The organism is Corynebacterium sp. HMSC08C04 (genome assembly GCF_001807495.1).
Lineage (GTDB): Bacteria > Actinomycetota > Actinomycetes > Mycobacteriales > Mycobacteriaceae > Corynebacterium > Corynebacterium simulans.
In genome coordinates this window covers 43,958-101,628 of record NZ_KV789230.1, presented here as the reverse complement: position 1 = coordinate 101,628, position 57,671 = coordinate 43,958, and the positions used below count along the sequence as shown (strand labels likewise).

Sequence of the window (57,671 nt, the reverse complement as noted above, 5' to 3'; positions counted from 1 at the left end):
ACTCCGCGCCGATGGCGAGCAGCTGCGGGTTATCGCCTGCTGGCTTTCCTTGCTTATTTCTTGGCTTATGCGTATCAGGCACTAGTTCAACCCCGCGTAAGAGTGCAGACCGGAAACAACCATGTTGATGAAGAACAGGTTGAAGACCATCAAGGAGGTCGCGGCAATGTTGATCCACGGCGAGAACTTACGCCAGGACGGCGTCGCACGCGCGTGGAGGTAAGCCGCATAAAGAATCCAGGTAGCGAAGGAGACGGTTTCCTTCGGGTCCCAGCCCCAGAAGCGGCCCCATGCGGATTCCGCCCAGATGGCGCCGAGGACGATACCCAGGCCCAAGGTCGGCAGTGCGATGATGCCGAGGCGGTAAGCAAGCTGATCCAGCTTCTTCGCCGAAGGCAGCGGTTTTGCCACAACTCCAGCGAAACTACGCTCAGCGCCCTTCGGCTGCCAGACACGCAACATAGTCAGCAAAGACGCGATACCGGAAACCACGCTGATGGAAGCACCGAGGGAAACCACAGTGACGTGGATTGGCAGCCAGTGCGACTGCAGCGCCGGGACAACCGGAGCGGATTCCGCATACAGCTTGGTGGAACCGTAGAACATCAGCGCCAAAATCGGAGTGAGGATCCACGGCCACATCGTGCGCCATTCCTTGCGCTGCATCGCGATGTTGGACACGATGAGCACGCCAGCGGTCACCATCAGCACGTACTCATACAGGTTGCCAAACGGGAAGCGGTGTGTGGCTAGGCCACGCAGCACGATTGCCACGACGTGGAGCACAATGCCCAGCCACAGCAGCATCTGCGTCATGCCGCCGAGCTTGTCAGCCTTTTCCTCGAGGACGCTGGGGTCTTTGACTGGGGTGGTGTCGGCGACGGCGGCGTCGGCAAGCGCAGCGTCATCCTCGCCTGGTGCGTAGGGGCTGCCGCCTGCCGCTACCTTCTGCTTGGACTGCGCGCGATCTGCTGCAGCTGCGCGGCGGGCATCGATGACCGACTGCATGCGGCCGTAGTACGCGAGCGAGAGAAACAGCGCGATGGCGTAGATAACGAAGGCCGTTTGGACGGCGATGTCGGAAAAATTCGACAGATTCTGATCGATCAGCATTGAAAACCTTGCGCTTTGCTCCAAATAGTACCTGCATACGATACTCCCGCATGCAGGCGACATCAAACTTTAGTCGGATGAATTAATCATCCACCCATATCTCGTCCTCTTCTACTTCGTCCGGGTCAGGCAGTTCCAAAAGCTCGCGATAGAGCGCGTAGAACTCCTCGGACCAACCGGCGCGGTCGGTGCGGGCAAGACCCGCCATCTGGATGTCGGTTCCTCCATCCGCGGCCGGGCTAATGCGCACCCACACGCGGCGGCGCTTGATAACTAGCGAACCGACCAAGGAGACGAGCATCAAAAGGGCCGAGACCAAGACCCACTTTTGGAATGGGTCATAAGAAATCTGGTAATTCGCGTACTGGGAGGCACCGTTGAAGGTGACCTTCGTGCCATCGTCCAGCGTCACGGATTCGTTCTGCGAGAGATTCACGCGGTCAATCTTCTGCAGCTGGCCCGAGTGCACCAAGGAGGAATCCAGATCGAAGATGGACTGGGCGGTACCGGTATCGAGGCCGGCATCGCCGCGATAGATGTCAATGGCCAGCGCCGGATCGGTAAGCCCTGGGTACGCGGAGGTCAGCAGCTGACCGTTCTCCCCGGACCACTGTGCGGTCGGCGCGAAAAGGCCCTGGATGGCGAGCTGATTCTGGCGACGCTCAAAGAGATCCGGGTACATGCCAGCCGGCGGGTCGAAACGCATGACGCCAGAAGAAAGGAAGCGAACCATGTCATCGGGGCGGAACTGGATGGTCTGGGTACGCTTCTCGCCGTTTGGCCACTCCACCGTCACGGTCGGCGCGTAGCCGTGGCCCTGCAGGTAGACGCGGTTATGGGAAAGGCGCAGCGGGTGGTTGACGCTGAGCTCATAATCCTTCCAGCTAGAAGGATCGGAGTAGATGTCATCGCCTTCCGCATAAGAAACGTTCGAAGTGAACATCTCCGCCTGGCCGTTATCCAGGTAATCCGCAGTGAAGTCGTGGGCTACGAAGCAGAACGGGTGCAGGCCCGTGCCGTCGAAAAGCGAGCCAGCGCGGAAGGAATCATAGTTCGAGGTCGAGGTATTGCAGAACTCGGTGGACTGATCCAGTTTGGTCTCCCCATCCTGGGAACCGGACTCGGTGACCACGATGACTTGGCCCTCGTAATTAGACAGGCGGCCGGCGGCAACGGTGACCAAGATGGCCACCAAGGCAATATGGAAAATCAGGTTGCACAGCTCGCGGGCATAGCCGCGCTCAGCGGAGAAAGACTGCTGCCCCTGGCGGTCTTCTTCCGGGCCTGATTCAGCAACGCGCCACTTCTTCAGCAGCTTGGTTACTCGAGCTTTGATTTCCTCCGGCGAATGCTCCGAATGACCTTCGGCGTGAAGCGGCATCTTTTCCAGGTACTTCGGAGCACGGGTAGGCGGGGTCTTCCAGGCTTTGTAGTGCTCCCAAGAACGCGGGATGATGCAGCCCACGAGGGAGACCATCAGCAGCATGAAGATGGCCTGGAACCAGATGGAAGAAAAGACGTCGAAAAGCTGCAGTTTGTCGTAGATTTCTGCGACCTTGCCGTGCGAGCTGATGAAGTCCTTGACGTTAGCCTCGTTGAGATCGCGCTGCGGCAGCAGCGAGCCCGGGATGGCCGCCAGGGCGAGCAAGAACAGCAACGCCAGTGCGGTGCGCATGCTGGTCAGCCAATGCCATGCCTTGCGCAGATAGCGAACGATAAGTTTCATATGCCTTCTTATCCTCTTAAATTAGGGTCGCGCCGTATTCAAACGTCCACTGGCGGATGAAGCTGATGAAGTTGCCCCACAAGCCGGTAGCCAGTGCGAGGCCCACCAGAATCATGGCGATACCACCGATGATCTGGATGGTGCGAGAGTGTTGCCGCATCCAAGAGATAGTGCGCATGGCACGGGCTGAGCCCAGCGCAACGAGCAGGAAAGGCAGCCCCAGACCCAAGCAATAGCCGATGATAAGGAAGGTTCCGCGCACTGCGGTCATGCCTTCAGTGCCAACGGAGACAGAGATAATCGCCCCGAGCGTAGGCCCCAGACACGGCGTCCAACCAAGAGCAAAGACGCCACCAAGCAGCGGCGCACCCAACCACGTGGTCCAGCGCCGCGGCGCCATGCGGGTGTCCTTTTGCAGCACCGGCACCACGCCCATGAACACAACGCCCATGAGGATGGTGATGATGCCGCCTATCCGCATGAGCACATCAGCGTTGAGCGTCAGCGCGGAAATCGCACCGAAAACAGAGACCGTCGCCAGTACGAATACCACGGTAAAGCCCAGCACAAACAGCGCCGCGGCAAGTACTACGGCCCATTGCTTGCGCTTGCCGACGCCGATGCCATACTCCGCGTCATAACTAACCTCACCGCCAACCACACTGGCCAGGTAGGAGATATAGCCGGGAACGAGCGGGACCACGCACGGACTGGCAAAGCTGACCAAACCAGCGGCCATGGCGAGGAGAAAACCTAGGGCGAAAGGACCACTAGTGATGACCGATTCGACGTTGAGCGCCGCATCCGTAAAGTCCATGAAACCTCGCGCAATTCTAAATAAGTTGTCTAGCAGTGGAAACTACTCTTTTTCCAGCGAATCTACGACTTCGAGAACATCCTTGTCGGTGATCTCGCGCAGAAATACGGCGGCTGGTCGATGCTGCTTATCGAGCACGATGGTGGTTGGCACGACAGAGGTCGGTACGCCGCCAAGAGCCGCAGCCGTCTTGAAAGGCGGATCGTAGATGGACGGATACTCCAGCCCGTTATCTCCCAAAAAATCACGGGAAATTTCCGGGTTGAAGTCGCGGACATTAATTCCCAGAACTGTACCCGTACCGCGTTTGGTCAGCTCGGCATGGATGTTTTGTAAGTCATCCGATTCGGAGCGACAAGGAGCACACCATTGTCCCCAAGAGTTCAGTACGACGATCTGGTCAGAGAAATCATCCAGAGAAATGGTCTGGCCGTCGTGGCGCAGATTCTCTCCTGTGAAGGACTTCAACGGTTTGCGCTCTTCGGGCGCATATTTGATTACTTTTTCTCCGCCTGGAGCAAAGAATTCAAAGGTGCCGCCACTCGCCACTGCATTTTGTGCTTTATCTGCGTCTTGACTGCACGCAGTGGTAGCCGAAGCGACAACCATCAACGAGGCGACTACAGGCAAAAGTTTGTGTTTCACGGGCTCTGCCTTAAATATCCTGCGCCGGGGAGGAGTAGAAGATGTCGATGAGCTGGTCATCTTGGAAGACGAGCGAGGTCACCGAGGCAAGGTCGCACTCGCGGTCCCATGGTGCGTGGGCAAGGCGCTTGCCTAGTGCGGTGCGCTGGACCATGACGATGGGCAGCTGGTGGGAGACGATGATGGCCTCGTGGCCTTCTGCCTTATCGCGTGCGCGCTCGACTGCATTGACCATGCGGGCAGCGATCTCCTCAAAAGGCTCGCCCCAGGAAGGCTGCATCGGGTTGCGCAGCAGCGGCCAACGCTGTGGGTTCCATAGCTGGGAATTCCAGCCCTTGGTGCGCAGGCCCTCAAAACGGTTACCGGATTCGATGACGGACTTGTCGATCTCAACGTCAAGGCCGGTGACCTTGGAGATAGGCTGCGCAGTTTCCTGTGTGCGCTGCAGCGGCGAAGCCACCAGGTAGGTCACGTCGTGGCCGCGGAAGGACTCCGCAGTGCGCGCCGCCATGGAGTGGCCGCGGGAGGAAAGGTGGTAGCCCGGGATGCGTCCGTAGAGGATCTTTTCCGGGTTGTACACCTCACCGTGGCGGACCAGGTGGACGATAGTCGTCGACATAGAAGTTCCTTTCGCTCTTCTTTAAATGAGCTTTAAGCGCGCTGGGTTGCTGCGGCAGCCTTTGCTGCGGGCGCGAGCGCCTTTTCGATTACCTCAAAATCATTGTCGGTCAGCGCATCGGAGACAAACCAGGTCTCAAAAGCTGATGGCGGAACGTAGACGCCGCCTTCCAGAAGAGCGTGGAAGAACGGAGCAAAGCGCCAGGTATCAGCAGCCTTCATGTCGTCGAAGTTGCGGCCGCGTCCCTCAGCGAAGCGGATGGAGAACATCGAGGAAGCGCGCTGAATGTTGTGCGCCACGCCTTCCTTATCCAATGCTGCAGAGATAAGACCGGTTAGGCGGTCAGCGTTTGCGCCAAGGCGCGGGTACAGCTCTTCGTCGGCAAGCTCCAGGGACTTCAGACCAGAAGCCATCGCAACTGGGTTACCGGACAAAGTACCTGCCTGGTAGACCGGACCAGCCGGTGCCAGGTAAGCCATAACATCCGCGCGGCCACCGAAAGCAGCAGCTGGCAGACCACCGGAGACAACCTTGCCGAAGGTGACCAAGTCACCAGCGACGCCGTCGACGCCGAACCAGCCCTTGTGGGAGGTACGAAAACCAGTCATGACCTCATCCAAGATGAGCAGCGCGCCGTCGGCATGCGCGATTTCCTTCAACGCCGCATTGAAGCCCTCATCGGGAGCCACGGTGCCCATGTTGCCCGCGGCTGCCTCAGCAATGATGCAGGCGATCTCACCTGGGTGTGCGGCAAAAGCCTCACGGACAGCATCCAGATCGTTATAAGGCACAACGATGGTATCGGCAGCGGTTGCGCCGGTAACGCCCGGGGAATCCGGAAGGGCGAAGGTAGCAACGCCGGAGCCTGCCGACGCCAACAGCGCGTCGACGTGGCCGTGGTAGCAGCCATCAAACTTCAACACCTTTGCGCGACCGGTGAAGCCACGGGCCAAGCGTACGGCGGACATGGTTGCCTCAGTGCCGGAGTTGACCAGACGCACCTGCTCTACTGCGGTGCGCTCCACAATTCGCTCTGCCAGCAGGGTTTCCGCCTCGGTCGGCGCGCCAAAGGAAAGGCCATCGACCGCTGCCTTCTGCACAGCCTCCACGATTGCCGGGTGGGCGTTGCCGTGGATCATCGGACCATAGGAGCTAACAAGGTCAACGTACTCGTTGCCGTCGACGTCCCACAGGCGGGAAGCTTCGCCGCGCGCGATAACGCGGGCTTGACCGCCGACCGAACCGAAGGCACGGACCGGAGAGTTCACGCCACCTGGGGTGACCTTGGAGGCGCGCTCGAACCACTGGGTGGACTGGGAAACTGGCTGCTGACTCGTATTAGGCATAGCCAACATTGTAACTGCTTTGTCCCTATACAAAAGTTGGAGTGTCCGAAACGCGCCACCGCACCCAGAGCACTTCGCCGAATTGCATCCGCTCCATCTACTCCACGCGCTACTTACCCTGCACAGGTTTCTAATTGCCGTTAAGCTACTGTCATCGCCACGATCGCAGCGCCGGGGGAACAACAAAGCGCGCTGCACACCGACTGCTCATGCAGCTTGCAACCAACACTCGTGGCGGTGGTTTTAAAAGGGGGAAATTTTCATCATGCGCTCACGCATTTTCTTCTGCGCTATCGGCCTTAGCGCTGTATTTTGTGCATCCTGTGCAAGCAAAGAAGTCACCATGGTTCCAGCTCAAGATATGAAACCGCTGGAAACACAAACATCAGAAAGCACCACGCCTTGGGCCCAGGGCTCCGCGCCACAACCGGCCACACGCTTAGCGCTAGATTCCGCGCAAGCGTCATCCAGCAAACACGAACCAAAGCCGAAAGAAACACCGAAGGCGCCCGCACCTGAGCAAGCTCCGCAAGAAAGCCAACTGGCCCCGCCACCAGAAGCACCGCCGCATTCACCCGATACGGTAACTATCCACGCACCTGCGCCGGCTCCGCCACCACGGCGTCCAGCACCCGCACCAGTTCCAGGCCTGCCAAAGCTGCCGGAATTTCATATGCCACCGCCACCGCCGCCACCAGCGCCGCCGCGGATTCCCACAAAGGTTCCGATTCCGCCGGAGGTACAACAGGGAATCGATCAAATCCCGAAGCCGCCACCACTTCCACGCCCGGAGGAAATCTACATCCCGCTGCCCTAGGCCACCGTTTTCAGGCCTACGATGCCGCCGATGATCATCGCCAGCCCACACGGTGTGGGCGGTACCGACGGGATACGAACCACGGCGCTCTTCCGGTGGCACACCGAAGTTGACTGCGCGCCCGCAAACAAAAATGGCACACTGGTTTCCATGAAAATCGCATTCCTTGGAACCGGCCGAATGGGCAGCGAGCTTGCCCGCCACCTGCTCAAATCTCACGAGGTTACGGTGTGGAACCGCACCGCTGAGCGCGCGCAGCCTCTCGTCGAAGAAGGCGCCAGCTTGGCAGATACCCCTGAAGAGGCGGTGAAAAACGCCGAGGTCATCATCACTTCCTTGTTTGGTCCTGATGACATTCGCGAGCGCATCATCGAGCCCGCGCTGATCCCCGCCGGCGTTACCTGGATTGACACCACCACCGTTTCCCCGGAGGCCGCACGCGAATTTGCCGCCGCGGTGGATTCCTATGTCCACGCACCAGTCGTGGGTTCCCTGGGCCCAGCCCGAAACGGCGAGTTGGGCGTCTATGTGGGCACGCCTGACGACGACCGTCGCGAGCTCGCCATGGACATCGTCGAGCCATGGGCCGGTGAGAACAAGCTGATCGGCGTCGAGTCCGCAGCTACCGCCGCCCTGGGCAAGCTGCTAGCCAACCTCGCATTGGCAGTAACCGCCGAGGGACTGCTGGAGGCACTGCAGCTCGGCGAATCCGAGGGCCTTGATTCCGAGGTCATCCTCGAGATGCTCGATATCACCGGCCTCGCGTTCATGAAGAACATGAAGGGCCCGTTCGTCACCGGCGAGCGCAATACCACTCCGGGCGACTTCACTGTCGATGCCCTCTGCAAAGACGCCAAGCTCATAGAGGCTACTTCTTCTAAGCCGCTGCCAGCAGTGCACGCCGCCATCGAACGCTTTGAGGAACAGCAGTCCATGGGCCACGGCGACCAGGACTTCTCTTCTATCTTTGTATTCCGCAACAAGGGCTAGCACGAGCTAGCGGTTGCCGACGATTTCGCGCAGCACCCGCGCCAGCTGCGCGTTATCGCCTGTGTCCTGGCTATGAAAACGTGCAGCGATGAACCGCTCACGCAGTTCACTATCAACGGCTAGGCGCTCCACGTCCAAGGCAAACCCAGCATTATCCACAAGGAACGCGAAAAAGACGGTCTGCGTGCGGGTGTTTCCCTCGCGGAAGCTGTGCACAACGTTGAGTTCACCCCACACTTCCGCCAGCTTCGGGACGAACTCCTCAAGAGTCATATCGCACAACAGGTTATCGCGGGCAAGACCAGCAAAAATCTTGTTCGCGGCCTTGGTCAGCTCTGGACCCGCTGGGTAATAAGCATGACCGGCCTTCACCATGAACTGGTCAGTAGGAGCCGTACGCTCCTGCCCCGCCCATTCATAAACATCCTGGAAAAGGTGGCGATGGATGGCTTTGAAATGCTGATAATCAAAATTCCCCTCTAGGGGCTCATGCTGTAATTCCGAGATTCGCAGGAATACCAGTTTTTCCTCGAGTAATCGGAGCTCCTCAGCATCAGTTGCCCCCAATAGATTCTTCAGAACCGTTGTTCCTGGAATGAAGTAATCTTTCCAACCCCCGCTCATTTTCCCCTGCTTACTTAAATGCCGTCCGGCGAACTTGGGCTATTGCGTCCTCAGCAGACACCGTGCCAGCGGCTACGCGGCGGGCCAAGTCACGAACTTTCGGGTCACTAACGTCATGGCCGGCCAAACGCATTGCTGCGTCTCCCAAGGCCAACTTGTTATCCCTCGGTTTATCAATTTCGGTGTCTATGAACTCATTAGCGGGCTGTGGAGTAACCATTCTTTTTCTCCCCCAAAATAGCTGTTTGACGCTAAATTTTAGCAGCTCAAGGTACCAAAACCAAGGTCTTGAAAGCCTGCAAGCAGCAGAATTGATAGCCTTGCCGCATGCTGAACATCGATGCCACTTACGGACATACCACAGCCCTCGGCCATCTTGCCCGCGAGTTTGCCCCGGGCCGCATGTACGGCCTCAAGGGAGCTAACGGCTCAGGCAAGTCGACGCTGCTCGCCACTCTCGGTGGCGAGCTCGCGGCTCTCGAGGGCACCGTCCGTGTTGATGGGAAGGAGGTGGGAACGAGGGCGTCGGCAAGCGCGGTGCTCACCGTGGCCGACCCAATCTTCCTACCGGACCTCACCGTGGGCGAGCACATCGATCTCATCGCCCGGACCACTGGCGTTGACTTCGCTGAAATCATCGAATTGTGGGCGCTTGAGGAGCTCCTACCTCACCCCGCCACGCGTTTGTCCGCGGGCCAGCGCCAGCGCGTTTTCCTGGCCATCCAGCTCTACCAGCCCGCGCAAGTGCTGCTTATCGACGAACCCGAGCGCCACCTCGACGCCGAGTGGACGCAATTCCTCAGCAGCGAACTGCGCCACCTGGCGAAAGAAGGTCGCTGCATCATCGTGGCGTCCCACTCGCCTACCGTCACCGATGCGTGCGATGAGTTGGTGGAGCTATGATGCCTGACACCAACTCTCGTACTGGCATGACACGGGCCCTGTCGAAGTTCGGTGACGTCGTTGGAGCGATCACCATGTTTGGATGTCTCCTAGGCGTACTTTTTGGCGTATGGCAATACGCCGCCGACTATTTGCCTTTCGTCGTAATTCGCACCGACGTTGCTCCTCTACAGACAACGGGCGGCATCCTGGGATTGCTGGCGCTGATTGCGCTTCTGGAGGCGCTGTTCCCGCTGCGTGGGATGTCAGGCCCTCGGTGGGTTTACCACCTCCGCCCACAAGGACGCCTGCGGGGCATGGATTCAATTTCAGTTCTGCAGCTGCTCGGGGCCACTGCACTCGCGTTGCTGCTTTGCGTGTCCCTCGGCGCATCTCCTCTATTCGCACTGGCAGCGCCAGCATTACGCATGGCCGTGGGCTGGCGTTCCTTCACCGTTGCGTCACTGCTCGCTGCTGGCCGTTCCCGCCAGGTGAGCAGTTCAGGTGTGAACCTGCTCGACTCTGAGGTCAGCTCCGACGCCCTAGCCAGCCAAAGCATGTGGTTGAAACCGCAGATCGGTTCGTCCGCTTCTTTAGCTGGTCTTTTCGCGCGCCGTCTAGGCAGGCGTTGGTACATCGGCGTCGGCGCACTGGCAGTTGCTGGTTTGAGCCTCGGGTTCGCACCGCACCTGGGTTCGCTGGGCATTCTTGCATTTGCCACCGCTTGGTCCATGGTGGGTGCGGCCGTAAGCCGCGCAGGTTCCTTTGGGCGAATCGTGGAAGGGCCTTGGGCAGAGTGGGGTCTTCCTATGAGCGCTGCGATAGGCACAGCGATTATAGGAACGGTCTTTGTTGCCATCGTGTGGCAGCTTTCACTTGCTGCACTTGCAGTCATCGCGGTAGGCCTGGCGTGGGCCGGCTACACCAGGTCCCGCCCTGCCCGCGTGACGCAAATGAGCATGGTCGATACGGGCGGTTTCGGTGCTTCCTTTTCCCCTGAAGTGGTGGGCTACTTAAGCCGCGGTTGGAAAGGCCTCGCAGTAGTGGCAGTGGCACTTTTCTTGTAATTCCATTTCCTCACAAACTATGGACACCACGCACGCACGCTGCTAACCTTCCTTGCCATGAAGATCCGCTCTTAATTCGAAGCTCACATCAACACCTCTGACTCGAAGGCGGATCGATCCATGCCTATTTCTTTCGCTGACCTCACCATGGTGTGGCCTGACGGCAAACCCTGTTTCGCGAATCTCAATGGGACTTTTAGCGCTCAGTTCACCGGACTCGTTGGCACCAACGGCTCGGGCAAATCAACGCTGGCCAAGGTGCTGGCCGGGATACTCGAACCAACCTCAGGTACCGTCAGTGCCCCTAGCGTCGGGTACCTCGACCAAGACTTAGGCCTGAAAGTCTCCGATACTGTTGCCGACGTATTCCACGCCCGTGAAGTATTGGAGGCCATCGAGCAAATCGAAGCGGGACACTACACCGACGAGCTCGTCGAGGTCGTGGGCGAGCGTTGGGACCTCAAGGAAAAAATCAGTGCTGCGCTCGCGGCGTCGGAATTGCCCATTTCCTTGGATCGCACAATCGGTAGCCTATCGGGCGGCGAGGCCGTTACTGTCGCGCTTACTGCGCTCTTTTTCTCCGAACCTGACGTGATCATTTTGGATGAGCCTACAAACAACCTTGATGCGCAGTCCAAGGAACTTCTCCTTAGTTTGATCGCTGACTCGCCGGCCCAGGTTTTGGTCATTTCACACGACCGCGATCTACTTAATCACGCAGATTGCATCGCCGAGCTCTACCACGGCTCATTACGCATGTTTACTGGGAACTACGCCTCCTATGAGGAGGCTATTGACCACGAACAGGACACCGCGCTTGCCGACGTCCACCAGGCCAAGGCCGCCTTACGCAAAGAAGTCCGCCAGCGGTCAGCAATGCAAACGCGGCTAGCCCGGGATGAGCGTCGCGGAAAGAAGTACGCGGCTTCCAAACGCAAGCCTCCTATCGCATTGGGCCTGGACAAGAATCGCTCTCAAAACACAGCTGCCAAGCGCTCGCACGAAGCAGCCCAATCAGTGGCAAGCGCACAGCAGGAGTACAACAAAGCTCAGCTGCGGCTACGCGACGATTCTGCCGTCCATATCGAGCTTCCGAACACTCAACTGCCTAACGCAACCCAAGTTCTCCGCAGTGAGCTACTCAGCATCGTAGGCCCTGAGCGCGTCCGACTCGCAGGTCCCAACGGTTCCGGAAAGACAACGTTCCTCAACCGCGTGGCAAACGGCGACGTCGACTACGCACTAGCCTGTGGCTACTTGCGTCAGCGCATCACGCTTCCAGAACACTTGAGTATGTGGGAATTGGTAACCGCAGCCAATCCAAACGAAGATCCGCAGTTCCTCCGCAATCAGCTAGCTAAGTTGTTGTTCCAAAACGATAGCGTTCATGCCCCGCTCGGGCAGCTTTCAGGAGGCGAGCGCTTTCGTGCCGAATGTGCGAGAGTCTTGCTTTCTTCTCCAGCACCTAAATTCCTCCTTCTAGACGAACCTACGAATAACCTCGACATCCCCACTGTTGACTGGCTGGTAGATGTGCTCTCTGCCTATCGAGGTGCATTCATCTTAGTGAGCCACGACGAAGATTTTTGTTCGCGTCTTTCGATTAACCGCACTGTAGAACTCTAATCGCTTTGTATCGCTACAAGTAACACAATCTGTGCTATAGTCACTAATACAACGTTGTATTAGTTGAACCAACACAGAAAGGGGGTCGGCATGTTCCTCACCCTCAATCCAGAATCAGGTGTCCCGCTTTTTACGCAGCTTCACGACGCCATCGTTTCTGCCATCGCACATGGCGAACTACGAGACGGCGACAAGCTCGATCCAGTACGACGCGTCGCCGCAGACTTCGGCATTAATCCCGCCACCGTCAAGAAGGCTTATGACAAGCTCGTCGCCGAAGGCCTAGCCGAAACCGCTGGGCGCTCCGGCACGGTGGTTCGCCCTGGAGCCCGCACCGACGCACAAAACCAACAACTCGTTGAGGGCCTTCAGCGCGCAGCCTTGCTAGCCCGCGCACAGGGCTTCAACGATTCCGAAATCCGTTCCCACCTCGACGCAATTTTGAAGGATTTGCCATGATTTTCGCCCTCCTCATGGCGGCCATGACCCTCGCCGTCACTTGGACCATCGCCACCATCCCCGCCATCGCTTCCCTGCCGCTTGGTGTGAGCGTGCCGCAGGACAAGCGCCAAGACCCACAAGTTCAAGCCGCACTGCGTTCCTACCGCACCAAGGTCTGGATCTGCGGCATCCTCACTACTCTGCTCACCCTTGCCGCATGGAAGTGGCCTATCGTCGCCGCTTTCTCCTCGCTCATCGTGGTAGTCGGCGCCATGTTTAGCTACGTCACGGCACGTCGCCGCATCATCGATGCAAAGGCCGCTGGCAAGTGGTACGACGAGGTAGAAACAGCGATTTCCGCACGCATCACTCGCACCAGCTTTACGGAATCGCAACTCGCAGGTCTCAAGACCACTGTGCGCTTTCCATGGATTAGCGTGCTCGGCTCCTTACTCGTCACCGCTGTCGGCGCAATCGTTGTTGCGATGCGCTGGGACAACATCCCAGAAACCATCCCAACGCACTGGGGTGCCGGCTTGCAGCCCGACGCCTGGAGCGACAAGTCCGTCCCGAGCGTCTTTATAGGAACTTTTGTATCCCTCGGATTAATCGCACTCTTTGCCGTAATTTTCTGGGCAATGGCCGCCTTCCCGTCGCACTCCCGCAACGACCGCTCCATCAAAGGTCAGCTGCGCAACGATGCAATCCTGGCAGCTTCTAACGAAGGCATCGGCCTGCTGTTGCTGGCTATGTGCGTCCCCCTCACTATTGACCAAATCGCCGGTCCGCTCCCCGAATTCAGTGACTGGCTGCCCGTAGGATTCTACGGCCTGCTCCTCTGCAGCATCCTCGGAGTCATCGCGCTCTTGGTCCTCATCGCTCTCCGGGCGAGCCAGCTTGACGACGCCCTGCGTGGTGTCAGCTTCCCTGACGAGGGCAAGGAATCGCCAGATAACGACGAGCACTACAAGTGGGGAATGTTCTACTACAACCCCGACGACCCAGCAGTCCTCGTGGACAAGCGCTTCGGCGTGGGCGTTACCTTCAACTTCGCCACTTGGCAGGCGAAGGCATTCATGGCCTTCATCCTGCTAGTGACAGTTGTCCTCTGCGCCCTACCGGCACTGGCCTAATTCGCGGGAACGATGGCCTAATCCGCGAGCGCGTCGACCAAGGTCTTCGCAAGCTTCTTGGAAGATTGCGGGTTCTGACCGGTGTAGAGATTGCCATCTACCACGACGTGCGAGGGAAATGGCAGCAGGCCCTTGTCGTAGTCCAAGCCTCGCGCCACCAGCTCATCCTCCATCGGGCCATGGCCGCCGGGATAGAACACGAGGTCATAATCTTCCTCGTTCTGGTCATGGAGGTCAGCCGGGTTCTCCAGGACATCGGAGAGCTCCGCAAGGCGAGACTTCAGCTTCTTGGCCGAAAGCGGATCGGTTCCGCCGGAGATGCTCAAAGAGATTTCATCAACTACTGGCTTGACCCCGCGCGGGGTCGCCACGGTGATGTCATATCCGGCCTCAGTAAAGATGTCATAAGGAGCGATGAACTCCTCTGCCCAGAAGCCGGTGGGGGTGCTCCGTGCCGTCTTTAAGAGTCCAGACACGGGCACCACTTAGAACCATAAGTACGTGAGTCATGCCGCCGCATCGTACCGATTGTGTGCGTGTGAGAGCTTGGCTGCTCTACTACGCGAGCAGCCGCTCAACGGCACCGCGTGCATCTGCCACAACGGCTGGCACGCCCACACCGCCGGACCACGCGCCGGTGGCCTCGATGCCGGGGACGTCGGCAAGCGCAGCGTGCGCTGCAGCGACGGTGTCCAGGTGGGTCTCGTCGTAGCGCGGGATGCCGCCGAACCAGCGTTGGGTGAAGATCTCGGATACACCTGCAGCGCGGCCATCGAAGCCGGTGATGTGCTGAAGATCGTCCAAAGCGTAATCAACCAGATCATCTTCCTCCGCGCGGACGAGGGCGTCGTCGCCGAAACGGCCGAAGGAAGCACGCACCAGCGCACCACCGCGTTCTGCCAGGTGCGGCCACTTACGCGAAGACAGCGTAAACGCTTTAGCGTGTACGTCCTTTTGATCCGTGCCCACCAAAATGCCGGTGTTATCCGGCAGGCGGTTGCCGTTCGGATCCGTGTCGGACTCAAACTTAAAGCCAACAACCACGGAACCGGCCAGTTTGACCTTCTTCAGCACGGCAGAAGCCGCAGGAGAAAGAGCCGGCAGAAGACGCGCGGTAGTGGGCGCCGGGGTAGCAAAAAGCACGCGGTCATAAAGGCCGGCCTCGTTCGGTGCGCCCTTGACGCGGAAGCCCTCGGACTCACGGGTCACGCCGGAGATAAAGGAATCGAGGTGAATATCGGCGCCGGACTTTTCCGCGAGCGCCTCGTAAACCTCAGCGTAGCCGCCGCGGAAAGTCTGGAAAGGCGCCCCCTTGCCCGGGGTGCGTGGGCGTGCCTGCTCCATTGCGCGGACGGCGTCGGAAAGCTTGACCGGGCCATCAGCTGCGAGCTTATCCAAGCTAGCGGCCAGCGCCGGGATCGTGGCGCGCAGGCCCAAGTCATCCGCAGTGCAGGAATAGACGCCACCCAGAAGGGCGGAGACCACGTGGTCCACCACGTCGTCACCAAACTGCTGACGGACCAGCTTGCCCACCGAAACATCGCCGCCGATTTTCCACTCGAAAGGCTCTTCATTGTCGATACGGCGCGCGGTCTCCGCAGAGACCAGCGGAGCGATGGACTCAGACGAGGACGGGATGCCCATCATGCCGCCGGAAGGCAGGGACTGCAGCTTGGAATCGACGTAGACCAGCGGGGATAGACCCGAAGGAGAAACAAAGGAATCCGCCAAGCCCAGCTTGGTGAAAAATTCCACTACTTCTTCGTTGCGGGCTAAGAAAGCCTCGGCTCCCATGTCTGTTGGGCCGTCGTTAAACGGAACCGTGTAAAGCTTGCCGCCGATGCGGCCCTCAGCCTCATACACGTCCACCTTGTGCCCAGAGTCACGGGAGGCAATCTCCCACGCTGCCGTAAGGCCTGCCAGGCCAGCACCAATAATCGCGATCTTCATTAGCCCTCCTCGTGGATGATAGAGACGGCGCGGGTAACAGCCTCCGCCTCTGTGGTTGGCAAAACTCCGTGGCCAAGATTCCAGATATGCGTATCGATGTCGCCGGCTGCTTGGGCTGCCGCGACCTCGCCCTTGATGGTGCGCACCGCGCTGCGAATGGCGTCGTCGCCAGCAAAAAGCAGCGCAGGATCCAGGTTGCCCTGCAAAGTGCGCGCGCTCACGCGCTTGGCTGCGGCATCCATGGAGACGCGGTAGTCCACACCCATGACTTCAGAGCCGGCCTCGGACATCGCGCCGAGCAGCTCGCCCGTTCCCACGCCGAAGTGGATGCGCGGGATGCGGCCTTCCGCGGCCTTCAAAATCTCCGTGGAATAAGGAAGCACGAACTCGCGGTAGTCGCGCTCATTGAGGTAGCCCGCCCAGGAATCAAAAAGCTGCATCGCATCGATGCCCGCTTCCATCTGCAGTTGCAGGAAGTTGATGATGGTCGGCGTCAGGCGCTCCATCAGTGCGTGCCAGGTCTGCGGCTCCGCATGCATAAGGGCCTTTGTCTTCTCGTGGTTCTTGGAAGGACCACCCTCCACCAGGTAGCTGGCCAAGGTAAATGGGGCGCCGACGAAACCGATAAGCGCCTGGGTCTCGGTCAGCTCATCCAAGATGATGGCGATGCCATCGCGAACCTGCGGAACATCAGTGTCCAGGATGGGCAGCTTGGCGACGTCCTCTTTGGTGCGCACTGGCTGTTCCATCACTGGCCCGCGGCCAGGCACGATGTCCACGCCGACGCCAGCGGCCTTGAGCGGCACGACGATATCGCTGAACAAAATCGCGGCATCAACGTCGTGGCGGCGCACCGGCTGCAGGGTGATCTCAGCGAGCAGCTCCGGCATGAAGCACGAGTCGAGCATGTCGATGCCCTCCCGAACCTTGCGGTATTCCGGCAGGGAACGCCCTGCTTGACGCATGAACCACACGGGCGGACGGGACGGCGTGCGGCCAGCGGCGGCATCGATGAGAGGGGCGTTTTTAGTTCGTGACATGGTCTTCATTATGAATCAAAAGTTGGATTTAAATCTAGTTAGCTCTGCCTTGGACAGGCCCGCGAGCTAGAAGCGCGGATTACGCTCGCGCATAAACTGGTTCGAATCCGGGCGATAGAGCAACAACAACGCCACGGCCAGCACAACCGGGATGGCCACTAGGCCGAGCCCGCCCACGCCCAAGGCCATGGCGGCAATGTTGACAAACAAGCTAAAGGCAATCGCGATGGTGATGATCCGACGCGACCACTTGGAGCCATGCGGCAGTTGCGGCGCGCACAGCGCCATCACGAGCGCACACACGATGTTAGAAATAGCCACGAAGTTGCGGTTGCGGGACAAATAATCAGCAACCTGCTTTGAGGCAGCGACTTCTTCCGCGCCAGAGTCACCGAACATGCCAATCATGCCGGAAACCAGCATGATGATCGCCGCAATCACGAGCACCCAGTAGGCAAAGCGCAGCGACTTCGGCGCGCCGCCGGCACCCGCGGTGTCTACTTCGGACTGCTTGTTTCCAGCCTGCTTGCGGCCAGCGCGGTTGTAGTCCACCGGACCTGGGCGCGATGGGTCGCCCTTAGGCTGGCCACTTCCCTGGCCAGGGAACATGCTTGTCATCGGCGCGGCTCCTGCTCATCCTTGCCAGCCTTCGCATCCTGCTTTTGCTGTTGCTGCTTTTCCATCAGCTCTTTGCGCTCCTGTTCGCGGCGCTCGCGTTCCTTCTCGCGGCGCTCCTGCGCCAGCTCTTGCTCCAGCTTGCGCATCTGCTCCAGCTCGCCGGTGTAATCCAGCGTCTCTTCCTTAAGCGAGAAGATAAGGCCCATTACTGCTCCGACACCAACCAGGATTTGGATGATGCCATCGCCGGCAATCAGCCAGTCCGGCGCCTCATTGCCCGCGGGCGTGGCGAGGAAGACTAGGAGCGTGCGGAAGGCAAAGAAGAGGGAGAACGCGAACCACAGGCGGCGTCCGGTTGCCGCGGCTTTGCCGCCCTTGTTGAGTAAGTGCAGCATCACTGCGAGAACGACGATGATAACCAGCGAGAGCACGGAGGAAAATGCCACCGAGCCATAGCCGATTACCTCAATCAAGGAATCAGAGACCTTCTGACCAGAGTCCTGCGCGGCTTCCTCCGCCGTCTGGCGTGCCTGGGCAAAAAGCACCGAGCGATTCAGCAACGTCATCACCAGGTTCAAAATCTGGTGAATGACCTCCAAAGCCAGCGTGCCCGCCCACAGCTTCAGCATGAGGTTTACGGCCTCCGTGCGCTCCTTCGGAGCCTGCGGCGGCTTGGCATTACCTGCCTGCGGCGCCCCACGGTGCTGCGGCGCATGCTGCGGGTTTTGAGTCTCCGTTCGCTCCTTCGGAGCCTGCTGCGGCTGTGGAGGTTGCTGATTCTGAGGGGGCTGAGGGGAAGCCGGAAGTGTCACAAAATTCCTTATGTACTGTATATTCGCGAAAAATTGGCCAGTGGCCGCGGAAAGAAAGAAGCGGCTACTTCAGCAAACGAGCGGCGTCGGTGGCGAAGTAAGTAAGGATCTGATCCGCACCGGCGCGCTTGAATGCGGTCAAGGACTCCAGCATAACGGCCTCTCCATCAATCCAGCCATTTTGCGCAGCGGCCTTAATCATCGCGTACTCACCAGAAACCTGGTAAACCGCAACCGGCACGCTAGAGCGCTCAGCCGCAGCGGCCAGCACATCGAGGTATGGCAGGCCCGGCTTGACCATGACGAAGTCAGCGCCTTCCTCAATGTCCAAGTCGATCTCCAAAAGGGACTCGCGGAAGTTGCGCGGATCCTGCTGGTAGGTGCGGCGATCTCCTTCTAGGGAGGAGCCCACGGCATCGCGGAACGGGCCAAAGAAGGCAGACGCGTATTTTGCGGAATAAGCCATGATGGCGACGTCTTCATGGCCGGCTTCGTCAAGCGCCTCACGGATGGCGGCAATCTGGCCGTCCATCATGCCGGAAGGGCTAACCATGTGAACACCCGCGCGAGCCTGCGAGCGAGCCATGTCTTGGTACAGGCTGACGGTCTCATCGTTGAGTACGCGTCCGGATTCATCGAGCATGCCGCAGTGGCCGTGCGAGGTGAACTCATCCAGGCAAGTATCTGCCATAACGATGAGGTCATCGCCAAACTCCTGGCGCAGCTCCGCAATGCCGCGGTTCAAGATACCCTCCGGATCCCAGGCAACGGAGCCGGTGGCATCCTTGTCTTCCTCCCGCGGAACGCCAAAGAGGTCAACACACTTAACGCCCGCATCGAGCGCTTCATGGGCAGCGCGCTTGAGGGAATCGAGCGTGTGCTGATAGACGCCCGGCATGGAAGTAATTTCCTGCGGCTTATCGATGCCGTCCATGATGAACATCGGCAGGATCAGATCCGCAGGTTGCACGGAAGTCTCCGCGACCAATTCGCGGAAAGCAGCAGACTGGCGCAGGCGGCGGGGACGGCGAACAAGGCTCATGAGTATTTCTCCCTAGAGGTCTTTTTCTTTGCCTCGCCAGTCTACTCATACTTTAGTTGCAGACTAACCTTGCCCCGCTGCCAGACGGATGCGGCAGACTTAAGCAGACTTGGTCGCCTTCTTACGCGAGCGGCGCTTCTTCCGCGGTGCCGGCAGGTTGCCCGCAGCGCGCAGGGCGGCAACGTGTTCAGCCAGGGCGTCGATAAGCGCTGGCACCTCAGCAACCTCCGGGACCACGTCGACGCGCAGGCCCAGCTCTTCGGCGGCGGCCTTCGTGGAAGGGCCGATGCAGGCGATGATGGTGCGCGCGTGCGGCTTGCCGGCGATGCCGACTAGGTTGCGCACGGTAGAGCCCGAGGTAAAGGCCACGGCGTCGAAGCCGCCGGACTTGATCATGTCGCGGATCTCCGCCGAAGGAGGGGCGGCGCGCACGGTGCGATAAGCCACGACGTCATCAACGTCCCAGCCCAGCTCCTCCAGGCCGGTAACCAGGGCATCGCCCGCAATGTCCGCCCGCGGCAAAAGCACACGGCCCACAGCGTCGATGTCTTCGACATAGTTCGGGAAGACCTCGACCAAGCCCTCAGCGTTTTGCTTGCGCTTATTCGGCAGCAGCTCCGGGACCATGCCCTTGGCGCGGATGGCATCGGCGGTCTTGGTGCCAACGGCGGCCAAGTGAACGCCGGCGAAGTCGCGGGCATCCAGGCCCAGCTCCGCAATCTTGTTCCACACTGCAGAAACCGCATTCACGGAGGTAAACACGATCCATTTGTAGCGGCCTTCCACGATGCCCTTGATAGCGCGATCCATCTGCGCCGGGTTGCGAGGCGGCTCCACCGAGATAGTCGGCACAGACTGCGGGATGGCGCCATAGCCGGCCAAGCGCGCGGACATGGCAGCTGCCTGCTCCTTGGTGCGTGGCACCAGCACGCGCCAGCCATAGAGCGGACGATTCTCCCACCAGGAGTACTTGGAACGATCGTCAAAGCTGCGCCCCAAGGTCACCACGAGGTCGCCGGGCAACTCGGCGTCGAGCTTGCCCAAAGTTCCCAAGGTGGTCTCATGCGTGCGCTGCAGACGGGTGGTGCCGTGAACAGTCACGTAAGCCTCAATGTCCGCAGACATGCCGCGCTCGATGAGCTCCCGGGAAATCACCGAAAGGTCGGCGGCGGTTGCCTGCAGTACCAGCGGCTGGGTAGCGCTTGCCAGCGCATCCCAATCAGCGCCTTCAGTAATATCCGCCTCGGTATAAGTAGCGCCCAAAGCCAGACCAGCGAAGGAAGGAACGGTAGAAGGCAGGGACATGCCGGGTACTACCTGGAACTCCAGGCCTTCGGCGGCCACGGCCGAGATTTCTTCCTTGATGGACTCGCGATTGAGCGGATTACCGCTGACTAGGCGGATGACGTCAAGTCCATCGGCTTCTACCAAGCCTTCGCGCAGTTGCGCCACGATGTCTTCAGATTGCGGCGCATAAAATACCGCTGCCGTTGGCGGAGCAGGACGCGGCGGCTTGCGGCGCGCGCCAGCCTCCTTGGCCTCCGCACAGATGCGCGCGTACTCTTCTTCCGCGGCGTCGAGAAGCTCCTGCGGTACGGGAACTGCGCGCGCGACGACGTCGCGGATTCCGGAGGAAACCTCTTCATCGACGATTGCGATTGCGTTCGCCTCGAGAACCTCGCGGGCGCGGACGGTCAACAGGTCAGGATTGCCTGGGCCGGCGCCTACAAAAACGACTTTTCCCAGTTCAGACTGAGTGTCCGGCACAGCGTTGCTCATAAGGTTCTTTTCTACGTTTGGGCCTCAGGCACCACGCACGGACATGATCGTGCGCGGCGAAAACCCTGCGACCAGCGGGCGGTGTTCTTCACAGCGTATTAACGGCCAAAATCCCAGGCCAGAAGTCCTGGGATCAAATTAAGGGGGGCCGAATCATTGGAGGCCAATGATTGTGTGCTAGATACACCTTAAATTATCAAGGCCTAAACAAAAAAATTAGTTACCCAGCAGCTCGGCTGCGCCACGGGAGAAAAGCTCCTCAGATACAGCGCTGCCCAGTGCCGCAGCATCGTTCAGGGAACCGGAAGCGGTGGCCAGAAGTTGGCGAGAGCCGTCAAGCGCGAATACGCCGCCACGAACGGTGAGCTTATCGCCGTCCACCTCGGAGGTAGCTGCTACCGGAGCGGTGCAGCCGGCCTCTAAGCGGGAGAGCACGGTGCGCTCGCCCAGTGCGGCCGCAGTTGCTTCCTCATCAATGAGGGTTTCGATGGCACAGGCAGCCGCAGAATCCTTGACAGCCTCGATGGCCAGCGCGCCCTGCGCCGGGGCCGGCATGAAGTCTGCAGGCGAGAAAACCTCGGTGGCACGGTCCTGATAATCGGCGCGCACCAACCCGGCATAGGCCAGCACCACGGCATCAAGCTCGCCGGAGGTTACCTTGCCCATGCGGGTATCGATGTTGCCGCGCAACGGCTGGATGTCCAGGTCCGGGCGCACCGCCTTAAGCTGGCTGATGCGCCGCGGCGCCGAGGTACCCACGCGCGCGCCCTCCGGCAGCTGCGCCAAGGTAAGTCCATCGCGCGCCACGAGCGCCTCGCGCACGTCTTGCCGTTCCGGGACGACGAGGAGGAAGCGTTCGTCCGCTGCCGTGGGCAGATCCTTGAAGGAGTGCACCGCGATATCGCATTCGCCGGCATACAGCGCCTCGCGCAGCGCCTGGGTAAATACGCCCACACCGATGCGCTCGACCGGCGCCATGTTGACGTCACCGTGAGTGGTGACGATGTGGAGCTCAGACGCAAAGCCCTTGGCCGCCAGCCAATCGCGCACGTGGCCGGACTGCGTCGTAGCGAGCTTGGAACCGCGGGTACCGATCTTGAACATATTTTTAAAAGTTTCCTCTAATTAGTGCTTTGTTCTTGGCTCTTTTTGACTTCGCTCAAGGCTGGCAGATCCTCGACGTCTACGGAGACGCCGCTGCCTTCTAACTGCAGACCGAACAGCTCCTGCAGCGCCCTTTCATGGCTGACCGATCCGGAGTTAGCAGCCAACTGCTTAGCTCGCACCGTCGGCTCGTGCAGTAGCTTGTCCACCACGCGTTTGAGGGCACGGGAGACATCATCCATCTGCTTTTCATCCAGTTCCGGGTGCTTTTGGTTCAGGCGGGCGACTTCGCATTCGACGAGGTCGGCAGCGCGGCGTCGCAAAGCGGATACTGCGGGAACGACGTCGCGCACGCGCTGTGCGGAAGCATAGGATTCAAGCTCCTCGTTGACGATGCGGCGAGCCTGCGCGTGCGGGCTCGTTCCTGCAGCGATGTCGGTGTCAGCGGCGTTGAGCGAGCGGCTCAGGCGCTCGATGTTAACCAGATCAACGTTATCGATGTCCGCCGCGGCATCATCGATGTCACGCGGCAGGGAAAGGTCGACGAGCATCAGGGCCTTGCCTTGTGCGCCGTGCTTGGCGACGTCGCTTTCAGTAATGGTGAAGTTCTGCGCGCCGGTGGCAGAAATCGCCATGTCTACCTGTCCTAAAGCCTGGGCACGCTCGCCAAAGTCAATGACCTCAGCGCGCACGCCCGCCTCATGCGCATGGGAGGCAAGGCGCTCGGCGCGCTCGCGGGTGCGGTTAGCGATGACCAGCTGGGCGCCTAATCGTCCCGCGTGGGTGGCGGCCAAAGAAGCCATGGCGCCCGCGCCCAGGATAAGCACGCGCTGGCCCTGCAGGTTCTCCTGCCCCATGCGCTGTAGCGCCTGGTCAAAGGCAAAGGAAACCATCGAGGAACCGGCCTCGTCGATGTTGGTCTCAGTGTGCACGCGCTTACCGGTGTGCAGTGCGGACTGCGCCAAAGCGTGCAGTCGTGCGCCGACCGTGCCCTGGTCCGAGGCCGATTGATAAGCCGCACGCACCTGGCCGATGATTTGTTGCTCGCCCATGACCATGGAATCAAGACCGGAGGTCACCGTCATCAGGTGCTCGGCCGCGGCATCGGCGTAGCGCACGTACAGGTAGCGGCGCAGGTCCTCCTCCGGAACCCCGGAAACCTCAGCCAGCACGTGCACCACGTCCTGGACACCGGTGTGGAAGGAATTGGTGACCGTGTAGACCTCCATTCGGTTACACGTGGAGATGATCATGGCCTCGGAAAGAGATTGTGCAGAAACCAGCTCCCCGCAAGCGGTGTTTTGCACCGCGTCATCCATGCTTAGTTTCTCCAGCAGCGCTACTGGTGCCGACTGGTGGGACATGCCCACGACGAGCACACTCATGCACAATCCTCCACTTTCAGATCAACCCTTTGATTGACATAAATCAACCAAAAGCCTAATAGTTTATCCGGCTTTTGCCGAACTAAGGCTGTGCTAATTAGGGGCTAATTAGGACTAATTAGGGCTAGCCGCAAGCTCGGCTGCGAGCTCTTCGTTGTCTACTTCCCAGCAGGAGAACTCTTCTCCGTCAATGACTACAACGGGCACACGGTCGCCGTATTCCATTGCCAATTCTTGGTCTTCATCAACGTTGCGGATATAAAAATCCGCTCCGGCGGCTTCTACTACTGGGGCAATTTGCTCCCGTACCCTAGCGCAAGAACCGCAGGTAGTACGAACCATCAACTCTACGACACGGCGCGACATATCCCTATTTGCTCCTGACTTTGGCGCTTTATAAAAAGACGCCATTGGTCGAAAGGTTTACTATGGACACGATAGTCCGCCTCCCCGTCGAAAGCTGCATGCGTACCCGTGTCCTCTGCGTCCCCCACCCCACCCGGAATGCCCGATTCTCCCCGCGACTTCCTCGCGAATTGGACCGCCAGCCGGGGAAATCTACGCAATTTTCTTGAGAACCAAGCATTAGCGCCGCTTGACGACGACGCACAAAAGACCGCTGGTGAGGCTGCTGCACGCGCTGCGGTGGATAGCATTTTCGGCCTCGACCTAGAGTCCTATCACTCGGGCGTGGATTCCGTGCAGGGTTCTTTTGAGTCCGCCGGCGCGAAGAAGATCACCCAGCCGGATCCGGATGTCCCACAAGACGCCGGGGCCGCGGCCTTCTTCGACGTGGACAACACGCTGATTCAGGGCTCTTCCCTGGTTGCTTTCGCCTTTGGGCTCTACCGCAAGCGCTACTTCAAGCTCCGGGAAATCCTGCCCATTGCGTGGAAGCAGTTGAAGTACCGCGTCTCGGGCAGTGAAAATGCCGACGATGTCGCCGCTGGCCGCGTGCAGGCCTTGGACTTTGTCAAAGGCCGCTCGGTAGAAGACATGGTGGCACTGTGCGAGGAAATCGTCGATGCTTCCCTGGCCCGCCGTGCATATCCGGGAACCAATCAGCTGGCGCAGCTGCACGTGGCCGCGGGCCAGCAGGTCTGGCTAGTAACCGCGACCCCGGTACAGCTGGCCCAGGTGCTGGCAAAGCGTTTTGGCTTCACTGGTGCGCTCGGCACCGTGCCTGAGGTAAAAGACGGCAAGTTCACCGGCCGCCTGCTGGGTGATATCCTGCACGGCCCTGGCAAGACCCATGCCGTCGCGGCACTGGCCACCATTGAAGGCCTCGACCTAGAGCGCTGCACCGCCTACTCGGACTCCGTCAACGACGTACCAATGTTGTCGATGGTTGGCACCGCCGTAGCGATTAACCCCGACTCCAAGCTACGCGACGTCGCCGAAGACAACGGCTGGCTCATCCGCGACTACCGGTCTGTGCGCAAAGCCGTGCGCGCCTACGGCCTTCCTGCCCTGGCCACCGCAGCCTTCTCTTATGGCGGCTGGCGCTGGATAAGAAAGTAGCGCCTTTGCGACAAAAAGGCCCCGGCTCCCTTTCGGGAAACCGAGGCCTAAATGTTTACTTGCCAAGCTTACGACGCTGAACGCGGGTGCGGCGCAGCATCTTGCGGTGCTTCTTCTTGGACATGCGCTTACGGCGCTTCTTGATGACAGAACCCATAGTAGGTTTCCTCACTTTCGAGATCAGTACGTACTAAACCTGCCAGCCACAGCCTGGAAATGGCCGCTAAGGTGCACTTCTCAGCAACCCCACGCTTTGCGAACAAGGCGTGGAAGACGCAGGACCGCTGGCACGAATGGTGACTATCTTACCCAGTCGGGGCCTACGTACCAAAAAAGACAGTGCCCACCACCGCAGACCAAGCTGGTCAGCAGAGGTGGACACTGTCGAAGGCGCGAGTATTTTAAGCTCCGTAAACGGAAGCCTCGAGGTACTCGTTAACCGCAGACTCGTGAACGCGGAAAGAGCGTCCAACGCGAACTGCCGGCATTTCGCCTGCGTGAACCAAACGGTAGACAGTCATCTTGGAGACTCGCATGATTTCTGCGACCTCGGCGATGGTCAAAAAGGTTCCCTTATCTTCATTAGCCATAGTTTATCTAACCCTTCAGCCCGTGACGCGCTGTAGGCTTCCCCTCCCACAGGACATTCACGCACGTGCTCGTACCAGCCTATCGTGAAACCTGTGACTAATGCGACCCAAGAGCCAAATTTTTTCCCAGGTGTCCCCCAGCTCTCGCCAAACTCCCCGCGCAACTGGTGTCACACGAGGATCGGCCGCTCTGATTTTTGGTCCACATTGGGGACACCCGTGCTGCTAGGAAGCCTTTAGCCAAGCTCCTTGGCACGCTGTGCGCATGCTTCTGCCGCGCGGTAGAACGCGCCACGCAAGCCGGACTCCTCCAACTCGCGCACTGCTGCCGCAGTCGTGCCGCCTGGGGAGGTAACGCCAGCACGCAACGCGAGCGGCTCACGGCCGGACTCGACGAGCATGGCACCGGCACCAGAAGCCGTCTGGGTGGCCAGCTTCGTCGCAACGTCACGGGTAAGACCCAGCTGCACGCCGGCGTCGACAAGCGCCTCAACAACAAGGAAGAAATAAGCCGGCGCGGAACCCGCCAACGCTGCGGCTGCATCGATGTCCTTTTCAGCAACGACTGCTACTTCACCGACGGCACCCAGAAGCTCCACAACGCCGTCGAATTGCTCCTCACTGACGTGGGTGCCCGCGGTAGCCGTGCTCATGCCCTTGCCCACCAACATCGGCGTATTCGGCATAACGCGCACAACCGGCACTCCGTCACCGGCAGCGGCCTCCAGCTTTTCTAACTGGATGCCAGCAGCCAGGGACACTGCGACAGCGCTTGTAGGAATCTCTGCTTCTGCGAAGACCTCTTCAATGGCATAAGGCTTCACGCAGCCAAAGACGAAGTCTGCATCCTTCACAGCCGCCCTGTTATCGCTCAAGGTCTTAACGCCGTAGGTCTTTTCCATATGCGCGCGACGATCCTCGCTGCGGTTAGTCACGACGATGTCCGCACCGTCATAGCCAGCGTTCACGAGGCCCGAAACGAGGGCCTCACCGATTTGTCCTCCACCAAGTACTGCAATTTTTGCCATGCCAACCACAGTGCCAGAAAGCCTGCGGCCAGGCCACCTTGTTACCCGCTCCTTTACACCTTGGGCTTAGTCTCCTCGCTGTCGATATACAAAAGCGCACCGCCTGCTTTAAGAGCTAAGCGGTGCGCTTTATAAGGTGCGATGAATTTTCGCCTACATAACGATGAGCAGCGGGCCGAAGGTCAGTACGAGACCAACGAAGGCAGCCAGCGCCATCGAGGCGCCATCACGATTGGTACGCAGCACGTGCACCAGAGCAACCATGAGAGCGGTTACAGCAACGGCCAAGATGGCAACGATGGAGCGGGAGAAGCTATCCCAGAGAATCTCGAAGCCCTTGAAGACGATTGCGCCGAGCACGATTCCTACGAGAGCAAGCAGCAAAACAGAGAACGGATTGAGCTTCTCATCATCTTCCTCGTAATCCGCATCAGACTCAGTCTCAAGCAAGTCCTTCTCCTGCGCCTTTACCGGAACGCTGTTGCCCATTTCCGCGCCAGCGCCCGCCGCAGTGGTACCAGCAGCCGCAGTGGTTGCCGCAGCAGCCTTAGGAGCCTTGCTGTCGTCCTTGGAATCAGCCTGCGCAGGCTTAGCATCTTCAGCGTCCTGCTTTGCCTCAGGCTTGTCCGTTACGCGCTTGATAACGCGGGTGTCATCGGTAGAAGGCTGGGAAGCCTTGTCCGCGGCCTGCTTTTCATCCTGCTCCTGCTTTGGGGCAGGGATGACTGGAGCGGTTTCGTCGATGGAGACATTCGAGTGCTTCGACTCGGCCGGAGTTGCCTTTACTTTTTCCAGGTTGCCGGTGAGCTCGGCAACCGAGACGCCACCGTCTTCCAAACTACGGCGGCGGCGACGGCGTGAACCGCCCTCAGAATCAGCACCAGCGCGCTCCTTCGAGTTACGGGCGAGGAGCTCCGCTACTGTCAACTGTTTTTCGTCAGCCACGTTTATTTCCTATTCCAGTCCCTTATCGGTTCGTCGCAGAATTACGCCTTCGCGGAGTGCCCAAGGGCAGATCTCCAGCTTCTCAATACCCAAGGCACGCATGCTTGCCTCAGCCACCAATGCGCCAGCGACGATTTGATGCGATCGGTTAGAACTTACCCCTTCGAGGTCTGCTCTGTCTGCTGCGGTCATGCGGGAGATGAATGAGATGAGCTGACGAAGGCCCGGTGCGGTCAGCGTACGCTTTACATAAGGGCCCGCAGAAGACGGTGCGGCACCGGTAAGTCGCGCCAGCGTACGGAAGGTTTTTGAGGTACCCACAGCAAGCCCCGCGGTACCCATTGCACGCATCTGATCGGTCACTGGTACCAATTCCGCATCAATGTAGTCGCGGAGCATATTGACCTTGGCCTTCTCAGGCGGATCGGTGTCGAACCAATTGTGGGTCAAGCGGCCCGCGCCCAGGTCCAGAGAAAATGCCAAGTCGGGATGCTCATCAGTACCGGTGGAAAGCTCCAACGAGCCACCGCCGATGTCCAAGTTGGTGATGCGACCTGCAGACCAGCCGTACCAGCGGCGCACGGCCAGGAACGTCAGACGTGCTTCTTCCTCGCCAGAGAGGATCTCCAGACGTACACCCGTCTGCTTTTCCACCTGATCAAGCACGTACTCAGAGTTCGGGGCAGAACGCACTGCCGAGGTAGCAAAAGCAATGAAGTCATGACAGCCCAACTTTTGCCCCAGCTCGTTTGCTTCAGCAACCGCCGAAATCAGCTTCTTCAAGCCTTTTTCGTGGATGTTGCCGTCCTTATCCAACTGCTCCACAAGACGCAGCGGAGTCTTCCAATCGCTCATCGGAGTCGGGCGTCCACCCGTAGCGGCGTCAACCGCAACGAGGTGAACAGTGTTGCTTCCGACGTCTAATACACCTAATCGCACACTCCTAGAGTAGTAGGTCTACCGTGGTTAGGTGTGAATCGCCCGAAATCTAGCTCAAAAAATAACCCAGATTCTCACACGGTTTATCTCGGTTTTCCCAGCTCTTCCCCCGCTGCCTCCTCGATCCTTGCAGGCCGCGAGGAGGCACCCGATTTCCCACGGGAATGGTTCGAATTCACCAATCCGGCGGACCCCCACCATGTCTTTTCAATCGATCTCACGTGGGTCGAATCGCACTACACGTGTCAGTTCGGCACCGCGGCTTGCCACGGCATCGATGCCAGCCAACCCGACGTCGGATGTTGCGTCCATGGCGCGTACATGGCTGATGAAACGGATCGGGAGCAGCTTTACGACGCCGTCGAGCGCATGCCAGACAAGTACTGGCAGCTACGCCCAGCTGGGGTAGATAAATACCTTTCCGCCGAAGACCCCACCGAGCTAGAACCCTGGCTCGTATGGGACGAGCTCGACGGGGACGACGGGGAACCAGAGCCAGCACTTAAAACGCCTATCGTCGATGGCGCCTGCATCTTTGCCAACCGCGCGGGTTGGGCCACCGGCGCGGGCTGCGCACTGCATCAGTGGGCAATGGCAGAAGGCGAAGAGCTGACCGTGGTCAAGCCGGAAGTGTGCTGGCAGCTGCCGCTGCGCCGCCATGAGGAATATGAAGAGCGCCCAGACGGCCAGGAAATTCTGCGCACCACCATCGGCGAATACGATCGCCGCGGTTGGGGCGACGGCGGAGAAGACTTCGATTGGTATTGCTCCGCTGATGCGTCCTGCCATACCTCGCCGGACCCCATGTGGCTCTCTCAGAAAACCGAGCTCATTGCCCTTATGGGCGAGGAATGCTACGAAATCCTGGCTGCTCACTGCTCCGCCCGAGCCGAAGCAGCCAAGGCTGGCGTTAACCTCACGCGGCACCCGGCCAGCGTGAAGGCCAACGCTTACTAAGGCGCCTATTAAAGATCGAACTTGTAGCCCAGACCGCGCACCGTCACCAGGTGCTGCGGGCGGGAAGGCTCCGCCTCGATCTTCGAGCGCAGGCGCTTGACGTGCACGTCTAGTGTCTTGGTATCGCCCACATAGTCAGCGCCCCAAATACGATCAATCAGCTGGCCGCGGGTAAGAACGCGTCCTGCATTACGCAGCAGGTACTCCAGCAGGTCGAATTCCTTCAGCGGCATCGAGACTGCCTCGCCGTCGACAGTGACGGTGTGACGCTCAACGTCCATGCGTACGCGACCGCCCTCAAGAATCTGCTCGTCGAACTCCTCCTGCGGAGCCTCAGAAGCAGAGTCTTGGCCGCGGCGCAGAACCGCGCGAATACGCGCAATCAGCTCACGGGAAGAATAAGGCTTGGTCACATAATCGTCCGCACCCAGCTCGAGGCCGACGACCTTATCAATCTCCGAGTCACGCGCCGTGACCATGATGACTGGAACCGAGGACGTCGAACGCAGCTGCTTGCACACATCGGTGCCGGACATTCCCGGCAGCATGAGATCCAGAAGAACGATGTCGACGGAGTTCTTCGCAAACTCCTCGAGGGCGGTCGGACCATCCGGTGCGAGGATGACGTCAAAGCCCTCCTTGCGCAGAAGGAACGCTAGTGGATCGGCCAGCGACTCTTCATCTTCAACGATGAGGATGTTGGTCATTGTGCTTTGTCCTTTCGACGTGCGGCTACGCGAGCGACGGCACGAGGAAGCCCAGGCGCAGCTGAGCTGACGGCACCATCTACTTCATTATCCTGATTCTCTACGTTATCCGCTGCAGTTTCGTCTTTGTAAATAGGTAGCTCGATCGTGAAGGTCGAGCCCGTGCCCGGCCGCGACCACAGCTTGATGTTGCCACCGTGGTTGGCCACAACGTGCTTAACGATAGCCAGTCCCAGACCCGTGCCACCGGTCTGGCGCGAGCGAGCTTTATCCACGCGGAAGAAGCGCTCGAAGACTCGCTTTTGGTCCTCCGGGGCGATACCGATTCCGCGGTCAGTCACGCGCACGAGCACGATATCGGTACCGACGATCTTGAGGGTCACCGACACCGGCATCTCATCCGGCGAGTAATGGATTGCATTGGAGATGAGGTTGGAAATAGCGGTGATAAGCAGCGCCTTATCGCCCTTGACCTGCACTCCCACCGGCTTGCCGCGGGTAAGTTCATTCTGATGTGAATCGGCTGCCAGCTGATTGCGGGAGATTGCTTCATCCACCAATTCATCAAGATTTAGCGGCTCCATCTCCGGCAGCGCCTCCGCACCTTGAAGCTTGGAAAGCGCGATCAGCTCGTTGACCATATCCGCCATGCGGTTGGCTTCTTTTTGTAGTTTGCCACCGAAGTATTCCACGGTTTCAACGTCAGCCGGGTCATTGAGCAGAGCCTCCGCCAGCAATGCGATGCCGCCGACAGGGGTCTTAAGCTCGTGGGAGACATTCGCCACAAAGTCGCGGCGAGCGGCTTCCATGCGCACAGACTCCGATTCGTCGGTGCCGTAGACGATGACGAAGCGGTCGTCGTTAAGCGTCAGCGGCTTAACCACCGCCAGCACCTGAGTCACTCGGTTACCGGTACGGCGCTTCGGAATGGAAAGGTCAAGCGAGCGCGTTTCCTTGTCCGCGAAGACCTCCTCCGCGACCTTCCAGATATCCGGATTAACAGTGCGATCATGGACCAAAGACATCTCATGGGCTGAAGGATTAGAAAGGATGACCTCCTTCGAGCGCGAGAGAACCGTGATGCCTGTCGGCGCGCCTTGGATAGCCAAGTGCAAAACCTGGCTCACGGTAGTGACTCTGTTGGAATCAGCATCATTAGATTTGCGGAAACGCTCGATGCGCCCGCGCACCCAAGAGATCACCGGTAGAGCGAAGGCGCAAACCACCACGCCGGCTAGAAAAGCTAAAAGTAATTCCACGTATCTATTACCAGTTAAAACAAAACAATCCCCAGGGAGTATAGACCCCCGGGGAATTGTACGCAGTACTTCAAAAGCTCTTACTTGCCGCCCTGCGCCGCAACCGCTGCGGCGCCGGCAGCAGCAGCTTCCGGATCCAGGTAGGTGCCGCCTGGGTTCTGGACGCTGCCGTCTTCCGCAATCTCGTAGACCAGCGGAATGCCCGTAGGAATATTCAGGCCAGCGATGTCTTCGCCAGAGATGTTGTCCAGGTGCTTGACCAGCGCACGCAGGGAGTTGCCGTGTGCGGCGATGAGAACGACCTCGCCCTTCTTGGCGCGTGGGAGGATCTCCTCCTCGAAGTACGGAACGAGGCGCTCGACGACGTCCTTCAGGCATTCGGTGCGCGGGACCTGCTCCAGGTCCCCGTAGCGCGGGTCGGCGCTCTGGGAGTACTCGGAGGAATCTTCCAGCTCTGGCGGCGGGGTGCCGTAGGAACGGCGCCATGCCATGAACTGCTCTTCGCCGTACTTGTCCTTAGTCTCTGCCTTGTTCAGGCCCTGCAGAGCGCCGTAGTGGCGCTCGTTGAGGCGCCAATCGCGCACGACCGGGATCCAGTGACGGTCTGCCGCGTTAAGCGCAATGTTTGCGGTGCGGATAGCACGGCGCAGCAGTGAGGTGTAGAGAACCTCCGGCAGCAGGCCCTTTTCCTTCAGCAGCTCGCCGCCGCGCTTTGCTTCTGCCTCGCCCTTTGCGGTGAGGTCCACGTCGACCCAACCGGTGAACTGGTTGGATTCGTTCCACTGGGATTGTCCGTGTCGAAGAAGAATAAGCTTTCCTTGAGTCATGCCTTCAAGCATGCCAGTTTTTAATAGTCCGCGCTGCAACTTTTAGCCCTCAGAGGTAACCGAAAATTTCCTACAATGGGCTTTTACTGCTCAAGAAATCTAAATCACAATTAAATGGAAAACACTCGCCGAAAGCAGAAGCTGCCATGCACGTCATTCAGATAGCCCCACCCCACTTGGAAACCAACGATTCCCCTTCCCTAGCGCTGCGCGTATGCCACGAGGCGGACAGCGCATTGCTTAAATACCTCGCAGGCAACGATGATTTCTGCGAGTCCATGGACAGCTTGCTCAATAGTTTGCGTCCAAGTTCCCAGCGCCTTTCCTTCCTGCTCGCCGCCTGCGAGCAGGAAGGCCAGCTGCGCGCCCAGGAGGATGAGACCGACCTCGGTGCGCGCGGGTTCCTGCGAGTAAACATGCCGCTGACGGGTGAGACCACGCTGGCCTATTTGGCCCCCACCTTCGTCGATGACTACAGCGAAGAAGTTCTCGATGCGCTCTTGGATGCGGCCGCGGAGCTCATGGCACAGCACGGCCGCACCACCATTACATTGGATGTTGACTTTGCTATAGGCGGGCTTGACGACGACCCCCGCGCCGCCGCTTTCACAGGCCACGGCTTTGTACTCGGCATCGTGGAGCAGGCTTGCCAGCTTGAACTCGCCAAAGCCGAGCCAGCGCAGCTGCCTGCAGGCCTGCGCGCCGAGTACTTCGAGGGCCACCTCCTGCCCGAGCACCTCTCGGACCACACCGACTCTTTCCTTGAGATCCTCTCAATTGCTGACCTCGACGTCCCCACCGCCGAAGGCCCCATCGAGCGCGAGTGGACCGAAGAAATGCTGCAGGAAGCCGCAAAGCACCATGCTCGCTCCAAGACGGTCACGGCCAATGCGGTTCTCATCGATGAAGAAGGCATCGCCGCCCTCTCCGTGCTGCTCCTCGATCCCTCACACCCCGAAGTAGCCAAGCAAGAGCTGACCATCACCCACCGCCGCGCCCGTGGCCGTGGCTGGGGCATGCTGGTCAAGCAGGCGCTCTGGGGCGAAGCCGCTGCCCGCTACCCACGCTTAAAGCGTGTCACCACCTACAACGCGCTGAGCAACGAGCGCATGCTCGCCATCAACGCGAAGCTGGGCATTGAGCCGAAGTTCTGGTGGACTTCCTGGACGAAGTCACTCGCGAGTTAAGAATCCGAGCTCCCGACCATGGGAGCCTTCTTCTGCCAGCAGAAACAAAGGGATGCGAGCGCTACCACAATCACGGGTATCGCTACTGTCATTCGGCCGATATTCGTGACCGTCTCCGGCCAAGCGCTAAAGGCTACAGTCCACAATGGAGTATTCGCTAGGACATCTCCGCCCAACGTAAGCGAAATGATCGCAAACACGATGCTCAGAGCAAGCGTGAACGTGCTCCCGAATCGGGCATTTAATAGCAAGCTTGCCAAAGCGATAATGGTGCCCACTGCGATGCTGAGCACGAGGCGGCGAAGCTCATCGCCAAGCGCACCGCCAGCAATGAGCCCAGCAAGCAAGCTGCATGCTGACATTACAGCGACCACGCTGATTAACCAGTAGATCAAGGTGCTTCGGCACCCTCGATATTCGAGCAACATCAACGGCCAACTATCGCGCAGTGCAGCCCATCCCAGCACGGGTGCAAGCCCCGATCCGATGGGCAAAATGCCGAACACGAACAGGCCATGGACATAAGAGGCCGGGTACAGCAAAGCGGTAAATACCAGCAGCGTTGCACTAAGGACCATGCAGGCCACTAGCGCTGGTGCCGTAGCCGCAAAGCAAAGCGCTAAAAATGGCCGTGGCCGTTGTGCACAATCCCTTGTAACCACAGCGGGCTTCCACCCCACCCCAGGTTCGTTTGCTGTCGCTTTCGAGCGTCGGACTAGCCGTGGGTGCCAGCTATCTGGTGCCCAGAGCGCTGCTGCAATTCCCACCAGAGCAAGAAGAACGCACAAAGCTAATGCGTTCCATGGTTTCTCAGCTGCCAAAGACGCACCCGGCTCAAGTGGAACGGAGTTTCGGTGAATGCCCATAATCGGCAATACAGCTCGCACCGGCCATGCTGGCGGGCACATCCACCAATTGTCGGCTTCCACGACGGGATTTAGAGCAAAGAATAGTTGCCAGATAACAAACACTACGAGTGTCACTACCAAGTTGGTCAGGCGTGCTACTGCTGCTGCCAATCCAGCAATACCAATCGAGCCGACAAAGCACAGCACACCGACAGCGAGAATGCGTGAGCTATTCTCGCGCGAATAGACGGCCAACCAACTTCCGCCGAAATTAGTTACATGAAATACAGCGATGCTGAGGAGGACAACGAGGAGGCGGGCCAACCTTTCGGCATTCAAGAATCGCGTCCTTTGCACCTTCGGAAGCCCCGCCAAACGCATATGCGTCCCGCCAAACCGAGCACGCTTCTCCCGTGCCTCCGCAGCTGCAGCAAACATTGCAACAAGTGGAGCCGCCATCCCGGTGACATACATTGATTGCCACATGAGTACGCCCGTCGCATCGGTGGCAGGAGATGCAAGGCGAGAAAGGTTATATGTCAGAAGGACCAAAGGCACGGCTATCAAAGGCAACCACACCAACGAAGTACCGCGAGCGCGCAACAGCTCGGTATGAAGCTGACGCCTAAACATTGCGTCCCCCTGCGGTGAGGCGGAAGAACTCTTCTTCCAAGTTTCCTTCCGGAGCCAAATCACGCAGAGGCCCCGAATAAACGATTTCACCTTGTGCAAGCACAGAAATGTCATCTGCGAGATGAAGTACTTCCCCAAGTTGGTGAGAACTAACTAGAACCGTGCCGCCTCGCGCAGCCCAGTCACGCAGCAGCTCACGCAGCTCACTAATTCCTTGCGGGTCAAGGCCATTTTGCGGCTCATCAAGTACGAGCACTTCGGGGTCGCCGAGAATCGCTTGTCCTAGGGCCAACCTAGCTTTCATTCCGGTGGAAAAACTCTTGGCTTTCTTGCCACCGACGTCCACCAGCCCAACCACAGCAAGAGCCCGATCGGCCTCCTCCGCGGGCAGACCAAGCAATCTTGTGTGCACAAGGAGGTTATTCCGTGCGCTGAGGTGGCCGTAGAAAGCTGGCCCATTCAAGGACGCACCGACCGTGGGCAGCTTACCGATTGTTCCCGAATCTGCAGATGAAAGTCCCAACAAAATCGACATCAGGGTGGACTTTCCCGCGCCGTTTCGCCCAAGCAAAGCATGTACTCGTCCAGGAGTTACTGAAAGCGAGACGTCGTTGAGGACTCGCTGGTTCCCGAACGACTTGGTGACACGTGACAAGCTAAGTGATGAGGACATGAAAGAAGTATGTCGCCGTAGCTTCTTTCCTGTATCCCCCAGCAGAACCAACCTTGGCCGGAAGTTCTCCTACTGCAGTAGGACTTTTTGGCCTAGCAACACCAAAGCCACACGGTCCCTAGCTTGCAGCTTCGACATGAGCGAGGAAACGTGCGTCTTTACGGTGGTCTCAGCGAGGACGAGTTCTTGGGCAATTTCCCGGTTAGTCGCGCCACTAGTGATCAGCCGCAGCACTTCCAACTCGCGTCGAGTCACCAATGCAAGCCCTTGCCTTTGCGCTGCTGATAGTTCGGCTCGTCCAGCAATCGCTGCGCGATAGCCCTCCAAAACCGTTCCGGTCACTCCGCTTGCTAGGACGGCTTCTCCTGCATGAACCGCACGAACAGCGCCTAAAAGCACCTCCGGGTCTGAATCTTTGAGAAGAAAACCATGGACTCCCGCGAGCAACGCAGAACGAACCAGCTCCTCTTCATTAAACGTCGTTAGCATGATCACCCTAAGTGACGGGTTCCTTGCCAAGAGGGCACTTGCAGCAGCTATTCCATCCATCCCTGGCATCCGAATATCAAGAATCGCAATATCGAGCGAATGCGCAGCTGCAGCCTCGACGGCTGCTTGCCCATCACCGACCGCGGCAACGACCTTAATGTCCCCTGCGGCATTAAGAATGGTTTCCAACGCACTGCGCAGCAGCGGCTGGTCATCAGCAAGAAGTACTCGAATCATTATGTTGTCCTCTGCGGAAATTGTGCTTCCACTAGGAAGTGCCGAGCGTCTCCGGAGGTACGCACCCAGCCACCCAATGCTGTAGCCCTTTCGGCGATTCCCACCAAACCTACACCGGCTCCTGATGTCTCTCCTTGTGGTCTACCCCATGACTCAACACTCAGCGCAGCAGAATCAGAAAGTTTCAGGCGAACTGTCGCCCCTGTCCCTTGGTGGCGAAGCACATTAGTCAGTGCCTCCGTGATAATCCGGACCAAAGCCAATTGGGTTAGCGCAGGAAGAGTCACCGGGGTATTCGGTAAATCTGCGCTGATATCAAGGCCTGCAGCGCGAAAACCTTCCACGACCTTGGGAATATCGGATAGTTGGCGAGATGGCTCGCGCGTTGTCGGCGCCCGTAGCGAGGACACAATTGAACGCACCTCCGCGAGCGCTCCGTCCGCTTCAGTTCGGATAGTTCGCAATGCTTCCTCCGATGTCCCCGAAGCAACAAGACCAGCATTTGCTTGAACTTTGATGAGGGTCAACGAATGAGCTAGTACGTCATGTAGTTCACGCGCGATAAGAAGCCGCTCTTCTTCCTGAGCTTCACGCTGTCGCGCCTGCCGTTCCACCTCCTTGTCACGCAAACGCACCGCAACTACATAAACGAGTAACAAAAGTAGCCAGTGGAAAAGGAAAGTAAATAGAAAATCCGTTCCGCTTCGGTATCGCTCGGTCAGGTCTGGTTGCAGCTTCCACATGAACGGCGAAGCGAAAGTGCCAGCGAACGTTGCGCCGAGAATAGCCTTTGGAATCCACCGTTCTTCACATAAACGCGCAGAAGAATAAACAGCTAAAGGAGCAGCAACCAACCACGGAGAGAATCCAGAATTCGTCGGGAGCGCCAGCATCCAGGTAATTGCCCATGCCCCTAGACAGAAAATCATCCCTACCGGAGCAATGACAGGCCGCGACCGCCAAATGAGAAAGAACGGGACAAAGGCCCACGAAACCACAGCTTGCACGATGTGGATCTCCATAGGCAGCGGCCCCGGTACCAGGGTGTACAAGAGCGCCAGTAACACGGCCAAGCCCGCAAGCAGCACATCGCCTAAGCGGAGAGTGCGCAGAAAAGTCATGCCTTTAGACATCAAGTCTTTTCTCCCGCTACTTAGTAACCAATTGCCCGGCGCGCATGGCAATCCGGGACCTCGATGTGCAGGGCTTCCTCGTAGATCCGGGCAAGAACGTTGGCGGATTCAGCCCAGCTGAACTTCGCGGCGTGGCTGACGGCGGCTTCGCCCATGCTGATGCGCAGCGGGTCGTCGTCAAGCAAGTGCTCCAAGGCATCCGCCCAAGCCTCGGGGAAGTGGCCGTCGACGAGCTCGCCGGTCTTTCCATCTGCCACAGCGATGGACAGGCCACCCACGCGCGCAGCGATGACGGGGGTACCGGAGGCCTGTGCCTCCAAAGCCACCAACCCGAAGGACTCGTTGTAGCTGGGCACCGCCACCAGATCGGCCGCGCGGTAAATGGAGACCAGTTCCTCCGGCGGACGCGGGCTTAGAAAGCGCACGTGCTTGGAAAGCCCCAGCTTGTGCACCAGGTTCTGGTAGTATTCCGGCGTCGAGTTCACCCCCGATGGGCCACCGCAGAACAGCACGCGGATATTGCGATAAGGATCGCGCTCAATGAGCTCAGCGGTTGCACGAATGAGAACCTCCGGGCCCTTGAACTTCTGCAGTCGGCCCACGAAGGCCACGACCTTGGTGTGAATCGGAATGCCCAGCTCGCGGCGCGAACGCTCTGTGTTGCGGTTGGTGCCCGGAGTAAACAGCTCAACGTCAGCGCCGGGCGAGACCACCTTGATGCGGGAAGGGTCGGCGTCGTAATGCTCGACCAAATCCTGCGCCTCCTGCTTCGTGTTCACAACGAGCAGGTCAGCGTTATCGACCAACTGCTGCTCGCAGATGCGGCGCGCTTCCGATTCACGCGCATCGTCCGCGGTGCGGTGAGCATTCTTTACCGCCGCCAAAGTATGCGCCGTGTGCACCAGCGGCACGCCCCACAGATCACGCAGCAGCCAGCCCACCTGGCCGGAGAGCCAGTAGTGCGTATGAATAAGGTCATATTCCAGCCCAAAGCATTTCACGAACTGCACCAGGCCACCGGCAAAGGCGATCATCTGCGTGGGAAGGTCTTCCTTATCAAGGCCCTCGTACGGGCCGGCCACGATGTTGATAACCCGGAGGCGCTCTTCAACCTCGACGACTTCCCCCTGGCTAGGCCGGGTAGCACGGGTAAAGACATCGACCTCTACTCCCTGCTTAGCCAGCTGCCGCGCGATATTAAGAACGTAGACATTCATGCCGCCGGCATCGCCGGAACCGGGCTGCTCGATAGGGGAGGTATGCAGAGAAATCATCGCGATGCGCATAGCTACACAGTCTAGCGTTCCCTATTCGTGGCTATACTGGCCCGTGCTAAAACTTACGTAACCGAAAGGTGCTGAATTCCCCATGTCGGCAATCGACAACAAGGAGTGGCTCCAGTTCTACCCAGAGTGGACACCACATCACCTTGACTACGGAGACACCACTCTCCTCGACATTTACGACAACAATCTGGCAATCAACCCGGATAAGCCCGCGACGTACTTCTTTGGCAAGACCCAGACTTTTGCTGAGCTCGACCGCCAAGTTCGCCGCGCGGCCGCCGGCCTCCGGGCATTTGGAGTGCGCCCAGGTGACAAAGTGGCCATCGTCGCCCCGAACTGCCCGCAGTACGTTGCGGCCTTCTACGCCATCCTGAAGCTCGGCGCCATCGCCGTGCTGCACAACCCGCTCTACACTGCGCACGAGCTGGAGGGGTTGTTCAAAGACCACGGCGCCCGCATCGCGATTGCCTGGGACAAGACGGCTTCGACCCTGGAGAAGCTGCGCGGCACCACGAACCTTGAGACGGTCATCTCCATCAACATGATCGATGCGATGCCAACGACTCAGAAGCTGGCGCTGAAGTACCTGCCATTTCTTAAGTCCAAGCGCGAGCAGCTTTCTACCCACGCAAAGAACACCGTGACCTGGGATAGCCTCATCGGCAACGCGATTGGCGGCGACGGCCGCGACGTCACGACGCCGGAGGACGTCACCAAGGACACCGTGGCGGTCATCATGTACACCTCCGGCACCACGGGGCAGCCAAAGGGCGCGCAGCTTTCCCACGGCAACTTCTTTGCCGTGATTCTGCAGGGCAAGCACTGGGTCCCTGGCCTGGGCGATAAGCCAGAGCGCATGCTGTGTGCGCTGCCTTTCTTCCATGCTTATGGCCTGGTCATGAACGTCATCCTGCAGCCGCTCATCGGTGGCGAGCTGGTCATCATCCCGAAGCCGGACATCTCCCTCATCATGGACTTGATGAAGAAGCACACCCCGACGTGGATTCCGGGCGTGCCGACCCTCTACGAGCGCATCGTGAAGGCAGCTGAGGAAGACAACATTGACATCAAGGGCGTGCGCGCGGCTTTCTCCGGCGCTTCCACCCTGCCTGTCGATACCGTGGAAAAGTGGGAAGAATACACCGGCGGCCTGCTGGTTGAAGGCTATGGCCTAACCGAGTGCTCCCCCATCATCGTGGGCAACCCGATGAGCACCGATCGCCGCCCAGGTTACGTGGGCATCCCGTTCCCGGATACCGAGATCCGCATCGCAAACCCGGACAACCTCGACGAAACCCAGCCCGACGGCGTCGAGGGCGAGGTCCTCGCCCGCGGCCACCAGGTATTCAAGGGCTACCTCAACAACCCTGAGGCCACCGAAGCTGCCTTCCACGACGGCTGGTTCCGCACCGGCGACATGGGCATCATGGAAGAAGACGGCTTCATCCGCCTGGTTTCGCGCATCAAGGAAATCATCATCACCGGCGGCTTCAACGTCTATCCAGGTGAGGTCGAAGAGGTACTGCGTACACACCCGGCGATTGACGACGTCGCGGTTGTCGGCCGCCCGCGCTCCGACGGCTCTGAGGACGTCGTGGCCTGCATCGACTTGGCCAACGGCGTGGCGCTCGACCCTGAAGGTTTGAAGGAATTCTGCCGCGAGCGGCTCACCCGCTACAAGGTGCCGCGTACCTTCTACCACTTCGAGGAACTGGCCAAGGACCAGATGGGCAAGATTCGCCGCCGCGAGGTCCAGGCCGATCTGCTCGAGCGCCTGGAAAAGGAAAAGGCTGGGCAGTAACCGCTGCTTCCGGCTCGACTTCCCGGTCCCTTCCAAAAGCTCCCCTTCAAAAGCTCTTTTTGCTCAGCTCCCATCGCCGGGCAAAAAGAGCTTTTGGCCGTTTTCTGACGAGCTTCTACTCGACATACAACCCTTTGAAAGGGAACTTTTGCACGGGACCAAAAAGAGCAGCAACAGCCTGAAACGACTAATCCCTCAACCGCGTCATAACGCGGATCTGCAATAGGACCGGGTAAACATGGCCAATTATCCCGATCATTAGGAGGACTACCGCTGCCAGCCAGCCGTCGGCGGTAACCGCCCAAATCGCACTGGCTACATGAAGCAGCACCGACCACGAATGCCCAACCGCAGAGGCGCGGACGTGCCGCAGGATCGGACCTTTCTCATTGCCATCCGATTCGCGCTTTCGCATTGCGACTATGTGCTTGTTCCAACCGATTCGCCAGAGAAAGGCGTTGAAGCAATCCACGCCCCAACGTCGGCTGGCAGCACGTGAAAGAGAGAATCGGCGCCACAACGAGGCCGGAAGATAGCGCTCCAGTGAGCCACCGACGAACAGCGCAAAGCCAAACCCCATGAGCGTTACCGTGACAACAAACCCCACGGAATCAGCACCAACCGCGCCCGCCACTACAACGAGGCCGTAGATTCCCGCAGCCGTGAAAAGTAAAGCAACCACGAAACACTCACCGCTTCCCCGTCTCGGTTCCTGCAAGAACTATGAGTACAAATGTGAATTCTAGCGGACCACAAACACGGCGAGCTAAGGAGAAACGGCAACTACCCCATCGCAAAAGTTTGGCAGGCAGAAGTGTTTAGTTCACAAAATGGTTATACTGTCCGAAACAAAATTGTTTGCCACCCCAAAGGAGTGACGTCATGTCGGATACCCAGCCATCTGCATACGAGTCCAAAGCCTGGCTTGCCAGCTACGCCGAGTGGACCGACCACCACCTCGACTACGGCGAACAGACCCTGCTTGATATCTACAACGAGAACCTTGCCAAGCACGGAACTTGGCCGGCTACCTGGTTCTTTGGACGCCAACAGAGCTACCACGAGCTAGATGTCCAGGTTCGCGCCGCAGCGGCCGGGCTTAAGGCCTTTGGTATCCGCCCCGGCGATCGCGTGGCCATGGCGCTTCCTAACTGCCCACAGCACATCGCGGCCTTTTATGCGGTGCTCAAGTTAGGCGCGATCGTCGTCGAGCACAATCCGCTCTACACCGCCCACGAGCTCGAGGGCCTTTTCCAGGATCACGCCGCCCGCGTGGCCATTGTCTGGGACAAGATGACCGCCACCTTCGAGCAGCTGCGCGAAACCACCCCGCTTGAGACGATCATCTCCGTCAACATGACCGAGGCCATGCCGCGCAGCAAGCAGCTGCTCCTGCGCATTCCTATCCCACCCATCACGGAGCAGCGCGAGCAGCTCACCGCCCCAGCGCCCAACACCGTGCCGTGGAGCACCCTGACCGGCACCGCAATCGGCGGCGATGGCACCAAGCTTGCCGACGCCGAAATTCACCCCGAAGACACCGCCATCATCCTGTACACCTCCGGCACCACGGGTACACCGAAGGGCGCGGAAATCACCCACGCGAATATCTGCGCCAACGTGAAACAAGGTGTGGCCTGGGTGCCCGAGTTTGGCAATAAACCCGAGCGCATGCTGGCCGCTCTGCCAATGTTCCACATCTACGGCCTCACACTCCTCGCAGCACTCGGCGTCTACGTCGGCGGCGAGCTCGTACTCACCCCGGCACCAAAGATCCCGCTCATCATGGACATCATGAAAAAGCACCGGCCTACCTGGCTGCCTGGCGTGCCCACCTTGTATTCCAAGATCATCGAAGCTGCAGAAGCCAACAACGTCGACATCACCGGCGTACACAACTCGCTATCGGGCGCCGCCGCGCTGCCGCCGGAGACCGTTGAGAAGTGGGAGTCTTTGAGCGGCGGCCTATTGGTTGAAGGCTACGGCCTCACCGAGACTTCCCCGGTCCTTACCGGCAATCCGATGAACAATTCACGACGCCCCGGCTACATCGGCATCCCCTTCCCCGATACCGAAATCCGTATCGCTAACCCGGACAACCTTGACGAGACCATGCCAGACGGCGAGCCCGGCGAGCTGCTCGCGCGCGGCCCGCAGGTGTTCAAGGGCTACTTCAAGAACCCAGAAGCCACTGAAAAGGCCTTCCACGATGGCTGGTTCTGCACCGGCGATATGGCGGTCATGGAGTCCGATGGCTTCATCAAGATCGTCTCCCGCATCAAGGAGATGATCATCACCGGCGGCTTCAACGCCTACCCTGGTGAAGTCGAAAAGGTCATCGGCATGCACCCCGACGTCGTCGATGTCGCCGTGGTGGGCCGCCCGCGAGAAGACGGCTCCGAGGACGTCGTCGCTTGCGTCATCCTGCGCGACGGCGCCGCCCTCGACCCAGAAGGCATGAAGGACTTCGCGCGCCAGAACCTTACCCGCTACAAGGTGCCGCGCACCTTCTATCACTTCGAGCACCTTGCCGCAGACCAGCTGGGCAAGGTTCGCCGCCGCGAAGTGCAGGCGGATCTGCTGCAGCGCCTAAAGTCCGGGAAACACAGCTAGCGGTTTAGGCCCGCCATAGCAGCCAGGGCTAAGCTTAAAAAGCGATGCAGTTTTCTTCTTCTCAGCCCTGGCACCGCTTCTATGGCGAATGGACACCCACCTCGTTGGACTACGGCAACGCCACGCTTCTTAGCCAACTGGCTGAGACCATCGCTGCGCACCCCGAGCGGGTGGCACTGCGTTATATGGGAGAAGAACTTTCTTATGCGCAGCTCGACGCCGAGATCAACCGGGCCGCCAGCGCACTGAGCGCCCGCGGCGTGCAGCGCGGCGACTTCGTGGCCTTGGCGCTTGCTAACCGCCCCGCCCACGTCATTGCCTTTTATGCGGCACTGCGCTTGGGCGCTGCCGTGGTGGAGCACAATCCCCAGTTCACCACGCATGAACTGACCCCGATGGTGGCCCACCATGGCGCCCGCGTAGCCATCGCACAGGGGCCCGCGGTAGGCATCTTCCGCGAGTTGCCGCAGCTTGAGCACGTCATCGACGCCGACGCAGACTGGGAAGATTTCCTCGCCGAGGGTAAGAAGCAAACGCCACGGGCCGAAGTAAACAAAGACGATCTCGCACTCATCCTCTACACCTCCGGCACCACGGGCACCCCCAAGGGCGCCATGCTCTCTCATGGCAATCTCGCCGCCAACGCACTGCAAATGGCCCACTGGCGCCTACCGGAGGAGCACCCACAAGCGATGGCGGTTTTGCCGCTGTTCCACTCCTATGGCCTGACCATGTCACTGACGGTAGGTGTGGTCACGGGGGCGTCGATTAGCCTCGTACCCGCCCCGCGCTTGGAGCTTATCCTTGCGGCAATTGCGGCAGCCCCTCCCACCTGGCTGCCCGCGGTCCCTACGGTTTATCAGCGCATTGTGGACGCCGCACCGGAGCTTCCGAAGATCACCCAAGCCATTTCCGGCGCCGCGACGCTGCCTTCTGCAACCATCGGCCAGTGGGAGACTCAAGCCCACGGCTTCCTCGTGGAAGGCTATGGGCTTACCGAGGCCGCGCCCGTGGTGACCTGCAATCCTTTGAACGAACACCGCCGCGCCGGCTGCATTGGCATCCCTATGCCGGATACGCAGGTACGCATCGACCCCGATACCGGGGAGCTGCTCGTGCGCGGGCCGCAGGTCTTTTCCGGCTACCTCCACAATCCGGAGGCCACCCGCACCGCTTTCCAGGACGGATGGCTGCGCACGGGCGACCTCGCCACTCAGGACGCCGATGGCTTTATCACCCTGCGCGCCCGCCTCAAAGAGACCATCATCACCGGCGGTTTCAACGTCTACCCCGGCGAGGTCGAAGAGGTGCTGCTTTCTCACCCTGCGCTTGCCGACGCCGCCGTGATCGGCCGCCCCCGCCCCGACGGCTCCGAGGACGTCGTCGCCTGCATCGTGCTCGCCAGCGCCCAACCCGGCGCGCCCGCGGATGCCGCGCAACCCACGCAGGAAGAATTCCGCGAGTGGTGCCGTGGCCAGCTCGCCCGCTATAAGGTCCCACGCGAGTTCATCGTGGTTCCAGACCTAGGCCGCGATGGCCTGGGCAAACTCCGACGCCGTGCTGTGGCCGAGCGTTTTCTGTAATTCTTCCAACCACCCCCAAAGTTGAGTAAAACCTCACATTTTGGGTGAATAAGGCTGCAACCTTACGCCTGCGTAAGATACCGTGTCGTCATCGCGTTTATTTTGTTATAGCTAACTATTCTTTAACGCGGTTTTACTTCCTCTCCCCCTTTTTCTTCCAACCAAGAACTTCCGAGGTAATAACCCGATGCATTTGTCATCCCTGACGCCACTTCACCGCCTAACTGGCGCCACCATCCTCTTCCCCGGCCAGGGTTCTGCCTGGCAGAAGGCACTCGCACAGGCCGCCGCGCAGCCACAGGTTCGCACCCGCCTGGTCGAGCTCCTCGAATCCACCCGCACCACCACCGCCCCAGTCGCGCGCCAAATCGCGTCAACCTGCCCCGGCGTCTTCGACCGCCTGCAGGCACTTATAGACGGCGAGGAAAGCATCCAGGACGCAGACGTCTTCCCTGCCTATTCCATCCCGGGAATCGTACTCGGGCAGATCGCCGCAGTGGAGCATCTCGCGCAGCTGGGCCTGCGCCCGGAAAAAGCACTCGGCCACTCCCAAGGCTCCCTCGGAGTGCTGGCGCTGCGCGACCCGCAGGAGGCGCTGAGCTTGGCGCTAGTGATGGGAACGGCGGCGTCGGCAAGCCACGGCAGCGTCGACGCCCGCTCGCACATGCTGGCGCTGCGCGGACTCACGCGCGAGTTCGTGGAGGAACGTCTCCAAGGCGATGCCGCCATAGCCGTGGTCAACGGCCGCCGGGCCTTCGCGTTATCCGGTTCCCCGGACTGCCTCGCAGCCACGCGCGCCGCCCTGGAAGGCGCAGTGGATGAATACAACGCCACTCTCGCAGAGCGGACCGTAGGCGGCGACGAGATCGAGCTCCACGCCACCGAGCTTCCAGTAGCCCTTCCCTTCCACCATCCCAGCCTTCACGCCGCCGCCGAGCTCACCGAAAAATGGGCAGCTGCCTGCGGAATCGCAGACCACGGCCTGGCGCGCGAAATCCTCGTCGAAGAACACGATTGGCCGAGCCTTATCCAGACAAACATCGCTGAAAAGCAAGCACAAGGCTCAGAGTTTTTGCTCAGCCTCGACGCTTCCCTAACGCGCCTGAGCGAGCCGCTGGTCACCGGCAGCGGCAGCGTCATCGTAGAGATTGCTACGCCCGAGCAACGCGACGCCCTGGCCACACCGGGCACGGAGCTGCCCGAGCCGCTTGATTACCGCGACTTCGCGCCCCGCCTGGTGGAGCTTCCCGATGGCCGTTTCTATACCCAAACCCGATTCTCCGATCTCACGGGTCTCTCGCCCATCATGCTGGGCGGCATGACACCAACGACCGCCGACGGCGAGATCGTGGCCGCCGCCGCAAACGCCGGCCACTGGACCGAGATGGCCGGCGGCGGAATGTACTCCGACGAGGTCTTCCGCGCTCACCTTAAAGTGATGGAAGAACACTTGAACCCAGGCCGCACGGCGCAGTTCAACACCATGTTCTTCGACCGCTACCTGTGGAACCTGCAATTCGGCCAAACCCGCATCGTGCCCAAGGCGCGTGCGGCCGGCGCTTCCTTCAACGGCGTGTGCATTTCTGCCGGCATCCCAGAAGTCGAGGAAGCAGGCTCGCTACTGAACCAGCTCCACAGCGATGGCTTCCCCTATATCTCCTTCAAGCCCGGCACCGCCCAGCAAATTCGCGACGTCCTCAAGATCGCTGCCGCCTACCCGGATGACCAGATCATCATGCAGGTCGAGGACGGCCACGCAGGCGGCCACCACTCCTGGGTCAACCTCGATGACATGCTGCTCGAAACGTACGCCGCAATCCGTGAGCACAACAACGTAGTGCTCGCAGTGGGCGGAGGCATCTCTACTCCACAGCGCGCCGCCGACTATCTCACCGGCAAGTGGGCACTGCGCTACGGTCAGCTGCGCCTGCCTGTCGACGCCGTCTTCATCGGCACCGTCGCCATGGCCACCAAGGAGGCTAAGGCCACCGATTCGGTCAAGGAGCTACTGGTAGGCACCACCGGCATTTCGCCAGAAGACAACGGCGGCTGGGTCGGCCGCGGCACCGGCACCAATGGCGTGGCCTCCTCCCAATCCCACCTGTTGGCCGATATCCACGACCTCGACAACTCCTTCGCCGCGGCCTCGCGCCTTATCACTTCCTTGTCCACCGAGGACTACCCCGCCCACCGCGCAGAAATCATCGCCGCACTTAACAAAACCTCGAAGCCTTACTTCGGCGACGTCGAGAAGATGACCTACGCCCAGTGGCTGGAGCGCTTCGTCGAGCTCGCCGACCCCTTCGTCGATCCCACCTGGGATGACCGCTTCTTCGACCTTCTCCATCGCGTGGAAGCACGCCTCAACCCGGTGGATCACGGTGAGATCGACACTCTTTTCCCAAGCATCGATGACGTCCACGATGCCCCTGCCGCTTTAAAGCTTTTGCTGGAAACCTACCCGGAGGCGGCGTCGACAAGCGTGTCCCCACGGGACGCCGCCTGGTGGATCTCGCTGCACTACAAGCATGTAAAACCCATGCCGTGGGTGCCTGCCATCGACGGCGATCTCAAGACGTGGTTTGGCAAAGACACGCTGTGGCAGGCGCAGGACCCGCGCTACACCGCCGACCAAGTGCGCATCATCCCCGGCCCCGTGTCGGTTGCCGGAATCACGCGCAAGGATGAGCCCGTGGCGGAGCTGCTCGCGCGCTTCGAGGCGGCCACCACCCAACAGTTGCGCGATACAAACGCCGAGCCGCAACGCCTCTTCTCCCGCTTGCACGCGGTTGCTGACGCCGCGGAATTCATCAAGGCTTCCCCCACCCTGGTCTGGCATGGCCACTTGATGGATAACCCGGCCTTCCACATGAATGACTCCGCTTTTGAGCTACGCCAGGATGAGACCGGCCAATGGGAAATTGTTATTCACGCCGACTCCTACTGGGACAATTTGCCGGATAAACAGCGCCCCTTCTACGTCCGCGAGGTCACCGTGCCTGTGGACTTGCCAGCCGATGTGGCCACGGGTGGCTCGCCGGTGGTCTCCCACGAGCGCCTGCCCGATGCCGTCTTCGCGCTCCTGCGCGGCCTCGCCGGCGTGGGCTCGGTGGCCGAGCAAGGCGACGTCATCGACGAGATGCCACGCATCGCAGAAGGCAGCATCGACGCGGATGCGCCTTTCGGCCGCGCGCACTACTCCTTCCACCTGCCGGCTTCTCTGCTGGAGGCGCACACGGCTGTCACCGGCGCTGGCCTACCCGTAGCGGAGAAAGCCCTGCCGGTGGGCACTCCCGATGTGTTGGTCGGCCCCTGCTGGCCGGCCATCTACACCGCGCTGGGCTCTGGCCTGCTGCCCGATGGCTACCCAGTCATCGAGGGCCTGCTCAACGCCGTGCACCTAGATCACCTCGTGGACCTGCGTGTTCCGCTCGCCCAGCTGGCCGACGGCCGCCGCATCGACGTCACCTCCCAGTGCACCTCCATCGAGGAATCCGCCTCCGGGCGAATCGTGACCGTGGAGCTCGAACTGTGCAACGGCCCCGACGTCCCGGAAAAAGCGGGCGAAATCGTCGCTATGCAAGTACAGCGCTTTGCCATCCGTGGGCGCGCGAGCGGCACCGCGGCACCTACGCCGGCTCCGGAGTGGGGCGGCGGCAAATCCTCGACAAAGGTCACCTCCACCCCGCGCTCCTTTATCGACCGCGCGGTAGTCACTGCCCCGCAGGATATGACCCCATTCGCGCTGGTCTCGGGCGATTACAACCCCATCCACACTTCTTATAACGCCGCCCAGCTCGTGGCTCTCGAGGCTCCGCTGGTCCATGGCATGTGGCTTTCTGCCACCGCGCAGCACCTCGCGGCCCGCCACGGCCAGGTGGTGGGCTGGACCTATTCCATGTACGGAATGGTGCAGTTGAACGATGTGATTGACATTGTCGTCGAGCGCGTCGGCCGCAAGGGCATCCACGCCGCGCTCGAAGTCACCTGCCGCATCGACGGCGAAGTAGTCTCCCGCGGGCAGGCGCTGCTTGCACAGCCGCGCACCGCCTACATCTACCCGGGTCAGGGCATTCAAGCAGAGGGTATGGGCAGCACGGACCGCGCCGCTTCCCCGGCCGCGCGGGAGATTTGGCGCCGCGCCGACCAGCACACCCGTGCGGCGCTGGGCTTTAGTATCCGACACATCATCGACGAGAATCCCACGTCCCTGCGCGTCGGCGAGCAGACCTTCGTGCACCCACAGGGTGTTTTGCACCTGACCCAATTCACCCAGGTCGCCCTGGCAGTCGTGGCGTACGCACAGACCGAGCGCTTGCGTGAGAACAACGCCATCGGCTCCAACTCGATGTACGCTGGCCACTCGCTGGGCGAGTACACAGCGCTGGCCTCGCTGGCTAACATCTTTGACCTCGAAGCGGTCATCGACATCGTCTACTCCCGCGGCTCCGCGATGGGCAGCCTCGTTCCACGCGACGCGGAGGGTAACTCCGAATACGCCATGGCCGCACTGCGTCCGAACATGATCGGCGTGAGCGGCGATGAGGTGGACACCTACGTCGCCTCCATTGCGGAAGAAACCGGCGAGTTCCTAGAAATCGTCAACTACAACATCCGCGGTCAGCAGTACTCCGTGGCTGGCACCAAGGCCGGCCTGCGCGAGCTGGTCCGCCGCGCCAACGCTGTCAAGGAACGCGCAGCCGTGATGGTTCCGGGCATCGACGTCCCGTTCCACTCCCGCGTGCTGCGCGATGGCGTGGCCGCGTTTGCGGAGAAGCTCGACGAGCTCCTTCCGGCTGAGCTCGACCTCGACGCGCTGGTCGGCCGCTACGTGCCAAACCTCGTAGCAGTACCGTTCGAGCTGACCCAAGAATTCGTCGACACCGTGGCCCCGATGGCTCCTTCTGGCAAGCTCGACGGCCTCGACGCCTCCTCGCTTGAGCCGCAGGCACTCGCCCGCCTGCTCCTCATCGAGCTGCTGTCCTGGCAGTTCGCCTCCCCGGTGCGCTGGATTGAGACCCAGGAACTGCTCTTCGACGAGGTCGATCAATTAATCGAGGTCGGCCTTGCCGCCTCCCCAACCCTGACCAACTTGGCCAAGCGCTCCCTGGCCGTGGCAGGCCGCGACCTGCCCGTATTCAACGTCGAGCGCGACCAAGACCAGGTCATGCTCCAGGACGTCCAGGCAGCACCAGAACCCGAGACCGCCCCAGAGACAGAGGAACCGGCTGTCGAGGCCGCGTCGGTCCCAGCTGCTCCAGCCACCCCAGCCGCTGAATCCGCGTCAGCCCCGGCCGAGTTCATTCCCGCAGTTCCTGCCCCGGCCGCGACTTCCGCAGGTGCCGCCCCCGAGCTCACCTTCCGCGCGGCCGAGGCCATTATGGTGCTCTTCGCGTTCCAGAACAAGATCCGCATCGACCAGATCAACGACTCCGACACCATCGAGGAGCTCACCAACGGCGTTTCCTCGCGCCGCAACCAGCTCCTGATGGACATGTCCGCTGAGATCGGCGTGCCTGCAATCGATGGCGCCGCAGACGCCGACGTCGCTTCGTTGCGCGAAAAGGTCAACGCCGCCGCCCCTGGCTACGCGCCTTTCGGCAGCGTCCTTGGCGAGGCCGTCACCGCACGCCTGCGCCAGCTGCTCGGCGCTGCGGGCCTCAAGCCCGCCGCGGTGGCCGAGTACGTCACCGGCACCTGGGGCCTGCCCGAGTCTTGGGTCGCCCACGTCGAGGCCGAAATCCTGCTCGGCTCCCGCGACGAGGATTCCGTCCGCGGCGGCAGCCTGAACACGGTTGCGTCCAGCGCCACCAGCAAGTCCGCGGCGCACGAGCTTATCGACGCCGCCGTCCAGGGCGTCGCCAATGCGCACGGCGCCAGTGTCTCCAAGGGCGCTGCCGCAGGTGGAGCCTCCGGCGGGGTCGTGGATTCCGCCGCTCTCGAGGCCTACGCCGAGACCGTGACCGGTGTAAACGGCGTGCTCGCCACCGCGGCCCGCCAGGTTCTCACCCAGCTCGGCCACGTCGCCGAGCCTGCCGAGGCCACCGCCCCAGACACCGAGGTCATCGAGGTCGTCGAGGCCGAGCTCGGTTCCGGCTGGCTCAAGTCCGTCACCCCTTCTTTCGACGCGGCACACGCCGTGCTTTTCGACGACGCCTGGGCCACCGCCCGCGAGCGCCTCGCCCGCGTAGCACTCGGTGAGATCGCAGCTGACGACGAGCGCGCGCAGCCTGCCGCCTTCCAGGGCGCCGGCGCCACCGTGGCTGAACAGGCCCGTTGGTGGGCACGCTCGGGGAACACCGCCGTCGACTCTGCCCACTTCGAGCAGATAGCCGCAGCCGCCGAGTCCACCAAACGCGGCGCTTACGCCGACGACGTCGCCCTCGTCACCGGTGCCGCTCCTGGCTCCATCGCCACCGCGCTTGTCGAGCGCCTCCTCGCAGGCGGCGCAACCGTCATCATGACGGCATCGCGAGTGACCCAATCCCGTAAGGAATTCGCCCGCCGCCTCTACGCCGAGCACGGCCGCCAGGGATCTGCCCTGTGGTTGGTTCCGGCCAACCTCACCAGCTTCCACGACGTGGACTCCCTGGTGGAGTGGATCGGTTCCGAGCAGCGCGAATCCGTGGGCAACGAGGTGAAGATTCTCAAGCCAGCGCTCACCCCAACCTTGGCATTCCCATTCGCGGCACCGTCTGTTTCCGGCTCGCTTGCAGACGCCGGCTCCTCCACGGAGTCCCAGGCTCGCCTGCTGCTGTGGTCGGTCGAGCGCCTCATCGGCGGCCTCTCTGACCTCGCGGTCAAGGCCCCGAGCCCCACCCGGTGCCACGTGGTCCTGCCGGGCTCACCCAACCGCGGCACCTTCGGCGGCGACGGCGCTTATGGCGAAGTCAAGGCCGCGCTCGACGCCATCCTGGCCAAGTGGAACGTCGAAGCTGGTTGGCCTGCCGGCGTCACCCTAGCGCAAGCCAAGATCGGCTGGGTCGCAGGCACTCACCTCATGGGCGGCAACGATGTCCTCGTTCCAGCCGCGCAGAAGGCCGGCATCCACGTCTGGTCGCCGGAGGAAATCTCCTCTGAGCTGCTAGACCTAGCTTCCGCCGAGTCCCGCGCCCGCGCCACCGAACGCCCGATCGAGGCAGACCTCACCGGCGGTCTCGAAGGCTTCTCGCTGACCTCCCTAGAGGTCGAGAAGCCTGCTGCGCAGTCCGCTGCAGAGAGTGCCGTCAAGAACACCACCGCCCGCATCAAGGCACTGCCTTCCCCGGCACGCCCGGTGCAGCCGCAGCTGGCTGAGGAACTTGGCGACATCACCACCGACCTCGACGACATGGTGGTCATCGCCGGTATCGGCGAGGTGAGCTCCTGGGGTTCCGGCCGCACCCGCTTCGAGGCCGAGTATGGCCTGCAGCGCGACGGCTCCTGCGAGCTGACCGCCGCCGGTGTCATCGAACTCGCGTGGATGACCGGCCTCATCGCATGGCACGAGGAGCCCACGCCGGGCTGGTTCGTCGGCGAGACTGACGAACAGATTGCGGAAGAGGACATCTACGAGCGCTTCCGCGACGAGGTCGTGGCCCGCGCCGGCATCCGCGAGCTCACCGATAAGTACCACCTGGTTGACCGCGGCTCCATCGACCTGACCACGGTGTTCTTGGACCGCGACATCACCTTCACCGTCGATTCCGAGGCCACCGCCCACGACATCGCCGAGGCCGACCCAGAGTTCACCAGCATCTGCGAGGCTGACGGCGAATGGGAGGTCACCCGCCGCAAGGGCGCCACCGCAAAGGTGCCGCGCAAGGCCACGCTCACCCGCACCGTGGCGGCCCAGATGCCGGATAACTTCGACGCCGCCCGCTGGGGAATCCCGGACCACATGCTCGACTCCCTCGACCGCATGGCCGTGTGGAACCTGGTCACCGCCGTCGATGCCTTTACCCAGGCAGGCTTCTCCCCTGCTGAGCTGCTGCAGTCCATCCACCCAGGCCAGGTTGCCACCACGCAGGGCACCGGCATCGGCGGCATGGAGTCCCTGCACAAGGTCTTCGTCTCCCGCTTCCTCGGCGAGGAGCGCCCATCCGACATCCTGCAGGAAGCACTGCCGAACGTCATCGCGGCGCACACCATGCAGTCCTTGGTCGGCGGCTACGGCTCGATGATCCACCCCATCGGCGCCTGCGCCACGGCCGCGGTGTCCATCGAGGAGGGCGTCGACAAGATTGCACTGGGCAAGGCCGACGTCGTGGTCGCCGGTGGCATCGACGACGTTCAGGTTGAATCTCTCCAAGGCTTCGGCGACATGAACGCCACCGCAGAGACCGCAGCGATGACTGCGAAGGGCATCGACGAGCGCTTCATCTCCCGCGCCAACGACCGCCGCCGCGGCGGCTTCCTCGAGGGCGAGGGTGGCGGCACCGTCCTGCTTGTGCGAGGTAGTCTCGCGCAAGAGCTAGGCCTTCCGGTGCTCGCCGTGGTCGCCCACGCCGCTTCCTACGGCGACGGCGCCCACACCTCCATTCCGGCTCCGGGCCTCGGCGCCCTGGGCGCCGGTCGTGGTCGCGAGAACTCTCGTCTCGCACGCTCGCTGCGCGGGCTGGGCCTTAGCCCGAACGACGTCTCGGTCCTGTCCAAGCACGACACCTCCACCAACGCCAACGACCCGAACGAGTCCGAGCTGCACTCCATCTTGTGGCCAGCTATCGGCCGCGACGCGGATCAGCCGATGTTCGTCATTTCGCAAAAGACGCTCACCGGCCACTCCAAGGCCGGCGCCGCGCTCTTCCAGACCGGCGGGCTCATCGACGTCTTCCGCACCGGGCGCATCCCCGCCAACGTCTCGCTGGACTGTGTCGATCCCCTCATCGCACCGAAGGCGAAGAACCTGGTGTGGCTGCGTTCGCCGCTGGATCTGGCAGCCGCGGGCCGCAGCGTGAAGGCAGCGGCGCTGACCTCGCTCGGCTTCGGACACGTCGGCGCGCTCATCGTGTACGCGCACCCGGGCGTGTTTGAGGAGGCCGTCGCCAAGCAGCGCGGAACTGACGCTGCAGCTGCTTGGCGCGAGCGTGCCGAGCAGCGCCTCGCCGCGGGTCACGCCCACTTCGAGGCCGGCATGCTGGGCCGCGCGCCGCTCTTCGAGGTCATCGACGGCCGCCGCCTGCCGCACGCCGACGCCAAGGTGATGATTGACGGCTACGGCCTCGTCGACGCCGACAAGGCCGCGGAAATCTCCATGCTCCTCGACGCCGATGCGCGCCTGGGCGCAAACGGGGAATTCCCGAGTGTGTAGTCGTTAGGTATCCGCCATCGAATCGGCCACTACGTTTCAGCTAACGCTCGACCAACTTTTGCTTCTCAGGGTCATAAACGGCGGAAACGATATCGCCGGTCTGAATCATCTGAATCGCCTGATTGATCACCGGAAGCGGCGCGTCTGCAAAGCAGTGACTCACGATAAAAGCTATCTGGCGCATTGCGCTCGCAGTCCACCGGGATAACAGCTATCCCGGTAAACTAGGATATCGATCTACCGGGATAAGTCTTATCCCCAATGCGTCGAGCGCATGAGAGGAGTCAACTATGGCAAAGACAGTCGAATTGGAATGGATCCCCGCTGATGGCAGTGGTCTTTCTCGACGCGCAAAACAAGGAGGTAAGTATCACGCTTTCGTTCCCGATCCACTTGCAGGCCTGTCGTTGAAGCTTCCGTCCGAGCTCTCGCGACGTATCGTTCGCATCGAGCGGGAAATTCACAATCTTGGAATGAGAGACAATACCCACTCCCTTGAAGGAGTTGCGCGACTCCTGCTCCGTTCTGAGGCCGTCGCTTCCTCCCGGATCGAGGGAATCGCTCCTAACTCCGACAAGGTGGCCATGGCGATCCTCGCGCGTGAATCAGATTCCGAAATTCGGGGTTTCAAAGAATCCGCAACAGCTGTCGCCCGCAATGTCGCCATCCTCGACACCATCAATGCAGACTTGGCTTACAAAGACGAGCTAGTCCTGGATGACATTGTTGCAATGCAGACAGTGCTCGTTGCAGAAAAGCCTTTGCAAGGAGTACGAACTACTCAAAACTGGATTGGCGGGGCCGACTATCACCCCATCGATGCGGCTTTTGTCCCCCCGCCTCCTGTACAAGTCCCAGGACTCCTCGACGATCTCATTGAATACTTCAACGGGGCAGACCACGCCGCGCTCGTTCAAGCAGCGCTCGTTCATGCACAGTTCGAGACCATCCACCCATTCCCGGATGGGAATGGACGCGTGGGGCGAGCCATGATTCACGCGCTTTTGCAGCGCAGAGGGCTCACCGATGCTGCGGTTCTCCCCGTCAGTATGGTTCTGGCAACGCTCGGTGACCGTTACGTCGACGGACTCACGAAATTCCGCGAAGGTGACGTGCTGGCATGGATCTCTTTCTTCGTCGAGGCTGCACAAGTCGCCACCACCAAAGCAGCTGAACTTGCGGATAGCGTCGCTACCCTAGAAGCAGAATGGATGGACAAGGTCAATCACCACCGCACTGCGCAAGGAAGCAAGCGCGCATTGAAATCGAATTCGACGGAGTTCCAACTGCTCAAGAAGCTTCCTGCCATGCCTTTGGTCACGGTGCCCATCGTGAAGTCCGAGCTGGGGATTTCATCGACAAGCACGGCCCGAGATGCTCTCGATTCACTCACCGACGCTGGCATTCTGCGTAAGAAAGTCATCGGTGCGGGCGGGCTTCTCGGTTACTTCGCTGACGATGTTTTCATGTTGGTCGACGATGCTGAACGCCAACTCGCCTCGACGCAGTTTAATACTCGGCTTTCACCTCCGACCGGCCGAGCGGTTCCAGCCCTTCGCGATAAATAAGCAGTAATCATTAGTAGTCACGCACTTCGTTTCCTTGCATAAGGCAAAGCGTCGTGCTGGTGCGACGCTGCAGGAGGGGGCATCGGAAAGCGCAAAAGGGACCGTCACTCAAAGTGACGGTCCCATAATGGAGCAGGTTAGGTGCCCTTAACATTGAGGATCTGGCGCAGGGTGTGCTTGACCTCAACGAGCTGGGTGGCATCGGCCATCACGCGGTCGATGTCCTTGTAGGCGTCCGGAATCTCATCGACGAACTCGGCGCCGGGACGGTAGACGATGCCTTCCATGCGTGCGGCAAGGTCCGCCTCGGTGAAGCGGGCCTTGGCCTGGGTGCGCGACATGACGCGGCCGGCGCCGTGCGGCGCAGACTTGAGGCCCGGCGCGTAGCCCTTGCCTTCCACGACGTAACTGGCGGTGCCCATCGAGCCGGGGATGAGACCGCGGTCGCCCTCATCCGCCTTGATGGCGCCCTTGCGCGTAAGCCACACGTTTTTACCGTAGTGGTTCTCGCGCTGGGTGTAGTTGTGGTGGCAGTTGATGCGCTCGAGTTCAAGCGTCTCCCGGTCCGCACCAGCCCAGGTGGCGACGCAGTCGAGGAAGCGGTCCATCATCTCATCGCGATTGAGCAGCGCAAAGTGCTGTGCCCAGTGGAGATCCGCAATGTAGGAGTCGAACTCTTCCGTGCCCTCGACGAGGTAGGCCAGGTCCTTGTCCGCGAGCTGGATCCAGTGCTTCTCGCAGTGGCGCTGCGCAGCCTTGATGTGCTTCTGTGCAATCTTGTTACCCACGCCGCGCGAGCCGGAGTGCAGGAAGAGCCAGACGCGGTCCTCTTCGTCGAGACACAGCTCGATGAAGTGGTTGCCACCGCCCAAGCTGCCCAACTGCTGGCGCCAGTGCTTCGAATGGCTAAGGTCCACGCCAGTGTCCTGGGCCAGCTGCGCGAGCTCACGCGTACGGGCCTCGGTGCGAGGGTCCATGATCCAACCGTTGTAGTTTCCGGGCGAGAGCGGAATGGAGTCTTCGACCGCGGCGCGCAGGTCCTCGAGAGCGAAGTCCTGGATATCCGCGTGCGTGAGGTGGGTCCGCACGGCAATCATGCCGCAACCGATGTCCACGCCGACGGCCGCCGGGATGACGGCACGCAGCGTGCCGAAGACGGTGCCGACCGAGGAGCCCTTGCCAAAGTGGGCATCAGGCATGAGCGCCACGTGTGGGTAGACGAAGGGCAGGTCAGCGACGAGTTGTGCCTGCGCCACCGTCTTGTCTTCAACAATGGAGGCGAAGTTGTGCAGGCGCATAAAAGAGCCTTTCTCTGCGTTTGCGTAACGCAGTTCGTGAGAAAGGGCCTGCTTGGGCGGCTGACTTATAAGTTTGCGCGCGGGTCGCGCGGCTGGCACCAACGTCCGGGATAAGCAGGGCCGCTTTCCCGGGAAATGGTCAAGTCAGCCTGTTAGAAGAGTTGCTTAAAGAAGCGTCCTAGCGGCTGATTGTTATAGGTCATCATCGCGGTTCGCCTCCTTTATGCTTTCTCGTTCTTCTTTCGGGCTGTTAGTGCTGCGTGCGAGCCTACACGATGTACGCGATTTCTGCATGCGCTTGATGATGCGAAGAAATTCACCCAGCCACGAAAAACTTGACACCGTCCATTCAACCGCATTCGCTGCCTGCTCATTTGTTCGTCCGTCTGGCGGGGTGTCGTGCGCCGTGATGAGCTTCGTTTAATCGTTCAGCCCACCTCGACCTAGTCGAGAGTGGGCTGGATCTTTATCTGGGTTATGCAGCAAGATTGCTCTGGGTAAAGCCGACGTCGTGGTCGCCGGCCGCATCGACGACGTGCAGGGCGAGTCCCTCCAAGGCGGGTGCCGCGCTCTTCCAGACCGGCGGTATCATCGACGTCTTCCGCACCGGCCGCATCCCGGCCAACGTGTCGCTGGACTGCGTTGATCCGCTCATCGCACCGAAGGCGAAGAACCTGGTGTGGC

At 60.4% G+C, this 57,671-nt stretch carries 50 protein-coding genes and 1 pseudogene (1 of these 51 cut by a window edge); 14 read left to right on the top strand and 37 right to left on the bottom strand.

The window, feature by feature from the left end:
* The 8 genes from HMPREF3169_RS11990 to HMPREF3169_RS13465 form a co-directional block, all read right to left on the bottom strand.
* On the bottom strand, positions 1–82 hold the 5' portion of the coding sequence (locus tag HMPREF3169_RS11990; RefSeq protein WP_061920405.1) for a helix-turn-helix domain-containing protein. It extends 176 nt beyond the left edge of the window; 82 of the gene's 258 nt are visible here — the first part of the coding sequence; its start codon is at positions 80–82; its stop codon lies beyond the left edge, outside the window.
* On the bottom strand, positions 82–1,113 hold the full coding sequence (ccsB, locus tag HMPREF3169_RS11985; protein WP_070456819.1) for a c-type cytochrome biogenesis protein CcsB: 1,032 nt from the start codon (positions 1,111–1,113) through the stop codon (positions 82–84). Before ccsB ends, HMPREF3169_RS11990 begins: the two co-directional genes overlap by 1 nt.
* Positions 1,114–1,195: 82 nt before the next feature.
* Positions 1,196–2,839: a cytochrome c biogenesis protein ResB gene (locus HMPREF3169_RS11980; RefSeq protein ID WP_070456816.1), complete on the bottom strand. Its 1,644-nt coding sequence runs from the start codon at positions 2,837–2,839 to the stop codon at positions 1,196–1,198.
* A 16-nt stretch (positions 2,840–2,855) separates the two neighbouring features.
* Positions 2,856–3,656 (bottom strand): cytochrome c biogenesis CcdA family protein, encoded by an 801-nt coding sequence (locus HMPREF3169_RS11975; protein WP_070432525.1) that lies wholly within the window; start codon positions 3,654–3,656, stop codon positions 2,856–2,858.
* A gap of 42 nt (positions 3,657–3,698) precedes the next feature.
* Positions 3,699–4,265, bottom strand: coding sequence for a TlpA disulfide reductase family protein (locus HMPREF3169_RS11970; protein ID WP_070432564.1), 567 nt, complete (start codon positions 4,263–4,265; stop codon positions 3,699–3,701).
* A 46-nt stretch (positions 4,266–4,311) separates the two neighbouring features.
* Positions 4,312–4,920, bottom strand: a complete 609-nt coding sequence (locus HMPREF3169_RS11965; RefSeq protein ID WP_061920396.1) for a histidine phosphatase family protein — start codon at positions 4,918–4,920, stop codon at positions 4,312–4,314.
* A gap of 32 nt (positions 4,921–4,952) precedes the next feature.
* Positions 4,953–6,275, bottom strand: a complete 1,323-nt coding sequence (hemL, locus tag HMPREF3169_RS11960) for a glutamate-1-semialdehyde 2,1-aminomutase (RefSeq protein WP_061920394.1) — start codon at positions 6,273–6,275, stop codon at positions 4,953–4,955.
* Between the two features lie 578 nt (positions 6,276–6,853).
* Positions 6,854–6,985, bottom strand: coding sequence for a hypothetical protein (locus tag HMPREF3169_RS13465; protein ID WP_268751111.1), 132 nt, complete (start codon positions 6,983–6,985; stop codon positions 6,854–6,856).
* Positions 6,986–7,233: 248 nt separating this feature from the next.
* Here HMPREF3169_RS13465 and HMPREF3169_RS11955 point away from each other — a divergent pair, with 248 nt between their 5' ends.
* Positions 7,234–8,073, top strand: coding sequence for an NAD(P)-dependent oxidoreductase (locus HMPREF3169_RS11955; protein WP_070432523.1), 840 nt, complete (start codon positions 7,234–7,236; stop codon positions 8,071–8,073).
* A 6-nt stretch (positions 8,074–8,079) separates the two neighbouring features.
* Here HMPREF3169_RS11955 and HMPREF3169_RS11950 read toward each other — a convergent pair whose 3' ends face one another.
* Entirely contained in the window at positions 8,080–8,697 is a 618-nt protein-coding gene (locus HMPREF3169_RS11950; RefSeq protein ID WP_049063784.1) for a Fic/DOC family protein, read from the bottom strand.
* A 10-nt stretch (positions 8,698–8,707) separates the two neighbouring features.
* Positions 8,708–8,917 (bottom strand): hypothetical protein, encoded by a 210-nt coding sequence (locus tag HMPREF3169_RS11945; protein ID WP_049063782.1) that lies wholly within the window; start codon positions 8,915–8,917, stop codon positions 8,708–8,710.
* A gap of 107 nt (positions 8,918–9,024) precedes the next feature.
* On the opposite strand from HMPREF3169_RS11945, the gene HMPREF3169_RS11940 reads away from it, so the two are divergent.
* The 5 genes from HMPREF3169_RS11940 (at position 9,025) to HMPREF3169_RS11920 (ending at position 13,846) form a co-directional block, all read left to right on the top strand.
* A complete protein-coding gene (locus tag HMPREF3169_RS11940; protein WP_061920381.1) occupies positions 9,025–9,600 on the top strand; it encodes an ABC transporter ATP-binding protein in 576 nt (191 codons plus the stop codon).
* Positions 9,600–10,646 (top strand): ABC transporter permease, encoded by a 1,047-nt coding sequence (locus HMPREF3169_RS11935; protein ID WP_246815642.1) that lies wholly within the window; start codon positions 9,600–9,602, stop codon positions 10,644–10,646. Before HMPREF3169_RS11940 ends, HMPREF3169_RS11935 begins: the two co-directional genes overlap by 1 nt.
* A 120-nt stretch (positions 10,647–10,766) precedes the next feature.
* Positions 10,767–12,272, top strand: a complete 1,506-nt coding sequence (locus HMPREF3169_RS11930; protein ID WP_061920378.1) for an ABC-F family ATP-binding cassette domain-containing protein — start codon at positions 10,767–10,769, stop codon at positions 12,270–12,272.
* Between the two features lie 90 nt (positions 12,273–12,362).
* The gene (locus tag HMPREF3169_RS11925; protein WP_061920376.1) at positions 12,363–12,731 is read left to right on the top strand and encodes a GntR family transcriptional regulator; all 369 of its coding nucleotides are present in this window, start codon (positions 12,363–12,365) and stop codon (positions 12,729–12,731) included.
* Positions 12,728–13,846 carry a DUF5808 domain-containing protein gene (locus HMPREF3169_RS11920; RefSeq protein WP_061920374.1) on the top strand — a complete coding sequence of 373 codons (1,119 nt, stop codon included), beginning with the start codon at positions 12,728–12,730 and terminating at the stop codon, positions 13,844–13,846. Before HMPREF3169_RS11925 ends, HMPREF3169_RS11920 begins: the two co-directional genes overlap by 4 nt.
* A 17-nt stretch (positions 13,847–13,863) precedes the next feature.
* Here the strand turns inward: HMPREF3169_RS11920 and HMPREF3169_RS11915 are convergent.
* The 10 genes and pseudogenes from HMPREF3169_RS11915 to HMPREF3169_RS11870 form a co-directional block, all read right to left on the bottom strand.
* Positions 13,864–14,356 (bottom strand): annotated as a pseudogene (locus tag HMPREF3169_RS11915) (type 1 glutamine amidotransferase domain-containing protein).
* A gap of 48 nt (positions 14,357–14,404) precedes the next feature.
* The gene (locus HMPREF3169_RS11910) at positions 14,405–15,796 is read right to left on the bottom strand and encodes a protoporphyrinogen oxidase (protein WP_070456813.1); all 1,392 of its coding nucleotides are present in this window, start codon (positions 15,794–15,796) and stop codon (positions 14,405–14,407) included.
* Positions 15,796–16,836 (bottom strand): uroporphyrinogen decarboxylase, encoded by a 1,041-nt coding sequence (hemE, locus tag HMPREF3169_RS11905; protein WP_070456830.1) that lies wholly within the window; start codon positions 16,834–16,836, stop codon positions 15,796–15,798. Before hemE ends, HMPREF3169_RS11910 begins: the two co-directional genes overlap by 1 nt.
* Positions 16,837–16,902: 66 nt before the next feature.
* Positions 16,903–17,454, bottom strand: a complete 552-nt coding sequence (locus HMPREF3169_RS11900) for a tellurium resistance protein TerC (protein ID WP_070456810.1) — start codon at positions 17,452–17,454, stop codon at positions 16,903–16,905.
* Positions 17,451–18,266, bottom strand: coding sequence for an MFS transporter (locus HMPREF3169_RS11895; protein ID WP_246815641.1), 816 nt, complete (start codon positions 18,264–18,266; stop codon positions 17,451–17,453). The genes HMPREF3169_RS11900 and HMPREF3169_RS11895 overlap by 4 nt, the downstream gene beginning before the upstream one ends.
* Before the next feature lie 64 nt (positions 18,267–18,330).
* Positions 18,331–19,308 (bottom strand): porphobilinogen synthase, encoded by a 978-nt coding sequence (gene hemB, locus HMPREF3169_RS11890; protein ID WP_070456808.1) that lies wholly within the window; start codon positions 19,306–19,308, stop codon positions 18,331–18,333.
* 99 nt (positions 19,309–19,407) lie between these two features.
* A complete protein-coding gene (locus tag HMPREF3169_RS11885; RefSeq protein WP_061920362.1) occupies positions 19,408–21,087 on the bottom strand; it encodes a bifunctional uroporphyrinogen-III C-methyltransferase/uroporphyrinogen-III synthase in 1,680 nt (559 codons plus the stop codon).
* 216 nt (positions 21,088–21,303) lie between these two features.
* On the bottom strand, positions 21,304–22,191 hold the full coding sequence (hemC, locus tag HMPREF3169_RS11880; protein WP_061920360.1) for a hydroxymethylbilane synthase: 888 nt from the start codon (positions 22,189–22,191) through the stop codon (positions 21,304–21,306).
* Positions 22,192–22,208: 17 nt separating this feature from the next.
* Entirely contained in the window at positions 22,209–23,576 is a 1,368-nt protein-coding gene (locus tag HMPREF3169_RS11875; protein ID WP_061920358.1) for a glutamyl-tRNA reductase, read from the bottom strand.
* A gap of 114 nt (positions 23,577–23,690) precedes the next feature.
* Positions 23,691–23,942 carry a glutaredoxin family protein gene (locus HMPREF3169_RS11870; protein WP_061920356.1) on the bottom strand — a complete coding sequence of 84 codons (252 nt, stop codon included), beginning with the start codon at positions 23,940–23,942 and terminating at the stop codon, positions 23,691–23,693.
* Between the two features lie 138 nt (positions 23,943–24,080).
* Between HMPREF3169_RS11870 and HMPREF3169_RS11865 the strand changes: the two genes are divergently transcribed.
* Entirely contained in the window at positions 24,081–25,097 is a 1,017-nt protein-coding gene (locus HMPREF3169_RS11865; RefSeq protein ID WP_061920387.1) for an HAD-IB family hydrolase, read from the top strand.
* A 55-nt stretch (positions 25,098–25,152) separates the two neighbouring features.
* Here HMPREF3169_RS11865 and HMPREF3169_RS12870 read toward each other — a convergent pair whose 3' ends face one another.
* From HMPREF3169_RS12870 to HMPREF3169_RS11845, 5 genes are all read right to left on the bottom strand, one after another.
* Complete coding sequence (locus HMPREF3169_RS12870; RefSeq protein WP_003855542.1) at positions 25,153–25,254, bottom strand: 30S ribosomal protein bS22; 102 nt, start codon at positions 25,252–25,254, stop codon at positions 25,153–25,155.
* 244 nt (positions 25,255–25,498) lie between these two features.
* Complete coding sequence (locus HMPREF3169_RS11860) at positions 25,499–25,687, bottom strand: helix-turn-helix domain-containing protein (RefSeq protein ID WP_005527601.1); 189 nt, start codon at positions 25,685–25,687, stop codon at positions 25,499–25,501.
* Between the two features lie 236 nt (positions 25,688–25,923).
* Positions 25,924–26,715 (bottom strand): pyrroline-5-carboxylate reductase, encoded by a 792-nt coding sequence (gene proC, locus HMPREF3169_RS11855; RefSeq protein ID WP_061920354.1) that lies wholly within the window; start codon positions 26,713–26,715, stop codon positions 25,924–25,926.
* Between the two features lie 153 nt (positions 26,716–26,868).
* Complete coding sequence (locus HMPREF3169_RS11850) at positions 26,869–27,660, bottom strand: Yip1 family protein (RefSeq protein WP_061920352.1); 792 nt, start codon at positions 27,658–27,660, stop codon at positions 26,869–26,871.
* A gap of 9 nt (positions 27,661–27,669) precedes the next feature.
* The gene (locus tag HMPREF3169_RS11845) at positions 27,670–28,599 is read right to left on the bottom strand and encodes a Ppx/GppA family phosphatase (protein WP_083286129.1); all 930 of its coding nucleotides are present in this window, start codon (positions 28,597–28,599) and stop codon (positions 27,670–27,672) included.
* 33 nt (positions 28,600–28,632) lie between these two features.
* Here HMPREF3169_RS11845 and HMPREF3169_RS11840 point away from each other — a divergent pair, with 33 nt between their 5' ends.
* Positions 28,633–29,556, top strand: a complete 924-nt coding sequence (locus tag HMPREF3169_RS11840; RefSeq protein WP_070432521.1) for a DUF3109 family protein — start codon at positions 28,633–28,635, stop codon at positions 29,554–29,556.
* Between the two features lie 8 nt (positions 29,557–29,564).
* On the opposite strand, the gene HMPREF3169_RS11835 is transcribed toward HMPREF3169_RS11840, so the two are convergent.
* The 3 genes from HMPREF3169_RS11835 to HMPREF3169_RS11825 all read right to left on the bottom strand — a co-directional run bounded on the left by HMPREF3169_RS11835 (position 29,565) and on the right by HMPREF3169_RS11825 (position 32,349).
* Entirely contained in the window at positions 29,565–30,263 is a 699-nt protein-coding gene (locus HMPREF3169_RS11835) for a response regulator transcription factor (RefSeq protein ID WP_061920346.1), read from the bottom strand.
* Positions 30,260–31,522, bottom strand: coding sequence for a sensor histidine kinase (locus HMPREF3169_RS11830; RefSeq protein ID WP_070432520.1), 1,263 nt, complete (start codon positions 31,520–31,522; stop codon positions 30,260–30,262). Before HMPREF3169_RS11830 ends, HMPREF3169_RS11835 begins: the two co-directional genes overlap by 4 nt.
* Before the next feature lie 80 nt (positions 31,523–31,602).
* Positions 31,603–32,349, bottom strand: a complete 747-nt coding sequence (locus HMPREF3169_RS11825; RefSeq protein WP_070456825.1) for a phosphoglyceromutase — start codon at positions 32,347–32,349, stop codon at positions 31,603–31,605.
* 146 nt (positions 32,350–32,495) lie between these two features.
* Here HMPREF3169_RS11825 and HMPREF3169_RS11820 point away from each other — a divergent pair, with 146 nt between their 5' ends.
* Positions 32,496–33,536 (top strand): hypothetical protein, encoded by a 1,041-nt coding sequence (locus HMPREF3169_RS11820; RefSeq protein WP_070456804.1) that lies wholly within the window; start codon positions 32,496–32,498, stop codon positions 33,534–33,536.
* On the opposite strand, the gene HMPREF3169_RS11815 is transcribed toward HMPREF3169_RS11820, so the two are convergent.
* The 5 genes from HMPREF3169_RS11815 to mshA form a co-directional block, all read right to left on the bottom strand.
* Positions 33,533–34,723 carry an ABC-2 family transporter permease gene (locus tag HMPREF3169_RS11815; RefSeq protein ID WP_148132131.1) on the bottom strand — a complete coding sequence of 397 codons (1,191 nt, stop codon included), beginning with the start codon at positions 34,721–34,723 and terminating at the stop codon, positions 33,533–33,535. The genes HMPREF3169_RS11820 and HMPREF3169_RS11815 overlap by 4 nt on opposite strands.
* A 286-nt stretch (positions 34,724–35,009) precedes the next feature.
* Positions 35,010–35,690 (bottom strand): ATP-binding cassette domain-containing protein, encoded by a 681-nt coding sequence (locus HMPREF3169_RS11810; protein ID WP_061920338.1) that lies wholly within the window; start codon positions 35,688–35,690, stop codon positions 35,010–35,012.
* Between the two features lie 69 nt (positions 35,691–35,759).
* Positions 35,760–36,416 (bottom strand): response regulator, encoded by a 657-nt coding sequence (locus HMPREF3169_RS11805; protein WP_061920336.1) that lies wholly within the window; start codon positions 36,414–36,416, stop codon positions 35,760–35,762.
* A complete protein-coding gene (locus tag HMPREF3169_RS11800; protein WP_082778540.1) occupies positions 36,416–37,549 on the bottom strand; it encodes a sensor histidine kinase in 1,134 nt (377 codons plus the stop codon). Before HMPREF3169_RS11800 ends, HMPREF3169_RS11805 begins: the two co-directional genes overlap by 1 nt.
* A 20-nt stretch (positions 37,550–37,569) precedes the next feature.
* Complete coding sequence (gene mshA / locus HMPREF3169_RS11795) at positions 37,570–38,835, bottom strand: D-inositol-3-phosphate glycosyltransferase (protein ID WP_070456798.1); 1,266 nt, start codon at positions 38,833–38,835, stop codon at positions 37,570–37,572.
* A gap of 82 nt (positions 38,836–38,917) precedes the next feature.
* Between mshA and HMPREF3169_RS11790 the strand changes: the two genes are divergently transcribed.
* Entirely contained in the window at positions 38,918–40,636 is a 1,719-nt protein-coding gene (locus HMPREF3169_RS11790) for a long-chain-fatty-acid--CoA ligase (RefSeq protein WP_070456795.1), read from the top strand.
* A 187-nt stretch (positions 40,637–40,823) separates the two neighbouring features.
* Here the strand turns inward: HMPREF3169_RS11790 and HMPREF3169_RS11785 are convergent, their stop codons facing one another.
* Positions 40,824–41,318, bottom strand: a complete 495-nt coding sequence (locus tag HMPREF3169_RS11785; protein WP_062036051.1) for a glycosyl-4,4'-diaponeurosporenoate acyltransferase CrtO family protein — start codon at positions 41,316–41,318, stop codon at positions 40,824–40,826.
* Between the two features lie 200 nt (positions 41,319–41,518).
* Here HMPREF3169_RS11785 and HMPREF3169_RS11780 point away from each other — a divergent pair, with 200 nt between their 5' ends.
* The 3 genes from HMPREF3169_RS11780 to HMPREF3169_RS11770 all read left to right on the top strand — a co-directional run bounded on the left by HMPREF3169_RS11780 (position 41,519) and on the right by HMPREF3169_RS11770 (position 54,121).
* Positions 41,519–43,249 (top strand): long-chain-fatty-acid--CoA ligase, encoded by a 1,731-nt coding sequence (locus HMPREF3169_RS11780; protein ID WP_070456792.1) that lies wholly within the window; start codon positions 41,519–41,521, stop codon positions 43,247–43,249.
* A gap of 44 nt (positions 43,250–43,293) precedes the next feature.
* Positions 43,294–44,832 carry an AMP-binding protein gene (locus HMPREF3169_RS11775; protein ID WP_070456789.1) on the top strand — a complete coding sequence of 513 codons (1,539 nt, stop codon included), beginning with the start codon at positions 43,294–43,296 and terminating at the stop codon, positions 44,830–44,832.
* A gap of 187 nt (positions 44,833–45,019) precedes the next feature.
* Positions 45,020–54,121: a type I polyketide synthase gene (locus tag HMPREF3169_RS11770; protein ID WP_070456786.1), complete on the top strand. Its 9,102-nt coding sequence runs from the start codon at positions 45,020–45,022 to the stop codon at positions 54,119–54,121.
* 40 nt (positions 54,122–54,161) lie between these two features.
* On the opposite strand, the gene HMPREF3169_RS13545 is transcribed toward HMPREF3169_RS11770, so the two are convergent.
* Positions 54,162–54,284, bottom strand: coding sequence for a hypothetical protein (locus HMPREF3169_RS13545; RefSeq protein WP_256388637.1), 123 nt, complete (start codon positions 54,282–54,284; stop codon positions 54,162–54,164).
* Positions 54,285–54,411: 127 nt separating this feature from the next.
* On the opposite strand from HMPREF3169_RS13545, the gene HMPREF3169_RS13195 reads away from it, so the two are divergent.
* Positions 54,412–55,689: a Fic family protein gene (locus tag HMPREF3169_RS13195; protein ID WP_070456783.1), complete on the top strand. Its 1,278-nt coding sequence runs from the start codon at positions 54,412–54,414 to the stop codon at positions 55,687–55,689.
* Positions 55,690–55,826: 137 nt separating this feature from the next.
* Here HMPREF3169_RS13195 and HMPREF3169_RS11760 read toward each other — a convergent pair whose 3' ends face one another.
* Both HMPREF3169_RS11760 and HMPREF3169_RS13285 read right to left on the bottom strand, forming a co-directional pair.
* Positions 55,827–56,987, bottom strand: coding sequence for an RtcB family protein (locus HMPREF3169_RS11760; RefSeq protein WP_070456780.1), 1,161 nt, complete (start codon positions 56,985–56,987; stop codon positions 55,827–55,829).
* Positions 56,988–57,462: 475 nt separating this feature from the next.
* On the bottom strand, positions 57,463–57,671 hold a 209-nt coding region (locus tag HMPREF3169_RS13285; RefSeq protein WP_168166288.1), incomplete at its 5' end, for a hypothetical protein.

Excerpts from the sequence above, each read along its gene's own strand:
- ccsB (WP_070456819.1), bottom strand. The coding sequence starts at position 1,113 with ATGCTGATCGATCAGAATCTGTCGAATTTTTCCGACATCGCCGTCCAA.
- HMPREF3169_RS11980 (WP_070456816.1), bottom strand. The coding sequence starts at position 2,839 with ATGAAACTTATCGTTCGCTATCTGCGCAAGGCATGGCATTGGCTGACC.
- HMPREF3169_RS11975 (WP_070432525.1), bottom strand. The coding sequence starts at position 3,656 with ATGGACTTTACGGATGCGGCGCTCAACGTCGAATCGGTCATCACTAGT.
- HMPREF3169_RS11970 (WP_070432564.1), bottom strand. The coding sequence starts at position 4,265 with ATGGTTGTCGCTTCGGCTACCACTGCGTGCAGTCAAGACGCAGATAAA.
- HMPREF3169_RS11965 (WP_061920396.1), bottom strand. The coding sequence starts at position 4,920 with ATGTCGACGACTATCGTCCACCTGGTCCGCCACGGTGAGGTGTACAAC.
- hemL (WP_061920394.1), bottom strand. The coding sequence starts at position 6,275 with ATGTTGGCTATGCCTAATACGAGTCAGCAGCCAGTTTCCCAGTCCACC.
- HMPREF3169_RS11955 (WP_070432523.1), top strand. The coding sequence starts at position 7,234 with ATGAAAATCGCATTCCTTGGAACCGGCCGAATGGGCAGCGAGCTTGCC.
- HMPREF3169_RS11950 (WP_049063784.1), bottom strand. The coding sequence starts at position 8,697 with ATGAGCGGGGGTTGGAAAGATTACTTCATTCCAGGAACAACGGTTCTG.
- HMPREF3169_RS11945 (WP_049063782.1), bottom strand. The coding sequence starts at position 8,917 with ATGGTTACTCCACAGCCCGCTAATGAGTTCATAGACACCGAAATTGAT.
- HMPREF3169_RS11940 (WP_061920381.1), top strand. The coding sequence starts at position 9,025 with ATGCTGAACATCGATGCCACTTACGGACATACCACAGCCCTCGGCCAT.
- HMPREF3169_RS11935 (WP_246815642.1), top strand. The coding sequence starts at position 9,600 with ATGCCTGACACCAACTCTCGTACTGGCATGACACGGGCCCTGTCGAAG.
- HMPREF3169_RS11930 (WP_061920378.1), top strand. The coding sequence starts at position 10,767 with ATGCCTATTTCTTTCGCTGACCTCACCATGGTGTGGCCTGACGGCAAA.
- HMPREF3169_RS11925 (WP_061920376.1), top strand. The coding sequence starts at position 12,363 with ATGTTCCTCACCCTCAATCCAGAATCAGGTGTCCCGCTTTTTACGCAG.
- HMPREF3169_RS11920 (WP_061920374.1), top strand. The coding sequence starts at position 12,728 with ATGATTTTCGCCCTCCTCATGGCGGCCATGACCCTCGCCGTCACTTGG.
- HMPREF3169_RS11910 (WP_070456813.1), bottom strand. The coding sequence starts at position 15,796 with ATGAAGATCGCGATTATTGGTGCTGGCCTGGCAGGCCTTACGGCAGCG.
- hemE (WP_070456830.1), bottom strand. The coding sequence starts at position 16,836 with ATGTCACGAACTAAAAACGCCCCTCTCATCGATGCCGCCGCTGGCCGC.
- HMPREF3169_RS11900 (WP_070456810.1), bottom strand. The coding sequence starts at position 17,454 with ATGACAAGCATGTTCCCTGGCCAGGGAAGTGGCCAGCCTAAGGGCGAC.
- hemB (WP_070456808.1), bottom strand. The coding sequence starts at position 19,308 with ATGAGCCTTGTTCGCCGTCCCCGCCGCCTGCGCCAGTCTGCTGCTTTC.
- HMPREF3169_RS11885 (WP_061920362.1), bottom strand. The coding sequence starts at position 21,087 with ATGAGCAACGCTGTGCCGGACACTCAGTCTGAACTGGGAAAAGTCGTT.
- hemC (WP_061920360.1), bottom strand. The coding sequence starts at position 22,191 with ATGTTCAAGATCGGTACCCGCGGTTCCAAGCTCGCTACGACGCAGTCC.
- HMPREF3169_RS11875 (WP_061920358.1), bottom strand. The coding sequence starts at position 23,576 with ATGAGTGTGCTCGTCGTGGGCATGTCCCACCAGTCGGCACCAGTAGCG.
- HMPREF3169_RS11870 (WP_061920356.1), bottom strand. The coding sequence starts at position 23,942 with ATGTCGCGCCGTGTCGTAGAGTTGATGGTTCGTACTACCTGCGGTTCT.
- HMPREF3169_RS11865 (WP_061920387.1), top strand. The coding sequence starts at position 24,081 with ATGCCCGATTCTCCCCGCGACTTCCTCGCGAATTGGACCGCCAGCCGG.
- HMPREF3169_RS12870 (WP_003855542.1), bottom strand. The coding sequence starts at position 25,254 with ATGGGTTCTGTCATCAAGAAGCGCCGTAAGCGCATGTCCAAGAAGAAG.
- HMPREF3169_RS11860 (WP_005527601.1), bottom strand. The coding sequence starts at position 25,687 with ATGGCTAATGAAGATAAGGGAACCTTTTTGACCATCGCCGAGGTCGCA.
- proC (WP_061920354.1), bottom strand. The coding sequence starts at position 26,715 with ATGGCAAAAATTGCAGTACTTGGTGGAGGACAAATCGGTGAGGCCCTC.
- HMPREF3169_RS11835 (WP_061920346.1), bottom strand. The coding sequence starts at position 30,263 with ATGACCAACATCCTCATCGTTGAAGATGAAGAGTCGCTGGCCGATCCA.
- HMPREF3169_RS11825 (WP_070456825.1), bottom strand. The coding sequence starts at position 32,349 with ATGACTCAAGGAAAGCTTATTCTTCTTCGACACGGACAATCCCAGTGG.
- HMPREF3169_RS11820 (WP_070456804.1), top strand. The coding sequence starts at position 32,496 with ATGCACGTCATTCAGATAGCCCCACCCCACTTGGAAACCAACGATTCC.
- HMPREF3169_RS11810 (WP_061920338.1), bottom strand. The coding sequence starts at position 35,690 with ATGTCCTCATCACTTAGCTTGTCACGTGTCACCAAGTCGTTCGGGAAC.
- HMPREF3169_RS11805 (WP_061920336.1), bottom strand. The coding sequence starts at position 36,416 with ATGATTCGAGTACTTCTTGCTGATGACCAGCCGCTGCTGCGCAGTGCG.
- HMPREF3169_RS11800 (WP_082778540.1), bottom strand. The coding sequence starts at position 37,549 with ATGTCTAAAGGCATGACTTTTCTGCGCACTCTCCGCTTAGGCGATGTG.
- mshA (WP_070456798.1), bottom strand. The coding sequence starts at position 38,835 with ATGCGCATCGCGATGATTTCTCTGCATACCTCCCCTATCGAGCAGCCC.
- HMPREF3169_RS11790 (WP_070456795.1), top strand. The coding sequence starts at position 38,918 with ATGTCGGCAATCGACAACAAGGAGTGGCTCCAGTTCTACCCAGAGTGG.
- HMPREF3169_RS11780 (WP_070456792.1), top strand. The coding sequence starts at position 41,519 with ATGTCGGATACCCAGCCATCTGCATACGAGTCCAAAGCCTGGCTTGCC.
- HMPREF3169_RS11775 (WP_070456789.1), top strand. The coding sequence starts at position 43,294 with ATGCAGTTTTCTTCTTCTCAGCCCTGGCACCGCTTCTATGGCGAATGG.
- HMPREF3169_RS11770 (WP_070456786.1), top strand. The coding sequence starts at position 45,020 with ATGCATTTGTCATCCCTGACGCCACTTCACCGCCTAACTGGCGCCACC.
- HMPREF3169_RS13195 (WP_070456783.1), top strand. The coding sequence starts at position 54,412 with ATGGCAAAGACAGTCGAATTGGAATGGATCCCCGCTGATGGCAGTGGT.
- HMPREF3169_RS11760 (WP_070456780.1), bottom strand. The coding sequence starts at position 56,987 with ATGCGCCTGCACAACTTCGCCTCCATTGTTGAAGACAAGACGGTGGCG.